Consider the following 57671-nt stretch of genomic DNA (forward strand, 5'->3'; position numbering starts at 1 on the left):
ACCAACTCCTCACCCTGACCTCCGGCAAAGCCGGACCCACAACCAACGCCCGTGCCGCTACGCGCGCACCCTCAAATGAGGCAACCATGAGCCCCACGCGCGCATCTTGACGTGAGGCAACACGCCGCCGCCCTGGGAACACCGGGACGAATGTGGCGCAAGTGATTCCGCGCACCGAGCGCCCGGAGCGGCCGGGGCGCCCGGAACGGCGGCAGCGGCCGGGGTGCTGACCTACTTCTGCTCGTAGGTGCCGTGGATGACGGCGCGCGCGATGGCGTGCTGGAACAGGTTGAACCCGAGGAAGGCCGGGCTGGCGTCCTCGGGCAGGTCCAGCTTTTCGGTGTCCACGGCGTGCACGGCGATGTAGTAGCGGTGCGGGCCGTGTCCGGGCGGCGGCGCCGCCCCGATGTAGCGGCGCTGCCCGGCGTCGTTGACCAGGGTGAGCGCGTCGCCGGGCAGATTGCTGCCGTCGCCGGCACCGGCGGGCAGCTCGGTGACGTCGGCCGGCAGGTTGGCCACCGCCCAGTGCCAGAACCCGGAGGCCGTCGGGGCGTCGGGGTCGTAGACGCTGACGGCGAAGCTGCGGGTCTCGGCCGGGAAACCCGACCAGCTCAGCTGCGGGCTGACGTCTTCCCCGCCGGCGCCCATGATCCCGCTGACCTGGGGCTTGGCCAGGGTTCCACCGTCGGTCAGCGATTGCGAGGTCAGCGTGAAGGTCGGCAGCTTGGGCAGCGATGCGTACGGGTCAGGAGCTGTGCTCATGGCGGTCCTCTCGTGTGATCGGCTTGCGTCGGTCAACTAGCAGTGGGTCAGGAAGTGGGTCAGCACGTCGGTGCCGAACCGCAGCGCATCGATGGGTACCCGCTCATCGACACCATGGAACAATGCGGTGAAATCCAGGTCGGGCGGCAACCGCAGCGGACTGAAACCGAAACAGCGAATACCCAAGCGCGCAAAGGATTTCGCGTCCGTACCGCCGGACAGCATATACGGCACGGTGCGGGCGTCGGGGTCCAGCGCCAGCACGGCGTCGTTCATGGCGTCGACCAGGTCGCCGTCGAAGCCGGTCTCATAGGACGAGAAGTCCTTGATCCATTCCCGCGTCACGTCCGGCCCGATCAGCTCGTCGATCTCGGCCTCGAACGCCGCCTTGCGGCCCGGCAGGATCCGGCAGTCCACCACCGCCTCGGCGATCGCCGGGACGACGTTGGCCTTGTACCCGGCCTTGAGCATGGTGGGGTTGGCGGTGTCGTGCAGCACGGCCTTGAGCATGCGCGCCATCGGGCCCAGCTTTTCGACCACGCCGCGCAGGTCGCCCGATTGGGTGTCGAACGTCAGTCCGGTCTCCTCGCTGACCGCGGCCAGGAACTGGTTGACGGTGTCGGTCAGCACCAGCGGAAACTGATGGCGGCCCAGCCGGGCGACGGCCTCGGCGACGGCGGTGACGGCGTTTTGGTCGTGCACCATTGACCCGTGCCCGGCCGGGCCGCGGGCGGTGAGCTTCATCCACGACAGCCCCTTTTCGGCCGTCTCGATCAAATAGAGCCGACGCTCGCCGCCGTCGCGGCGCGGCACGGTCAGCGAGAAGCCGCCCACCTCGCCGATCGCTTCGGTGACCCCGGCGAACAGCTCCGGCCGGTTGTCGACCAGCCACTGCGCGCCGAACGTCCCGCCGTGCTCCTCGTCGGCGATGAACGCGAACACCAGGTCGCGCGGCGGCACGATGCCGGCCCGCTTCAGGTGCCGGGCCACCACGATCATCATGCCGACCATGTCCTTCATGTCGACCGCGCCGCGGCCCCAGACGAAACCGTCCTTGACCGCACCGGAGAACGGGTGCACGCTCCACTCGGTCGGCTCGGCCGGCACCACGTCGAGATGCCCGTGGATCAGCAGCGCGCCGCGCGAACTGTCGGCACCCGGCAGGCGGACGAACACATTGCCGCGGCCCGGCGCGCCGGACTCGACGTAATGCGGCGCATAGCCCACCGCGGCCAGCTGCTCGGCGACCCACTGCGCGCACTGGGCCTCGCCCTTGGTGGTCTCCGGTTCGCCGGTGTTGGTGGTGTCGAACCGGATCAGGGTGCTGACCACCTCGACGACGTCGTCGCTCGGGTTGGCCGTCACCTCGCTCGCCCCGCTCTGGATGGTCACAACCTCCTTTCCTACCATTGCCGGAGGGCTCCCGGGCCCGGGCCCGAGCAGCTGGATTGGGTTAGCGGCCGGCAATCCGATAGCCTTAGCTGCCAACCCATGCCGGTTGGTCTTGTCCGAGTGGCGGAATGGCAGACGCGCTAGCTTGAGGTGCTAGTGCCCTACTAATGGGCGTGGGGGTTCAAGTCCCCCCTCGGACACACCACTGAGGCGAGCGAGCCGATGGAGTGCGTTGAGCGGCGACGCCGCGATCACACATGTTTTTCGTCTTGTTCCAGAGCTTTCTCGCTGCCGATGCACCCTGCGCGTGTGAGGGCCGGCCGATCGGGTAACCGGCCGAGCAGGCGACATCCGAAAGCGTTATCCCCATGGCCGACAACAAGCTCGACAAGTGGGTGATGCTACGAAACACCAAGCTGCACAACACCCTTCGCGACGGCCCCGGCGAATGCGACATCCGACTCGTCGACCGGACCGTGCGGGTGCGCCACGACCTGTCCGGTCGCCGGGTCGACATGTTGCCGGCCGTCGGCGCCATCCCCTGGAACGACGGCAGCGAGGCCGGCTCGCCGATGCGTGGGCGTAGCTGCCAGTAGGCTTGGAAGACACCTTTGGGACACCACCGATGAACCGACCGAACGGCTTTCTCCGGCGAACGGCGATGCGCAGTTTTCGCGACCGCCGTGAGGCCGGGCGCGCGCTGGCCGGGGAGCTGATGGGCTACCGCAACCGCGGCGACGTGCTGGTGTTCGGGCTGGCCCGCGGCGGCCTGCCGGTGGCCTGGGAGATCGCCGCGGCGCTGCACGCCCCGCTGGACGTGTTTTTGGTGCGCAAGCTCGGGGTGCCGAACTGGTCGGAGCTGGCGATGGGCGCCTTGGCCAGCGGCGGCGGCGTGGTGATGAACGACGACGTAGTGAGCAGCCTGCGCATCACCGACGAGCAGGTGCGCGCGGTGATCGACAGCGAGACGGCCGAACTGGCGCGGCGCGAGCACGCCTACCGGGGCGATCGCCCGATGGCCGACCTGCGGGACAAGGTCGTGATCCTGGTCGACGACGGGATCGCCACCGGCGCCAGCATGCTGGCCGCGGTGCGCGCGTTGAGGTCCGGCCCGACCGGCGCGACGCCCAGATCGATAGTCGTGGCCGTGCCGGTGGGACCGGAGTCGGCCTGCCGCGAGCTGGGCCGCGAGGCCGACGAGGTGGTGTGCCTGAGCACGCCGCCGGGATTCGAGGCCGTCGGGCAGGTGTACGGCGACTTTCACCAGGTCAGCGACGACGAGGTGCGTGAGCTGCTGGCCACACCGACCGGCTGAGCGCGCGGAACGTCAGTGCGTGGCCTCGTCGCCGCGGCCGTCGGCTGGGACGGCGGATTCCTCGGACCGCCCGGCCTGCCCTGACTGATCCGACTGATCCGAGTGATCGGACGGCTCGGTGGCTTCGGTGCTTTCGGTGGCGTCGGCAGTGCTTTCGGTGGGGGCATCCTCGGGATAGTCGACGAAGTCGTCCTCGTCGGCGCCCGCCTCGTCCGCGTCCTCGTCAGCGTCCTCGTGGGCCTCGTCACCGCCCAGGTCGCGCTGCTGGCGCTCCCGCAGCGCGTCGAGGATCAACAGCACCACGCCCACCACGCTGGCGGCGATGCACACCCAGGCGACCAGCTCGTTGCTGGTGACGACCGCGAACACCAACGCGACAAGCCCGATCAGGGCCAATACCAGCGCAATGATGAGCATCAGTCATCCTCCAGGCGACGAGCGGGACCGCGGTCTTGCAGACCTTGTTTCAGACCTAGTGTGCCAACCCCGAAGCTCGGCGCGTGACCGGCACGACTCAGAGCCCAGTCAGCGGCTAGTTGTTGCCCCGGTTGAACTGGTCGAACCCGCCCGCATCCGCGCTGGAATCCACCGGCGCGGCCGAGCCGCGCTGGCCGAGCTCCTCGAGCTGGGACTCCAGGTAGGTCTTGAGCCGGGTGCGGTATTCGCGTTCGAAGGTGCGCAGCTGCTCGAGGCGGCCTTCCAGCACCGTGCGCTGCTGGTTGATGGTGCCCATGATCTCGGAATGCTTGCGTTCGGCGTCGGCCTGCAGGGCGTCGGCCTTCTCCTGGGCCTGACGCAACTGGGCCTCCGAGCGGGCCTGCGCGTCGGCCAGCATCGCGTCGGCGCGCTGCCGGGCCTCGGCGACCGTGGTCTCGGCGGTGCTGCGGGCCTCGCTGAGGATCTGGTCGGCGTTGGCCCGCGCATCGGCCAGCATCTTCTCCGACTCGGCCTGCGCCGTGCTGGTCAGCCGGTCGGCGGTGTCCTGGGCCAGGCTCAGCACCCGCGCGGCCTTGATGGCCTGCTCCTCGTTGCTGACGGCGGCGGCCGGCGCGGCCTTGACCGGCTCGGGCTCGGCGACAGGAATGGCCTGAGTGGGCGCGGCGGCGGCCGGCGCGGCGGCACCGCCACCGGCGGCGAGCTCCTGATCCAGCTCTTCGATCCGTTGCCGCAGGTCGCTGTTCTCTTCGATGAGTCGCGTCAGCTCGGCTTCCACCAGATCGAGGAAGGCATCCACCTCGTCTTCGTTGTAGCCCCGCTTGCCGATCGGTGGCTTACTGAACGCCACATTGTGGACGTCGGCTGGTGTAAGCGGCATTGTTTCGTCCCCTCAAGTTCCTGTCGAACGTTCTGGAAAGTGTAGAACGCAGTGGTAGCCGTCGTGCAACTGCCGTCCATCCTGTCACACCAGGCGCGACGGTCGCCGATTAGCCCAATAAATAAGAACCAATTTCAAACAGTGAGGCCAATAAAATCCGAAACCTTAGAATTTTTAAATCGGCGGAACCAAACCGACGCTAAAACGTGGCCGAACCGTCTCCGGGCCGGAATCCGGCCCCACGTCACCCCGCTGAACGGCGCCGCGCGGGACAAGCCGGATCAGGATCGGATCAGGCCGCCGCGCCGAACGCCAACTGCATCCCGATGAACGCGACCAGCAGCAGCACCATGATCGACAGGTCGAAGCGAACCGCTCCGATGGTCAGTTGCGGGATCAGCCGGCGCAGCAGCTTCACCGGCGGATCGGTGATCGACATGATGATCTCCAGCACCACCACGGTGATCCCCGTGGGATGCCAGTCCCGGCTGAACGAGCGGATGAATTCGACGACGACCCGGGCGATGAGCAGCAGCCAGAAGATGAACAGCGCAAACCCGAGAATCTGAAAGAACAACACCAACTGAAGTGCCCCGACCTTACCGATGACCTTGCCGATGACCTGGCGGATGAGAGCCAAGCGCCGCGGACCTGCGCGGCGCCTGCCAGCCTACCGACTCCGGGCGCGATGCCCCATCTCACCTGGTCCGACGGGGCATCGCGCCGCCGGCGGCGGCGCCGGGCGGTCGAGGTTATTGGTATGCGTAGAAACCGGTTTCGGCGATCCGGCGGCGCTCCTCCGGCGACACGTCGACGTCGGCGGGTGAGAGCAGGAACACCTTGGTGGCGACCTTGTCGAAGGAGCCGCGCAGCGCGAACGCCAGCCCGGCCGCGAAGTCGACGAGCCGCTTGGCGTCGGCGTTGTCCATCGAGACCAGGTCCATGATGACCGGGGTGCCGTCGCGGAACCGCTCGCCGATGGTGCGGGCCTCGCTGTAGTCCTTGGGCCGCAGCGTGGTGATCTTCGACAGCGGGTGGCCCTCTTCGAACATCATCGCCATCCGGCGCGGGTCCATCGCCAGCGCGCCGCGGGTGGAGTTGCGCAGCCAGGAGCCGAACCGCGGCCGGCCCATCTCGGGGCGCTCGAACTCGCGCGGGTGGACGGCACCGTAGCGCGACTCCTCGGCGTAGCCGCCGCGGTAGCCGGCGGGCGGTGGGTAGTCGGCCGGCTCGCGGCGCGGGTCGTCGTAGTCGTCACCGTCGTAGCGGCCGTACCCGTCGTCGAATCGCGGCCGCGGGAAACCGCGGGACGGCGCGCGGTCGTCGTAGTACTCGTCTTCGTAGTCGTCCATTGGGGCCATCCCGAAATACGCCTTGACTTTGTGCAGTGTGCTCATTGCGTTGACCCTTCTAGCCCCTGAGATTGCTGGTGTTAGTGATGAAGCTGTTACTGCAGTGACTACTTACGGTGACGGTAACGGGCGACGGCCCAATAGCGCGGTACCGACACGCACACATGTCGAACCGTGTTTGACGGCAATTTCGAAGTCGTCGGACATGCCGGCGGACAGCCCCACCGCGTTGCGATGCGTCTCGAGCACCCGCCGATGCTCGGATTGCAGCCGGTCAAACGCCTCGTCGGGATCGGAGTTCAGCGGCGGGATGGCCATCAACCCGATCAGGTCCAGGTTGTTCGCCGCCGCGACCTGCGCGCACACCTCGTCGACGGCCCCGGGCCGGGAGATGTCCACGCCGCCGCGCGACTCGTCGCCGTCGAGGCTGACCTGGACGTACACCCGCATCGGGTCGGTGCGGCCGCCGTCGGCCAGGGCCGCCGCCACTCCCCGGTCGAGCGCGGACACCAGGTGGGTGCTGTCGACCGAGTGCGCGGTGTGCGCCCAGCGGGCCACCGACCGGGCCTTGTTCCGCTGGATGTGGCCCACCATGTGCCAGCGCGGAATCGCCACATTCGTCCGCGCGGACGTCGCCAACAGGCGCGTGACTTCGGCCACCTTCGCCGTCGCTTCCTGGTCGCGCGATTCGCCGACGGCGCGACAACCCAATCGAGACAACGTCACGACATCGGTCGCCGGGAAGAATTTGGTGACCGGCAGCACTTCGATTTCCGCGACATTGCGGCCCGCCGCCTCGGCGGCCGCCGCCAGCCGCGAGCGCACCGCCGCCAGGGCGTGCGTCAATTCCGTTTCGCGGTCGCCGGCGCTGTCCGGGGCCGGTGTCCCTGCCGTCATCGCCGTCACTCCATCCAGATCAGGGAGGCCAACCGTCCGGTCGGCGCGTCGCGGCGATGACTGAACAATGCCGGGTCGGCCACCGTGCACCGCGGATCGACGTCGATTGCGGTGACACCCAATTCCCTTAGCTGGCAAGCGATTCCGGCCCGCAGATCCAGTCCGGGCGTTCCGGCCGCGGTGGTGGTGCGGCTGCCCGGCAGCGCCGCCTCGACCTCGTCGGCCATTGCCGCCGGCACTTCGTAGTTGGCGCCGCTGACCGCCGGGCCGAGCAGGGCCGACATGTCGGCGGGTTGCGCGCCCAGCGCCCGCATCGCCTCCACCGTGCGCACCACCACGCCGCGCTGGGCCCCGACCCGACCGGCGTGCACGGCCGCGGCCACCCCAGCGCGGGCGTCGGCCAGCAGCACCGGAACGCAGTCGGCGGTCACCACGGCCAGCGCCAGCCGCGCGGTGCCGGTGACCAGCGCGTCGGTCGCGTCCACCGCGCCGTCGCGGGGCCCGTGGACCACCTCGACCCGGTCGCCGTGCACCTGGTTCATCCACACCACGCGTTCGGTCTTGAGCCCGAGGGCGGCCGCCAGCCGGGCCCGGTTGGCGGCCACCGCCGCCGGGTCGTCGCCGACGTGGTCGCCCAGGTTGAAACTGTCGAACGGGGGCTTGGAGACACCACCGGCGCGGGTGGTCGTCACCCGGCGGATGCGAACGCTCACGTGACCAGTATCCGCAAAGCGCTTGTCCGCCAGGCGGGTCGAGTCCATGGCCTCAGCGGCGCATGAAAGGCGGCACATCCACGTCGTCGTCCTCGCCGCCGATATTCAGCGTCGAGCCGTTGGTGTGGATCGGCACGCTGACCGCGTCGACCGGCTCGAACAACGTCGAGGTGAGCTTGCCCGCCTTCGCCGACTCGATCCGGTGCGCGCCGCCGGTCTTCTCCCCCTTGTCGGCGCTGCCGCCGATCACCGGCTTGCGCCCCGGCCCGGCGGCGTCGAAGCCGGCCGCGATGACGGTGACCCGCACCTCGTCGCCCAGCGAATCGTCGATCACGGTGCCGAAGATGATGTTGGCGTCCTGGTGGGCGGCGTCCTGCACCAGCGAGGCCGCCTCGTTGATCTCGAACAGCCCCAGGTCGCTGCCGCCGGCGATGGACATCAGCACGCCCTGCGCACCCTCCATCGAGGCCTCCAGCAGCGGCGAGTTGATGGCGATCTCGGCGGCCTTGAGCGAGCGGCCCTCGCCGCGGGCCGAGCCGATGCCCATCAGCGCGGTGCCCGCGCCGGACATGATGCCCTTGACGTCGGCGAAGTCGACGTTGATCAGCCCCGGCGTGGTGATCAGGTCGGTGATGCCCTGCACACCGTTGAGCAGCACCTCGTCGGCGCTGCGGAAGGCGTCCATCAGTGACACGGCCGCGTCGCCCATCTGCAGCAGCCGGTCGTTGGGGATGACGATCAGGGTGTCGCAGCTCTCCCGCAGCGCGTTGATGCCCGCCTCGGCCTGGTTGCTGCGCCGCTTGCCCTCGAACGAGAACGGCCGGGTGACCACGCCCACGGTCAAAGCGCCGAGCTTGCGCGCGATGCTGGCGACGACGGGCGCCCCGCCGGTCCCGGTGCCGCCGCCCTCGCCGGCGGTGACGAACACCATGTCGGCGCCGCGCAGCAGCTCCTCGATCTCGTCCTTGGCGTCCTCGGCGGCCTTGCGGCCGACCTCGGGGTCCGCGCCGGCGCCCAGGCCGCGGGTGGAGTCGCGCCCGACGTCGAGTTTGACGTCGGCATCGCTCATCAACAGCGCTTGCGCGTCGGTGTTGATCGCGATGAACTCCACGCCCTTGAGTCCCTGTTCGATCATCCGGTTGACGGCGTTGACGCCGCCGCCACCGATACCCACGACCTTGATGACGGCCAGGTAGTTGTGCGGGGGGGTCATCATTCGTCTTCCTCCCTGATGGGCTTGGCTGCTCTCCCGGCGGTGGGCTCCTCCGGACGTCGGCGGCCCTCCCGGCAAACCCTCAACCTCAACCATAGAGTTAGAGTTATGTCAAGTAGTTCCGCGCAACCAGAACGGTATGGGCACGGAGCGCGCTAACCCGGCAGGCGCGCCGACGCGCGTCCCGCAAATTTTGGGCATTTTTCCCACCGCGGCGGCGGTGAGCGCTGGGTATGGCGGATCCCGGCAGCGCGGGCGTGACGAACATCGCTACTTGACCGTCGGCAGGTCGGGGCTGGACACGTCGTAGGTCTTGCCCGGCTGGGTCAGCAGCGCCGCCAGCTTCTCGGCCTTCTCGTCGGTGCGGTCGGTGGTCCCCCAGATCACCACCCGGCCGTCGCCCAGGGTCAGGGTGATCGACGCCACCGAGGGCGCCGCGATCCGGCCCACCTGACCCTCGACCTCGGGCCGCAGCGCGGTCAGCACCTGCAGGGCGGCCTTGGTCGCCGGGTCGTTGGGCCCCGGGTCGGCGACGTCGAGGTAGGGCAGCGCCGGCGGCGGCGGCCCGGTCGCGAAGTCCACGCCGTCGCGGTCGAACAGGTGCGGCCCGTCAGGAAAGTCTTTGACCGCCACCGGGATTCGTTCGACGATGGTGATCCGCAGCGCGGACGGGTACTGGCGCTGCACGCGTGCGCTGGCCACCCGCCGGATCGCCGCCACCCGGTCGGCGACCTGGCCGGTGTCGATCTGCAGCAGCGGCGTGCCCAGCCGCACCCGCGCCGCGTCCAGCACTTCCTCCCGGGTCACCACGCCGGTGCCGACGACGACGATGTTGCGCGCCGACATCGCCGGCGTGAAGTAGAGGACCAGGGCCAGACCGATCCCGACGATCACCAGCAGGATGGTCACCATCAACATCTTCAGGCCCCGAACCACGCCGCGTGCAACGGGTTTGGGCTGGTTGACCGGCCGCCCGGCGGCCCTGCGCTTGGCCTCGCGGCGCGCCTCCTCGATGGCCATGGCCCGGGCCTGCGCGGCGCGGCGTTCGGCTCGCTCGCGGCGGGCCCGCCGGCGCGGCCCCTCCACCTCGGCCTGCTCCGCGCCGCCATCGGCGCGCTGCTGCGGGCCGGTGCCGACGAACAGCGGTTCGGTGACGGCCTCGCCCACCACGTCGGCCGGGCCCGACCCGGTCGGTTCGGGGTCCGGCTGCGTCATCGCAACGCCCCCGGCGCACCGCGGTTGGCCCGCACCCGCAGCGCGGTGACGATCTCGGGGCCCAGCAGCGTGACGTCGCCGGCCCCCATGGTGACGATGACATCGCCGGGCGCGGCGGCCGCGGCGACCTGCTCGGCGGCCGCGGAGAAGTCCGGCAGGTAGCGCACCGGCACGCTGACGTGCTCGGCGACGCTGGCTCCGCTGACACCGGCCAGCGGCTGTTCGCGCGCGCCGTAGACGTCCAGCACGAAAACCTCGTCCGCGGCGTCCAGGGCGTGACCGAACTCCTCGGCGAAAGCCTTTGTGCGCGAATATAAATGGGGCTGGAACACCGCGATGCTGCGACCACCGCCGCTCTGTTCGAGCAGGGTGCGCACCGCCGCCAGCGTGGCGGCGATCTCGGTGGGGTGATGGGCGTAGTCGTCGAACACCCGCACCGTCGAGCTGGGGGCCGACCCACCGGCGGTGCCGACCAGTTCGAAGCGGCGGCGCACCCCCTCGAAGCCGGCCAGCCCGTCCAGCACCGCCTCGGTCGGCGCGCCGATCTCGATCGCCGCGAGCAGCGCGCCCAGCGCGTTGAGCGCCATGTGCCGCCCCGGCACCGAGAGCCGCATCACCAGCGGGTGTTGCTGCTCGCCGGCCAGCCGGATCTGGGCGACCGCCTCGGTACCCTGCTGCTGCCAGGACACCAGGGTGGCGGCCAGCGGTTCGCCGGACGGGGCTTGGCCGTGCGACCCGGATCCGTAGCGCAGCACCCGAATTCCGAGTTCGGCGGTGCGCCGGGCCAGCGCGGCCGCGCCCGGGTCGTCGACGCACACCACCAGCGCGCCGCCGGGGGCCAGCCGCTCCACGAACGCGTCGAACACCGCGACGTAGGCGTCGGCGCTGCCGTAGAAGTCCAGGTGGTCGGTCTCGATGTTGGTGACCACCGCGACGTCGGGCGTGTACTCCAGCAGCGAGCCGTCGCTTTCGTCGGCCTCGGCGACGAAGCAGTCGCCGCTGCCGTGGTGGGCGTTGGTCCCGGCCTCCCCCATCTCGCCGCCGACCGCGAAGGACGGGTCGCGCCCGCAGTGCTGCAGCGCGACGATCAGCATCGAGGTCGTCGTCGTCTTGCCGTGCGTGCCAGTCACCATCAGGGTGGTGCGGCCGTCCATCAGCTTGGCCAGCACGGCCGGCCGCAGGATCACCGGAATGCCGCGCCGCCGCGCCTCGACGAGTTCGGGGTTGGTTTTCGGGATGGCGGCGTGGGTGGTGATCACCGCGGTGGGGCCGCCGGGCAGCAGATCCAGCGACGACGCGTCGTGCCCGATGCGGATCTGGGCGCCGCGGGCGCGCAGCGCGTGGATGCCGCGCGACTCCTTGGCGTCCGAGCCGGACACCAGGCCGCCGCGGTCGAGCAGGATGCGGGCGATGCCCGACATGCCGGCTCCCCCGATGCCGACCATGTGCACCCGTTCCAGCTCGGCGGGCAGCTGGTCGGTGGTCACGGCCTGCCCTCGGTCGCGCCGCGGGCGAGCCGCGCCGTTCTGCCGATGTCCAGCGCCGCCTGGGCGACCCGGCGCGCGGCGTCGGGATGCCCGACCCGCGCGGCGGCCGTCGTCATCGCCGCCAGCCGCGGCGGGTCGCCCACCAGGCCGGCCACCTCCCGGGCGACCAACTCCGGCGTCAGGTCGGCGTCGGCGACCACCATGCCGCCGCCGGCGTTGACCACCGGCAGCGCGTTGAGCCGCTGTTCGCCGTTGCCGATCGGCAGCGGCACGTAGATGGCCGGCAACCCCACCGCCGACACCTCGGCGACCGTCATCGCCCCGGACCGGCAGATCACCAGGTCGGCGGCCGCGTAGGCCAGGTCCATTCGGTCCAGGTAGGGCACCGCCACGTAGGGCGGGTCGCCGGGCTGCGGTTCGCGCAGGTCGAGCGTGTTTTTGGGGCCGTGCGCGTGCAGCACGGACACGCCGGCGGCGGCCAGCTGCGCGGCGGCGCCGGACACCGCCCGGTTCAGCGAGGCCGCGCCCTGCGAGCCGCCGAACACCAGCAACACCCGGGCGTCGTCGGCGAATCCGAAGTGCCGACGCGCCTCGGCGCGCAGCGCCGCGCGGTCCAGCGAGGTGATGGCCTCGCGCACCGGGACGCCGACCACCTCGGCGCCGGGCAGGCCGCAATCGGGCACCGCGGACAGCACCCGCTGCGCGGTGCGGGCGCCCACCCGGTTGGCCAGCCCGGCGCTGGCGTTGGCCTCATGGATCACCACCGGCACCCGGGGCTTGCGCGGTGAGACGCCGCGGGCGGCCAGGTAGGCCGGCAGGGCCACGTAGCCGCCGAATCCGATCACCACGTCGGCGTCCACGGCGTGGAGCACGGCCCGGGTTTCGCGCACCGCCCGCCACACCCGCGACGGCAGCCGGGCCAGGTCGCCGGTGGGCTTGCGCGGCAGCGGCACCGGCGTGATGAGCTCGAGGTCATAGCCGCGCTCGGGCACCAGCCGGGTCTCCAGCCCGCGCGCGGTGCCCAGCGCGGTGATCCGGACGTTTGGGTCGAGGGCCTTCAGCGCGTCGGCGACGGCCATCGCCGGCTCGACGTGGCCGGCGGTGCCGCCGCCGGCCAGCACCACCGACACCGGCTCATGAGGTGCAACGGCCGACAACGCGGCACCGGCGGGCAGAGGATCGTCCCCCCGCCCGCCGGTCGGCTTCTTGACCGTGTCGTTCACCCGTAACGCTGACCTTCCAATGCCCGTGCGCGCCGTGGCTGACGCTGGCCGGCGCGCGAACTGGCTACCGGGTTTGCTCCGGAGTTGGCTCCCAGACTGGCATAGCGCTGGCCAGATCCATGATGCCTTGCCCGGGCGCGCGTGTTACCCCCAGATTGGCGGCCCGCCCGGCCGGCCGTGCGGGGCAGCGGGGGCGGCAGCGGCGCGTCGGCATGGAAGCCGGCATTGCGGGTGGCGTTGCGGCCGGCGTTGCGGGTGGGCTTGCGCCCGGCCGGCTTGGCGCCCTTGCGCGGCGCCGGGCGCGATTTCGGGGCCGATTTCGGGGCCTGCTGCGGACCGGTCCGCTTGCGATCGCGGAACGCCTCCAGCCGCGTCGGCGAATACGGCTCGGGCAGCGGCAGTCGCAGCAGCCGGTTCACCTTGTCGTCGCGGCCGGCGCGCAGCGCGGCCACCGCCTCGGGCTCGTGACGGGCCGCATTGGCCATGATCCCGATCATGAAAAGCGTTGCCGCCGTGGATGTTCCACCCGCGGAGATGAGTGGCAGCTGAATGCCGGTGACCGGCAGGATGCCGATCACGTAACCGATGTTGATGAACGCCTGGCCCAGCACCCACATCGTGGTGGTGGCCGTCAACAGCCGCAGGAACGGGTCGGCCGAGCGGCGGGCGATCCGCATCCCGGTGTAGGCGAACAGGCCGAACAGCACCAGCAGCCCGAAGGCGCCGATGAAGCCGAGCTCCTCGCCGATGATCGCGAAGATGAAGTCGTTGTGCGCGTTGGGCAGGTAATTCCATTTCGCTACGCCCTGCCCGAGCCCGTCGCCGAAGATCCCGCCGTGGGCCAGCGCGAATTTCGCCTGCCGGGCCTGATAACCGGTGTCCTGCGGGTCGTTCTCCGGGTTCATCCAGGACCGCACCCGGTCGGAGCGGTATCCGGCCGACATCGCCAGGACCGCGCCGGCCATGAACACCGCCAGCAGCGAGGTGATGAACACCCGCAGCGGCAGGCCGGCGTACCACAGCAGGGCCAGCAGGATGATGCCCAGCGAAACCGTCTGCCCGAGGTCGGGCTGCGCCACGATCAGCGCCAGCGCGATCACCGCGGCCGGCACCAGCGGGATCAACAGCTCACGCAGGCTGGCCCGGTCCAGGCGGCGGGCCGCCAGCATGTGCGCGCCCCAGATGGCGAAGGCGATCTTGGCCAGCTCGGAGGGCTGCATGGAAAACCCGGCGACGACGAACCACTTACGCGATCCGTTGGCCAGGTTGCCGATCCCGGGCACCAGCACCAGCACCAGCAGGATGACGGTGACGACGTAGCCGGTGAACGCGACGCGCCGGATGAACCGCACCGACATCCGCAGCGAGGCGTAGCAGGCGATCAGCCCGATCACCGTCCACAGCACCTGCTTGCCGAAGATCACCCAGGCCGACCCGTCGGCGTCGTAGGAGCGCACCCCGGACGCCGAGAGCACCATGATCAGACCCAGCGTGGTCAGCAGCCCCGCGATGGCGATGATGAGGTGAAACGACGTCATCGGCCGGCTGAGCCAGGCCCCGAACCGGCTGTGCGAGCTCCCGTCCTTCGGCTTGTCCTTCGGCGCCTTCGTGGACTCCTTTTTGGAGGCCTCCGTGGAGGCCTTCTTGGACGCCTTCTGGGACGCCTTCGTGGACTCGTCGGTGGCCTGCTGGTCCTGCTCGTCGGCGGCCTCCGGCGCGCCGTCCGGGACGGCGTCGGTTTCGGCCGCCGCGCCGTCGTCGTCGGCCGGCTCGGCGGTCTTGGTGGTGTTCTTACCCCGGCCCAGCAGCCGGGTCAGTGCGTTACCCACGCCCCGCCCTACCGTATGGCCGTGCGCACCGCGGCCGCGAACGCGTCGCCCCGGTCGGCGTACCCGGCGAATTGGTCGAACGACGCGCCCGCCGGTGCCAGCAGGACGGTGTCACCGGGCTTGGCCAGGTCACGGGCGGCGGCCACCGCCGCGCTCATGACCGCAGCGCCGAGATCCCCGTCCAAATGTTTCACTTTTGTCACATTGGCACCAAACACCACAGGCGTCGCATCCATACCAGCATCCTCGCCTGTCACAACGTGGACGACGGGGACATCCGGCGCGTGTCGCGATAACGCCTCTGCAACCTCTCGCCGATCTCGGCCGATGAGCACCGCGCCGACCAGCCGGGACGCCATCCTGGCCACCTCGGCGTCGACCGACGCGCCCTTCAGCAGCCCCCCGGCGATCCACACCACGCGGGGATAGGCCAGCACGGAGGCCTCGGCGGCGTGGGGATTGGTGGCCTTGGAGTCGTCGACGTAGGTGATCCCGTCGGCGACGGCCACCACCTCGGCCCGGTGCCGGCCCACCCGGAAGGAGACGATCGCCTCGGCGATGGGCGATGCAGGCACGTCCACGCAGCGCGCCAGCGCGGCGGCGGCCAGGGCGTCGAGCACTCCGACCGGTCCGGGCACCGGGATCGAGTCGACCGGCAGCAGGGTCAGGTCGTCGGCGAAGGCGCGGTCGACGAGCTGGCCGCCGCGCACACCGAGCTCCCCGGCGGCCGGCTCGCCCAGCCGGAAACCGACCCGCACCGGCGCCCGGGCGGTGCTCAGCAGCGCCGCGGCCCGGCTGTCGTCCAGCCCGACGACGGCCACCCGGCCGTCGAGCACCCGGGCCTTGGCCGCGGCGTAGTCGGCCAGCGTGCCGTGCCAGTCGAGGTGGTCTTCGGCGATGTTGAGCACCGCTCCCCCCTCCGGCCGCAGCGAGGGCGCCCAATGCAGTTGGAAGCTGGACAGCTCGACGGCCAGCAGCTCGGCAGGTTGGTCGAGCACGTCGAGCACCGGGCTACCGATGTTGCCGCACAACAGACTTCGCCGGCCCGCCGCGGTCAGCATGGCGTGCAGCATCGACGTGGTGGTGGTCTTGCCGTTCGTCCCCGTGACCACCAGCCAGCGGCGCGGCGGCCCGTAGTGTCCGGCGGCGTCGAGGCGCCAGGCCAGCTCCACGTCCCCCCACACGGGCACCCCCGCCGCGGCGGCGGCGAGCGGTAGCGGTGCGGTCGGCGCGAACCCGGGGCTGGTGACCACCAGGGCATAGCGCGAAATCCGTTCGGCGGCCGCCGATGTGGAGACGGTGTCGACTCCGGAGTCCACGTATCCGCGCAAGGTGGCGGGGTCGTCGTCGCACACGGTCGGCGCCGCGCCGAATCTCCTCAGCGCCGCCAGCACCGCCCTGCCGGTGATCCCGCCGCCGGCCACCAGCACCGGCGCCCCCGGCGACAGCGGGGCCAGGGCCGGCTCAGCAGCACTCATCAGGCACCGATCGCGGCCAGCCACTCACCGTAGAACAGGGCCACGCCCAGGCCGCAGGCGATCGCGGTGAGCAACCAGAACCGGATGATGACGGTGGTCTCGGCCCAGCCCGCCAGCTCGAAATGGTGGTGAAACGGCGCCATCCGGAAGACCCGTCGCCCGGTGGTGCGAAAGGTCAAGATCTGCAACACAACCGAGCTCACCTCGGCGACGAACAGCGAGCCCAGCACGACGGCGAGGATCTCGGTGCGGCTGGTGACCGAGATGCCGGCGATGATGCCGCCCAGGGCCAGCGATCCGGTGTCGCCCATGAAAATCTTGGCGGGCGCGGCATTCCACCACAGAAAGCCGATGCAGGCGCCCGCGGTGGCGGCGGCGACGATCGCCAAATCCAGCGGGTCCCGCACGTTGTAGCAGCCCAGCCCGGGCGCGGTGACGCACGCGTTGCGGTACTGCCAGAACGTGATCAGCACGTAGGCCGCGGTGACCATCGCCATGCTGCCGGCGGCCAGCCCGTCCAGGCCGTCGGTGAAGTTGACCGCGTTGGACCAGGCGCTGACGACCACCACGCAGAACAACACGAACAGCCCGGGCGCCAGCGTGACGGTGGCGATCTCGCGCACGTAGGACAGGTCGGCGCTGGCCGGCGTCAGGCCGTTGGCGTTGCGGAATCCCAACGCCAGCACACCGAACAGCACCGCGGCCGCGACCTGCCCGATGGTCTTGGCGGTCTTGTTCAGGCCCAAGTTGCGCGACCTGCGGATCTTGATCAGGTCGTCGAGGAATCCGACGATGCCGAGCACGGTGGCCAGGCTCAGCACCAGCAGCCCCGACGCGGAGATGCCCTCGCCGTCGAAGGCCAGCCCAGCCAGGTGCGTTCCCAGATAGCCGGCCCAGATGCCCGCGATGATCGCCACCCCGCCCATCGACGGCGTGCCCCGCTTGGCGTGGTGGGTGGGCGGGCCGTCCTCGCGGGTGTGGTGACCGAAACCCTGCCGGGTGAACAACCGGATCAGCGCCGGGGTCAACAGGATCGACACGGTCAGCGCGATGGCGACGGCGATGAGGATCTGTCTCATCGGCGGGGCCCGCCGGGTAAGTCGTCCTCGCGATCGTCACGGGCCAGCGCGTCGGCGAGTGCGCCCAGCCCGGCCGCGTTGGATGCCTTGACCAGCACCACGTCACCGGGTTGCAGCTCGGCCCGCAAGAGCTCAAGCGCCGCCTCGGCGTCGGGCACGTTGACGGCTCCCTTGTCGGCCGAACCCCAGGAACCCTCCATGACCGCACCGTGGTGCATGGCGCTCACCGACCTCCCAGTTCCCACGACAACGAGTCGAGACACATCTAAGCGCACCGCCAGCCGGCCGATGCGATCATGTTCGGCGATCGCGTCGTCGCCGAGTTCGGCCATCTCGCCCAGCACCGCCCAGCTGCGCCGGGCCGGGGCGCCCGGTTCCGCCCCGCCGCGGGCGATCCAGGCCAGGGCCTGCAGCCCGGCCCGCATCGAATCGGGATTGGCGTTGTAGGCGTCGTCGATCACCGTGACGCCGTCGCCGCGGGTGCTGACCTGCATCCGGTGCCGCGACACCGGGCCCGCCCCGGCGAGCGCGGCCACCACCTGCTCGACCGTCGCGCCGCACTCCAACGCAACCGCGGCCGCGCACAGCGCGTTGCCGACCTGGTGGTCGCCGGAGACGCCGAGTTGCACCCGCGCCTGTCGTGTCCCACCGGCGTGGCTGTGATACAGCGTGAACCCCGGCCGGGCCAACTCGTCCAGCGACACCGGCCCGGCCCACACGTCGCTGGGGCCGGCCTCGGTGTGCTCGGCGCGGCTGACCCTGACCACCCGGGCGGCGGTCACCTCGGCCATGGCCGCCACGGTGGGGTCGTCGACGTTGAGGACCACCACGCCGGACGCTGGAACCGATTGCGGCAGTTCGGATTTGGTGCGTGCGATGGCTTCCCGCGAGCCGAACTCGCCCAGGTGTGCGGTGCCGACGTTGAGCACCACCCCCACGGCCGGCGGGGCGATTTCGGCGAGCGCGGCGATGTTGCCGGGGTGGCGTGCCGACATCTCGAGAACCAGGTAGTCGGTGTCGGCCGTGGCGCGCAGCACCGTCCAGGGATGCCCCAGCTCGTTGTTGAACGACCCGGGCGGGGCCACCACCTCACCCAGCGGCGCCAGCACCGCCGCGACCAGGTCCTTGGTCGACGTCTTGCCCGACGATCCGGTGATCCCGACGATGGTCAGCCCGCCGGCGACCAGCTCGGCGGCCACCGCCCGGGCGAGCTTGGCCAGCGCCGCCAGCACCGCGGCACCGGACCCGTCGGCGTCGTGCTCGAGCACCCCGGCCAGCGCGTCCGCGGCATCCACCGGCGGCGCGACGATGGCGGGGACGCCGACGGGCCGGGCGGCCAGCACGGCGACCGCACCGGCGGCCACCGCGGACTCCGCGTGGTCATGCCCGTCGGTGCGCGCCCCGGGCAGCGCCAGGAACAACCCGCCGGGCCCGACGGCGCGCGAGTCGAATTCGACGGTGCCGGTGACGCGCCGGCGCGCGGCGTCCGGTGCGGTGATGTCGGCCAGGGTGCCGCCGACGATGTCGGCGATCTGGGCGACGGTCAGGTCGATCATCCCTGCGCCTTTCGAGGCCCGACGACCTCGCGCAGCGCCTCGGCCAGCTCCACCCGGTCGTCGAACGGGCGGGTGTGCTCGCCGGTGCGCTGCCCGGTCTCATGACCCTTGCCCGCGACCAGCACCACGTCGCCCGGTCCCGCCCAGGCAACGGCGTGGCGGATCGCCGCACGCCGGTCGCCGATCTCGATAACCTCTGCGGCGCAACCACTTTCGGTGGCACCGGCCAGGATTTCGCGGCGGATCGCCGCGGGGTCCTCACCGCGCGGATTGTCGTCGGTGACGACCACCAGGTCGGCGAGCTCGGCGGCGGTCGCGCCCATCGGCGCCCGTTTGCCCGGGTCGCGCTCGCCCCCGGCGCCGAACACCACCGCCAGCCGGCGATCCGGGCGCTTGAGGCTGCTCAGCACCGCGCGCAACGCGCCCGGCTTGTGGGCGTAGTCGACCAGCGCCAGAAAGTCCTGGCCGGCGTCGATCTCCTCCATCCGGCCGGGCACCCTGGTCTGCAGCAGTCCCGGCGCCGCCTGCTCCGGGGACACTCCCACTGCATCCAGAAGTGCCAGCGCCACAAGGCAATTGGCGACGTTATAGTGGCCGGGCAGCCGAATGCCCGCCCGGTGCTGGACGCCGGCGGGATCGATCACGGTGAACTGCTGTCCCCCGGTCCCCAGCGGCGCCACCTCGACGGCCCGCCAGTGCGCCGGTTGTCCCTCGGCGCTGACGGTGACCGCATCACCGGCGCGGGCAGCCATTTCGCGCCCGGCCTCGTCGTCGATGCACACCACGGCGCGGTGCGCCCGCAGCGGGGAGTTCGGGTCGAACAGCAAGGCCTTGGCCTCGAAGTAGTCGGCCATGGTGGGGTGAAAGTCGAGGTGGTCACGCGACAGGTTGGTGAAACCGCCGACCGCGAAACGGGTTCCGTCCACCCGGCCCAACGCCAGCGCGTGGCTGGAGACCTCCATGACGACGGTGTCCACCCGCTGTTCGGCCATCGCGGCCAGCAGCGCCTGCAGGGCGGGGGCCTCCGGGGTGGTCAGCGCGCTGGGGATGTCGGCGCCGTCGATGCGGATGCCGACCGTGCCGATCAGCCCCGCCGTGCGGCCGGCGGCGCGCAGACCCGATTCGACCAGATACGTCGTGGTCGTCTTGCCGGACGTGCCGGTGATGCCGATGACGGTCAGCCGCTCGGACGGGTGCGCGTACACGGCGGCGGCCAGCTCCCCGAGCACGCTGCGGGGCCTGGGGTGCAGCAGCGTCGGCGTGGTCCGGCCGCCGGTCAGCTGCGCGACACCCGCGGCATCGGTGAGCACCGCGACCGCGCCGCGCTCGATCGCCTCGGCGGCGTGCCGGGCGCCGTGCGTCGTCGCACCGGGCAGCGCGGCGAACAGGTCGCCGGGCAGCACGTCCTGGGCGCGCAGGGTCACGCCGGTGACGGTGACGTCGGGGACGGCAGCGCGCCGGTCCGGGCCGGCCATCACCGCGCCGACCTGGTCGGCCAGCGCGGGCAGCCGCACGCCGGGGACGGCGCTGGGGCGCAACCCCGTGGGCACCGACACCACTTCTGCTCACACCTCCCTCCGGCGCCGCGTCATCCTCATGATCGGCCATGACACCCTACCTAGCCGGGGCGGGCCGGCGGGCGATCCGCGGGCGGCGCTCGGTCAGGTGGCTTGCAGGGTCAGCGGCGGGCCGGGGTCCGGCGACAGTGGCACGTTCTCCCGCTGCATCAGCCAGCCGGCGATGTTGTGGAACAGCGGGGCCGCGGAGTGGCCCGGCGTCCCGTCGGCGTTGCGCTCCGGGTTGTCCATCATGATGCCGATGACATACCGGGGGTTGTCGACGGTGGCCATCCCGGCGAAGGTGATCCAGTAGACGTTGTCGAAGTAGCAGCCGCAGGCGGGGTTGATCTGCTGGGCGGTGCCGGTCTTGCCGGCCATCTGGTAGCCGGTCACCGCGGCGGCCGGACCGGTGCCCTGCTGGTAACCCATCGGGTCGTGCTGCACGACGGCGCGCAGCATGTTGCGCACGGTCTGCGCGGTCTGCGGCGATACCACCCGCACGCCCTCCGGGCGCGGCTCCTCGGTGCGGGTGCCATCGGGCGCGATGGTGGCCTTGATGATCCGCGGCGGGATCCGCACCCCGTCGTTGGCGATCGTCTGGTACATGCCGGTCATCTGCAGCAGCGTCATCGAAAGACCTTGCCCGATGGGCAGGTTCGAGAAGGTGCTGCCCGACCACTGGTCGATCGGCGGCACCAGCCCCGCGCTCTCACCGGGCAGGCCCACGTTGGTGCGCTGGCCCAACCCGAACTTGCGGACCATGTCGTAGAAGCGCTCCGGCCCGACCCGCTGCGCCAACATCAAAGTGCCCACGTTGGAGGACTTTCCGAACACACCCGTGGTGGTGTAGGGCATCACGCCGTGGTCCCACGCGTCGTGGATGGACACCCCGCCCATCTGGATCGAGCCGGGCACCTGCAACACCTCGTCGGGATTCGACAGGCCGTACTCGATGACCGAGGACGCGGTGATCACCTTGTTCACCGAACCGGGCTCGAACGGCGAGGACACCGCCGGGTTGCCCAGCTGTTTGTCGCCCTGACGGCCGATGTCCTGGGACGGGTCGAAGGTGTTGTCGTTGGCCATGGCCAGCACTTCGCCGGTCTTGGCGTCCAGCACCACGGCCGAAACATTGTGCGCGCCAGACACATTCTTGGCCTGTTGCACCTGCTGCTGCACATAGAACTGGATGTCGTCGTCCAGCGTCAGCTGCACCATCGAGCCGTTGACCGCCCGATGCCGGTTGCGGTAACTGCCCGGGATCACCACGCCGTCGGAGCCGCGGTCATAGGTGACCGAGCCGTCGGTTCCGGACAGCACCGAGTCCATCGACTCTTCCAGACCCAGCAGCCCGTGGCCGTCCCAGTCGATGCCGCCGACGATGTTGGCCGCCAACGATCCGCCCGGGTATTGCCGCAGATCTTGACGCTCGGAGCCGACCTCCGGGAACTTGTCCGAGATCGCGCTGGCCACAGCGGGATCCACGGCGCGCGCCAGGTACACGAAGTTCTCGTCGCTTTGCAGCTTCTTCAGCACGGTCGCGGAGTCGGGCTTGTTGCCCAGCCGGCCGGACACCTCCTTGGCGATGTCGCGCAGCCGCTGCTGGGGGTCGGGAGCCGACGGGTTCTTGGACTTGGCCTCCTCCAGTTGCTTGTGAATCCGCTTCGGCTGGAAGGTCAGCGCCCGCGACTCGATGGTGAAGGCGAGCTGATCCTTGTGCCGGTCGATGATGCTGCCGCGCACCGCCTTTTCCACATCGGTGACCTTGAGCTGTCCGGCCGCCTGGGCGCGCAGCGCCGACGCGTTGGTCACCTGCAGGACGAACAACTGGGCGGCGGCCACCACCATCGCCACCAGCATCACCACGTTGCCGGCGCGGTGACGGAACACGAACGATCCGCCCCGAGAGGTCAATTGCGCGATCTGACGGGTGCGCCGCTGCCGCGCCGAGTGCCCGGGTGCGGCCTCGGCCGGGTTGGCCTTGCCGCGGCGTTTGGGCTGGCGAATCGCCTTGCCCTGCACGTCCTTACGCGGCCCACGCGTCGGCCGCACCGACTGGGACCGACGGGCCCGTGCCGAGTCGCCGCGGCTCACCTCGGGGCACCCGGCGACGCGACGGGGGCGGCCCCGGGCTGGGCGCCGTTGACCGGTTGCGGCAGCGGGGCGGCCGGGACCACCGGCTGGGGGGCCGCGCCCGGGCGGCCCAATTGCACCGGCACCGGCACCTCCGGCGGCAGCGGGGCGGGCAGCTGGCCGGGAGCCGGAACGGGCAAGCCCCCCAATGGAATCGAGACCTCCGCGGGGGCCGGAGCCACCGCCGGCCCGGCCGGCATCGGCAGCCCCGGCATCGGCAGCCCGGGCGTCAGGCCCGGCGGGCGACCGGTGGCCGGGCCGGTGGGCATGGCGGGCGATGCGGGTGGCACAGCGGCGACCGGACCGCCGGGCAGCGCGGGCGGCGCGGCGACGGGACCGCCGGGCACACCGGGCGGCGTGCCCGGGACCGGGGGAACCGCCGGCGCCAGGTGTTGACCGCCCAGCGTGGAGGCGCCGTCCGGCGCGCGCAGCAGCGCCTCGGGCCCGGACCTGGCCGGGACGGGTCCGCCGGGGGCGAGCTCCACCCGGATCGGGACCTCGGCGGCCGGCGGCGCCGGCTTCGGCGGCTGCGGCGCCTCGTCGGGCAGCTTGCTGTTCAGCGGCGGCGGCGGCACCCCGTCGGCCGGCTTGGGTGTGCCGACCACCACCCAGTTGCCGGACGGATCCTGGACCAGGTGCGCGGTGTCCCGGGTCGGGATCATGCCCTGCTTGCGGGCCGCCTCGGCCAGCGCGGGTGCGGCCTCCGCCTCGCGCACGTCGCGCTCCAGCGCCTCCTTCTGCTGCTGCAGCAACCGGGTCCGCTCCCGGGCGTGGCTGAGCTTGTAGGAGCGCTCGGCGGAGTCGGTGGACAGCCACAGGGTGAGCCCGAGCCCGACGCCCAGCGCACCGATGACCAGGACGACGAACGGGACCTTGCTGGCCAGGGTGCGCGGCCGCAGGTCGATCGCTGCCAGCCGGGCGGCCAGCCGCTCGGTCAGCCGGGGCCGAACGACCTTGGGCGCCTTGGCTTTACGAGCCTTCGCCCGCGCCTTGGCCTGGCTGGTGTTCTTGGGCCGGGCCGATCGCTCGGCCGGCCGCGCGACGGGGCTGGTCTGCGGACCCGGCTTGGGCGCGCGGGATTCCCGGGTGGGCGCGGAGGCCGGGCCGCCGCGGGCGCGCCGCGCCGCGCCGGCGTCGGCCGCCGGACGCCTGCCGCGGCGGGCGGAACCGTCGCGGGCGCCCCGACGATCGCTGCCGCCGCGCCGTTTCGCCGTCTCGCGCTCTGCTTTCATCAATCGCCTTTCCCGGTCGCCTGCGGTGCTTGCGTTCGTTGCAGGGCCCGCAATCGCACTGCGGCACTGCGCGGGTTGCGTTCGATCTCGGCGGCGTCGGCGCGTCCGGCGCCGTGGGTCAGGGCGCGGAACCGTGGCTCGTGGCCGGGAAGTTCGACCGGCAGGTCCACCGGGGTGCGGGAGGCGACCGCCTGGGCGAACAACCGCTTGACGATCCGGTCCTCCAGGGACTGGTAGGCCAGCACCACGATCCGCCCGTCGACGGCGAGCGCGTCCAGCGCGGCCGGAAGCGCGCAGCGCAGCGTGTCCAGTTCGTCGTTGACGGCGATCCGCAGGGCCTGGAACGTGCGTTTGGCCGGGTGCCCGCCGGTGCGCCGGGCCGGTGCCGGAATGGCTTGGTAGAGAAGGGAAACCAGGTCCGCAGTGGAGGTGAACGGCTCTTTGGCGCGGCGGCGCACGATCTGCGCGGCGATCCGGCGCGCGAACCGCTCCTCGCCGTAGCGGTGCAAGATGTCCGCCAGCTCGGCCTCGTCGTAGGTGTTGAGGATGTCGGCCGCGGTCAGCGGCGATCCCGGGTCCATCCGCATGTCCAGCGGGGCGTCCTGGGCGTAGGCGAAGCCCCGCTCGGGGCGATCCAGCTGCATCGACGACACCCCGAGGTCGAACAGTATCCCGTCGACCGATTCGGTTGCGGCGTAACCGGATTCGGTCAGTGCCGCGGCGATGCCGTCGTAACGCGTGTGCACCAGGGTGATCCGGTCGGCGAACCGCGCCAGGCGTTCCCGGGCGATCTCGAGCGCGCTGGGATCGCGGTCGAGTGCGATCAGCCGCAGCCCGGGCAGGTCGGTCAGGAACCGTTCGGCGTGCCCGCCCGCGCCCAGGGTGGCGTCCAGCAGGACCGCGCCCGAGCCGTCGGGGTGACGACGGGTCAGTGCGGGGGTGAGCAGCTCGACGCAGCGCTCGAGCAGGACGGGCACGTGCCCGAAGTCCGGTGAATCGTCAACCACCGCAACGCCTCCCCGGATCGGGCGAGCTGCCCCTGCATCGAGGTCCCTGTCCGAAGGCACGAACCTGGCGTTGGGGAAGTACGCCAGGGTCGGTTCGGGCAGAGGCCACGTTGCACGGGCATGCGCCTCAGATGATGTCGCCGAGTGCTTCATCGCTTGCCGCGGAGAAGTTCTCTTCGTGGGTCTGCTGGTAGTCCTGCCAGGCCTGGGCATCCCAGATTTCCAGGTAGTCGACCGCCCCGATCACCACGCAGTCCTTGGACAGGCTCGCGTAACGACGGTGGTCGGCCGACAAGGTGATGCGGCCCTGGGCGTCGGGATGCTGTTCGTCGGTGCCGGCGGCGAGGTTGCGCAGGAACGCCCGGGCGTCCGGGTTGCTCTTGGAGGCCTTGCTCGCCCGGCGGGCCAGTTGCTCGAATTCCGCCCGCGGGTAGACGGCGAGGCTGTGGTCCTGGCTCTTGGTGACCATCAACCCCCCTGCCAGTGCGTCGCGGAACTTGGCGGGCAACGTCAGCCGCCCCTTGTCGTCGAGTTTGGGCGTGTAGGTGCCGAGAAACACCAGCTCACCTCCCGTTCGAGGTCACCCAAACACTGCAGCCACCATACCCCACAATCCCCCACTTCGCCCCATTCCGTGGGTGTCGGGGTGGCGTTTTTCGGGTTGTCCGACGTCAAAAGGAGAACATTGTGGCCGCCGGGGTGTGTCGCCGCCCTGCTGCGGCGTCTTTCGGGACGCCGCTATCACCTTGTTGACCAGGCGAAATGCCGCGGGTGGGGAAACGTGGGGATTTCCGGTGGGGCGCAGTGGGGGTAATGGGCGGCCCGCGCCTCGGTTGGGGATCGATTGGGACGCAAAACGGCATCGACGGTTGCGCGCCGCCCAGCCTCGCCGTCAGCCCTCGGCGGCCACCGGAGTCGGCCCTCGGCGGCCACCGGGGCCGGGAAAACAACGCGGGGCAGCCGACTCGGCTGCCCCGCGGGTGTGTGGGTGGACGTCAGTCGTCGAAGCGGCGGCGGAAGCGATCCTCCATCCGGCTGGTGAACGAGCCTCCACTCCTGTTGCGGCGCTGCCGCAGCGAGGTGGGGGCCGAGCCGGACAGGTCGGGCCGGCCGGGCAACCGTGGACCGGTGATGGCGAACACCACACCGCCGAACATCACGATGAACCCGAAGACGCTGAGGATCGGGAAGTTTCCGATCATCGTGGCCTTGAAGGCCACCCCGGAAACCAGCATTGCCAGACCGATGACGAACAACGCCACGCCCTGCAGACGCCGACGCGCGGTGGGCGCGCGGAACCCTCCGCCCCGGACGCTCGAAGCGAACTTGGGGTCTTCGGCGTAGAGAGCGCTCTCGATCTGATCGAGCATCCGCTGCTCATGATCGGAGAGTGGCATTCGTCCCTCCTTGCCGACAAGTTGACACGTGACTATCGGTAGCACGCGGATGCCCGTTGCGCGGGCAACTAATTGAATGATACGAGGTCGATCTGCCCCATACCACTGGTTCCGCGCCGATTCTATCCCGCCCGCATCCGGGCACCCCGCCGGACCGCAACGCCCGTGCGCTACAACCGGCTTCCCGAACCGGCTCCCGAACCGGCTTCCGAAACCGGCTTCCGAAACCGGGTGCGCCGACCGCTTACCGACCGCCGCGCCCGCGTCCGATAATGATCGCTAGCGGCCCGGTCCCACGGAGACCATTTCCGGGGCGACCCCGACACCGCGAAGCAACGGATCCCTGGACGAGATCGCTGGACGAGATCGCTGGATGAGGAGGGCACCGCGGGTTGGCGATATTCCTCATCGATCTGCTCCCCCACGACATGGAGCGCCGACTCGGCGACGCCCTGGCGGTGTACGTGGACGCGATGCGATACCCGCGCGGCACCGAGAACCAGCGCGCCGCCATGTGGCTGGAACACATCCGGCGCCGCGGCTGGCAAGGGGCGGCCGTCGTCGAGGCCGAGGTGGACTACGACGATCAGATGCCGTCGGCCGAAGAGTTGGCCAGCGCCCCGCTGCTCGGCGTGGCCTACGGCTACCCCGGGGCGCCGGGGCAATGGTGGCAGCAGCAGGTGGTGCTGGGTCTGCAGCGCGGCGGCTCTCCGCCGCAGGAGATCGCCCGGCTGATGAACGATTATTTCGAGCTGACCGAGCTGCACATCCACCCCCGCGCCCAAGGCCGCGGGCTCGGCGAGGCGCTGGCGCGACGGCTGCTCGCCGGTCGCGCGGAAAAGAACGTGCTGCTGTCCACACCGGAAACCAACGGCGAGCCCAACCGCGCCTGGCGGCTGTACCGGCGGCTGGGTTTCACCGACATCATCCGCCGCTACCACTTCGCCGGCGACCCCCGGCCGTTCGCGATCCTGGGCCGCGAACTCCCGCTGTGACACCGCAACATTCGGCACGCGACCCAAGGCTGCACTGAGCGGCACGGCGGATCTGGCACGATGACCTGGTGCGCGCCCGCCCTGCCCCGCCCCGCCGCCGCGGATCCCAGGCCGCCCGGATGCGACGGCGGCGCCTGCTGGCCTTCGCGATGCTGCTGCTGGTGGTGCCGCTGGCCACCGGATGCCTGCGCGTGCGCGCCTCGCTCACCATCTCCCCCGACGACCTGGTGTCCGGCGAGATCGTCGCCGCCGCGAAACCCAAGACTCCCAAGGACACCGGCCCGCAGCTGGACAGCAACAACTTGCCGTTCAGCCAGAAGGTGGCGGTGTCGAACTACGACAGCGACGGTTACGTCGGCTCCCAGGCGGTGTTCTCGGACCTGACGTTCGCCGAGCTGCCGCAGCTGGCCAACATGAACTCCGACGCCGCCGGGGTCAACCTGTCGCTGCGCCGCAACGGCAACCTGGTGCTCCTGGAGGGCCGGGCGGACCTGACCTCGCTGACCGACCCGGAGGCCGACGTCGAGCTGACGGTGGCCTTTCCCGGCGTGGTGACCTCGACCAACGGCGACCGGGTGGAGCCCGACGTGGTGTCCTGGAAGCTCAAGCCGGGCGTGGTGAGCACCATGACCGCCCAGGCCCGCTACACCGACCCCAACACCCGGTCATTCACCGGCGCGGTGGTGTGGCTGGGCATCGCGTCCTTCGCTGCGGCCGGGGTGGTGGGGCTGCTGGCCTGGGTCAGCCGGGACCGGTCACCGCGGTTGACCGCCCCGCGCGACCAACCCCCACCCGAATAGCCCCTAGCTCGGCCGGGGCGACCAGTAGGCCAGCATCTCGGCGAAGGTCTGAAACGCCGGGCCGGAAATCCCGTAGGTCGCCTCCAGGTGGATGCTCAGCGGGAAGCCGAGGTCGCCGACGCCGTCGATGACGCGCTTGTACAGGTCGACCATCTGCCGGCGCTTCTGCGCCGGTTCGCTGGCGGCCAGCGTCTTGACGAACTCCTGCTCGCGGGCCACCGCGGCGTTGCCCGGGTCCTGGATCAGCCAGTTGATCAGCCCGACCCGGCTCTCCATCTTCGGCACGAAGCCGAAGGACAGCAGGATCTCCGGCCGGTGGTCGGTCTGCCTGGCGAACTCGCGCAGAAACCCCACGATCGCGTCGGAGTACAGCAGCTGCGTCATGCCGTAGGTGGCGCCGCGGTCGCACTTGAAGCTGAAGCGGCCCTGTTCGCCGTCGCGGGTGGGGATCAGGATGACGCCGCGGTTGGTCACCAGGTCGCGGTAGATCGACAGGGCGTCGGTGGGGGCGACCCCGGAGCCCTCGCCGTCGTTCATGGTGCGCGGCACGCCGACGAACACCACGCCTTCCATGCCGGCCGAGCACAGCTCGGTCAGGCGTCCGTGCAGCGACTGTTCGTCCATGAACGCGGTGACCTGGGTGCACAAGCCCTTGATCCCCGGCAGTTCCGGTTTGACGACCGACCAGAAGTCCAGCACGTCCAGCTTGGGCTTCATCGGAACCGGGCGATCGTCGTCCTCGGCGATGATGCCGGGAATCATCACGTGCCGGATCCGGCCGTCCAGACCCGACTCCGCGGAATGCCGCACCACTTTGTGCGCCTCTTCGAGTGCCCGCTCCCGACCTTCGTCGGCGTTGGGTGGCACCAGCTCGAGCGCAATGGTGTTGAGGGTCACGCGGCTTCTCTCCATCCGACGGGTATTGGCCCGGGGCGTCTGCTGTGCGCGCACTGTCCGCGCCAGCCCCAGCGCACCCGCCAGCATAGGGGCGGGTTAGTGAGGCAGTCGAAGCAACTGGGCGCGGCGGGCACCCCGTCGGCCGCGGAGACCGGCTCGGGCGACGCGGCGAATACACTGGTCGGGCCTGCAACACCCAGCCAGCCGAGCAGAAAGGGGCGCCGCGCTGAGCCTACGAGCTTCAGAAGCGGCGGCAACCGTCGAGTTGACCGGCGCCATCACCGAGCAATTGCGGCGGTATCTGCATGACCGGCGCGCCGAGACCGCCTACATCGGTGACGACTACAGCGGCCTGATCGCCGCGCTGGAAGAGTTCGTGCTGAACGGCGGCAAGCGGCTGCGGCCCGCCTTCGCCTACTGGGGCTGGCGCGCGGTGGCCACCGAGGCGCCCGATGACCAAGCGCTGCTGCTGTTTTCCGCACTCGAGCTGCTGCACGCGTGCGCCCTGGTGCACGATGACGTGATCGACGACTCGGCCACCCGCCGGGGCCGGCCCACCACGCACGTGCGGTTCGCGTCGTTGCACCGCGACCGGCAGTGGCAGGGCTCGCCGGAGCGGTTCGGGATGTCGGCGGCGATCCTGCTCGGCGATCTCGCCCTGGCCTGGGCCGACGACATCGTCCTCGGTGTCGACCTGACACCGCAGGCGGCGCGCCGGGTGCGGCGGGTGTGGGCCAACATCCGCACCGAGGTGCTCGGCGGGCAGTACCTCGACATCGTCGCCGAGGCCAGCGCCGCCGCCTCGATCGCCTCGGCGATGAACGTCGACACCTTCAAGACCGCCTGCTACACCGTGTCGCGCCCGTTGCAGCTCGGCGCGGCCGCCGCCGCCGACCGGCCGGACGTGCACGACCTGTTCAGCCAGTTCGGGACCGACCTCGGGGTGGCGTTTCAGCTGCGCGACGACGTGCTGGGCGTGTTCGGCGACCCCGCGGTGACCGGCAAACCGTCGGGCGACGACCTGCGATCCGGTAAGCGCACCGTGCTGTTGGCCGAGGCGGTGGAGTTGGCGGAGAAGTCGGATCCGTTGGCCGCCAAGCTGTTACGAGACTCCATCGGAGCACAGCTGAGCGACGCCGAAGTGGATCGGCTGCGCGACGTGATCGAGTCGGTGGGTGCGCTGGCCGCCGCCGAGCAGCGCATCGCCACGCTGACCCAGCGGGCCCTGGCCACCCTGGCGGCCGCACCCATCAACACCGCCGCCAAGGCGGGGTTGTCCGAATTGGCCAAGCTGGCCACCAACCGGTCGGCCTGAACCGATGGCCACCGGAACCGACACCCCGGCCGCCGACCCACCGGCGGCCAAACCCTCTCGCGGACAATGGTTTTCGCGGCTGAAGGCGTTCGCCGGTAGCGCCGACTCCGGCCCCGCGAAGCTGGGGATGTTGGGATCGGTGCTGATCACCCTGGGCGGGCTGGGAGCGGGCAGCACCCGTCAGCACGACCCGCTGCTCGAGTCGATTCACATGTCCTGGCTGCGTTTCGGCCACGGCCTGGTGCTGTCGTCGATCGTGCTGTGGACCGGCGTCGGCCTGATGCTGATCGCCTGGCTGAGCCTGGGCCGTCGCGTGTTGGCCGGCGAGGCAACCGAGTTCGTCATGAAGGCCACCACCGGCTTCTGGCTGGCGCCGCTGCTGGTGTCGGTGCCCGTGTTCAGCCGGGACACCTACTCGTACCTGGCGCAGGGCGCGCTGCTGCGCGACGGCCTGGATCCCTACGCGGTCGGTCCGGTCGCGAACCCGAACAGCTTGCTGGACAACGTCAGTCCGATCTGGTCGATCACCACCGCACCCTATGGTCCGGTGTTCATCCTGGTGGCCAAGATCATCACCATCCTGGTCGGCAACAACGTGGTGGCGGGCACCGCGCTGCTGCGGCTGTGCATGCTGCCCGGCCTGGTGCTACTGATCTGGGCGACCCCCCGCCTGGCGCGCCACCTGGGCGCCGACGAGCCGACGGCGCTGTGGATTTGCGTGCTCAACCCGTTGGTGCTCATCCATCTGATGGGCGGGGTGCACAACGAGATGCTGATGGTCGGGTTGATGGCGGCCGGCATCGCGCTGACGTTCGGCGGCCGCCCCGTCGCCGGCGTCACGCTGATCACCGTCGCCATCGCGGTCAAGGCCACCGCCGGCATCGCACTGCCCTTCCTGGTGTGGGTGTGGGCGCGCCAACTGCGCGATCAGCGCGGATATCGGCCGGTGCCAGCATTTTTCGCGGCCACCGCGGCCTCACTGCTGATCTTCGCGGTGGTGTTCGCCGCCCTGTCCGCGGTGGCCGGGGTGGGGCTGGGCTGGCTGACCGCACTGGCCGGATCGGTGAAGATCATCAACTGGCTGACCGTGCCGACCGCGGCCGCCAACCTGATCCACGCGATCGGCAGCGGGTTCTTTCCGGTGAGTTTCTACCCGATATTGCGGGTCACCCGGCTGGTCGGCATCGCGATCATCGCGATCTCGCTGCCGCTGCTGTGGTGGCGGTTCCGCCGCGACGACCGCGACGCGCTCACCGGCATCGCGATCTCGATGCTGATCGTGGTGCTGTTCGTGCCCGCCGCGTTGCCGTGGTACTACTCGTGGCCGCTGGCCGTGCTGGCCCCGCTGGCGCAGTCCCGCCGCGCGGTGGCGATCATCGGCGGCCTGTCGACCTGGGTGATGGTGATCTTCAAACCCGATGGCTCCCACGGCATGTACTCATGGCTGCACTTTTCGCTGGCCACCGCCGTCGCGCTGGTCGCCTGGTACAGCCTGTACCGGGTTCCGCAGCCGGCTCAGTAAGCCATCGCCTGGGCCCGGCGCACGACTTCGCGGGCCTGGTGGGCGTGCAGCGCATCGACGGGGCGGGCGTTGCTGATGGCGTCGCGGCTGCCGTCCCGGGTCACCGTCAGCGATGGGTCCCGGGTGAACAACCAGCGCACGATCTCGGTGTCGCGATAGCCGCCGTCGTGCAGGATCGTCAGCAGCCCGGGCAGGCTCTTGACCACCTCGCCGGACTTGGTGAAGAACACCTGCGGCACCACCAAAGCCTCGCCGCGTCGGACCGCGACCAGGTGTCCCTCCCGGAGTTGCTGGTGCACCTTGGTAACCGGGACTCCGAGCAATTCGGCGACCCTCGGCAAGTCGTAGATCGGCTCGTCGGGATCTAGCACATCGTCGCCGGCAGGAATACTGCTCACTCGCGCAAGTGTAGGCGTTGATGCGCGCGTTGAGCCCGTGTTCCGGCGCCCAATCACCACCTCGCCCTACGATGGCCCCGTGGCCCAAGCTGAATCGCCCGGCTCCTCCTCGGGCCGGCCCGGCCCGCATCGTCGCCAGGCCCAAGCTGAATCGCCCGGCTCCTTTGCGGGCACGTTGCTGGACGGCCGCTATCTGATCGAGTCCAAGATCGCCAGCGGCGGCACCTCGACCGTCTACCGCGGCGTGGACACCCGGCTCGACCGTCCCGTCGCGGTGAAGGTGATGGACCCGCGTTACGCCGGCGACGAGCAATTCCTGACCCGGTTCCAGCGCGAGGCCCGCGCGGTGGCCCGGCTGAAGGATCCGGGCCTGGTGGCCGTCTACGACCAGGGCCTGGACGCGCGGCATCCGTTTCTGGTGATGGAGCTCATCGAGGGCGGGACGCTGCGCGAGCTGCTGGGCGAACGCGGACCGATGCCGCCCTACGCGGTGGCGGCGGTGCTGCGTCCGGTGCTGGGCGGGCTAGCCGCCGCGCACCGGGCCGGCCTGGTCCATCGCGACGTCAAGCCGGAGAACGTGCTGATCTCCGACGACGGCGAGGTGAAGATCGCCGACTTCGGGTTGGTCCGGGCCGTCGCGGCCGCCGGAATCACCTCTGCCAGCGTGATTTTGGGCACCGCGGCGTACCTGTCGCCCGAACAGGTGCGCGACGGCGCGGCCACCCCGCGCAGCGACGTGTACGCCGCCGGCATCCTCGCCTACGAGCTGCTGACCGGGCGCACCCCCTTCACCGGCGACTCGACGTTGGCGATCGCCTATCGGCGGCTGGACGCCGATGTCCCGCCCCCCAGCGCGGCCATCGACGGCGTGCCCGCGCAGTTCGACGACTTCGTGCAGCGCGCGACGGCCCGCGACCCGGCCGACCGGTACGCCGACGCGGTCGAGATGGGCGCCGATCTGGACGCGATCGCCGATGAGCTTGCGCTGCCCGGCTTTCGGGTGCCGGCCCCGCGCAACTCCGCATTACACCGGTCAGCGGCGCTGCACCGCGAGGCCGGCCGGCGGGCGCCCGCCGCCGAGCCGCCGGCGCGGCATCCCACCCGCCACTTGACCCGCGGACCTGAGGAGTGGCCGCAGCCCGAACCCCCGGCACACGTCGGGGCCGAACCCGATGACGACGAGGACGACTACGAATACCAGCCTGTCACAGGCGAATTCGCCGGCATCCCGATCAGCGAGTTCGTCTGGGCCCGCCAGCACAACCGGCGCATGGTGTTGGTCTGGTTGGCGCTGGTGCTGGCGGTCACCGGGATGGTCGCCACCGCGGCCTGGACCATCGGGCGCAACTTGAACGGACTGTTCTAGCTTTCCGGCGCGGCGCACGTCCATCGGAAGGCGCGGCGGCTCAGCCGGGTGGATCGCGCCCCCCGGGCGACACGATCTTAAAGTAATCACAAAGTTCTCTTATTTTTCTTAATTTTGGTGTACCGTGCTTTCGTATGGGTTCGACAACGCAGGGCGTCGACTCGCCGAACCGGCTCGGTGAGCACGCGGTGGTACTGGGTGCCGGGATCGCGGGTTTGCTTGCCGCGCGCGTACTTTCGGAGTTCTACGATTCGGTCAGCGTGGTCGAGCGGGACAAATTGCCCGACTATCCGTGCCACCGCAGGGGCATCCCCCAGGGCCGTCACGTGCACAACTTCTACAGCCGCGGCCTACAAGTCCTGGAGGAATTGTTTCCCGGTCTGCTCGATGACCTGGCCCGGGCGGGGGCGGTCGTCGTCGACGACGGTGACCTGTCGCGGTTCTACGTGCGCTTCGGGCGCTACGAAATGAAGAACTCGGGCGCGTTCGCCGATCCGGACGCATTGACGCTGCACATGACGACCCGGCCGTTCATGGAGTTTCACCTGCGCCGCCGCGTCAAGGCCCTGCCGAACGTGACGTTCCTCGACGGACACGACGTGTGCGACCTCCTCAACACCGCGGACATCGTCAACGGCGTGCGAATCACCCGGCGCTACAACGGTTTTCTCATGGCGTTGGATGCCGATTTGGTCGTCGACGCCATGGGGCGCTCGGCCCGCACGCCGGCATTTCTGGAGAGCCTGGGCTACCAACGGCCGACTGAGGAGCGGGCGGTGGCCCGATACGGCTACGCGAGCCAACAGTTGAGCATGCCCGAGGGGTCGATCGCCCAGCGGCTGGTCATGTTCAACCCGGGGGGCGGCAGGCCGGGGGGCTTGCTGCTCGCCAACGAACACGACACGTTCATCCTGGCGATCGGCGTGCCGGCCGACACCGGCGAGCCACCAACCGATTTCGCCGCGATGCTCGCGATGGCCGAGCCGTCGCTGCCCCCGGCCATCGTCGAGGGCCTGCGCCGCGCCTACCCCATCGGGGAAGCCGTGACATACCACCACACCGCCGCGTTCTGGCGGCGCTACGACCAGCTGGCCGATTTCCCGTCGGGTCTGCTGGTGATGGGCGACGCACTGTGCAGTCTCGACCCGACCTACGGCCAAGGCATGACGATCGCCGCGCTGGAAGCGCTGACCCTGCGCGAGTGCCTGCGCGCGGGAGATGCCCTGCTGGCGCAACGCTTTTTCCGGGCGACGGCCCAGTACATCGGCGCGACGTGGGCCGTCAATCAGGCCAGAGACCGGACCACGTCCGGCGTCTACCACGGGATGCGGCAGCGGCTGCAAGGCTGGATATCCAGGGCGACGTTGAATGCGTCAACCCAGGATGTCGTGCTGACCGAACGCTGCTTTCGCGTCTTCAACTTCATCGACCCGCCGTCGCGGCTGCGGGATCCCGCTCTGTTACCGCGCATCGTGTGGGGCAACCTACGGGCCCGGTTCGCCGCAAAGCGACACCGCTCCGAGACGGCTCCGGTCGGGCCGGCGAACCCGCCGGGGAACAGGATTGCGGTACGGTCCTAGTCGCGCAGCATCTCGGCGACCAGGAAGGCCAACTCCAGCGACTGCTGGGTGTTCAGCCTTGGGTCGCAAGCGGTTTCGTAGCGGCCGACCAGATCCATGTCCGAGATGTCCTGCGCCCCACCGAGACACTCGGTGACGTTGTCGCCGGTGATCTCCACGTGGATGCCGCCCGGATGGGTGCCCAGCGCGCGGTGCACCTCGAAGAAGCCCTGCACCTCGTCGACGATGCGGTCGAAGTGCCGGGTCTTGTAGCCGTTGGACGACTCGTGGGTGTTGCCGTGCATCGGGTCGCACTGCCAGATCACCTGGTGGCCGGTGGCCTGCACCTTTTCCACGATCGGCGGCAGCAGATCGCGCACCTTGCTGTTGCCCATCCTGCTCACCAAGGTCAGCCGGCCGGGCTTGTTGTGCGGGTCGAGCCGCTCGACGTACTCGACGGCCAGCTCCGGGGTGATCGTCGGGCCGATCTTGACGCCGATCGGATTGGCGATCACCTCGGCGAACGCGATGTGCGCGCCGTCGAGCTGGCGGGTGCGCTCGCCGATCCACACGGTGTGCGCCGACAGGTCGTAGAGCTGCGGCTCGCCGGCATCGCTGTCCGACAGCCGCAGCATGGCGCGCTCGTAGTCGAGCACCAGGGCCTCATGGCTGGCGTAGATCTCGGCGGTCTGCAGGTTGCGGTCGGCCACCCCGCAGGCGCTCATGAAGCGCAGCCCGCGATCGATCTCCGTGGCCAGCGCCTCGTACCGGGCGCCGGCCGGCGAAGTCCGGACGAATTCGCGGTTCCAGTCGTGCACCAGGTGCAGCGAAGCCAGTCCCGAGGACGTCAGCGCCCGAACCAGATTCATCGCCGCGCTGGCGTTGGCGTAGGCGCGCACCAGTCGCGACGGATCATGTTCGCGCACAGCGGCATTCGGCGCGAAGCCGTTGATCATGTCGCCGCGGTAGGACTTCAGCCCCAGCGCGTCGATGTCGGCCGACCGCGGCTTGGCGTACTGCCCCGCGATGCGGGCCACCTTGACCACCGGCATGCTGGCGCCGTAGGTGAGCACGACGGCCATCTGCAACAGGGTGCGGATGTTGCCGCGGATGTGCGGTTCGGTGTTCTCGGTGAACGTCTCCGCGCAGTCCCCACCCTGCAGCAGGAACGCCTCACCCCTGGCCACCTGGGCCAGCTGCTCCTGCAGCCGGACGATCTCCGAGGGCACCGTCACCGGCGGCACGCTCTCCAGCACCGTGCGCATCGCGGTGGCCTGGTCGGTGGGCCAGCTGGGCTGCTGGGCGGCCGGTTTGGCCAGCGCGGCGTCCAACCGCGCCCGCAGATCGCCCGGCAGCGGCGGCAGCGGCGGCAGCTGGTCGATCGGGATGTCGACGGTCCAGTTCATCGGTCTATGGTAACCGGGTCGCGAAGTCCCCTGGTCAGGGTTGAGCTGCGGGAACGCGCGGGCGCCTCAGCCGGGCACCCAGTCGGCGTCTCAGCCGGCCCCGGTGATGATCCGGAACCGGCGCAGCTGATCGCGGGCGTCGACCAGCGCGTCGTGGGCATCCGGTGAGCGCGGCGGCATCCGCGGGCAGCCCCGGTCCTCCCACAGCTGGCGCAGTTCCCGGGTGAACCGCGGGATGGCGCGCGGCAAATCCGGCATCGGGCCCCACAGCTGACACAGGGCCACGTGGTCGTAGGCCGCCACCCAGGCCCACAGTTCGATCGGCTCGCTCTGCGCGGCGCGGACCCCGAAGAACTCCTCCAGGTCGTCGCGGATCTGCCTGCGGGAGCGCCACAATTGCGACGCCGGGGGCGGCAGCTTGGGCAGCACGTTGGCGCGCACCCAGGGCCCGGCGCGCTCGGGATCGAATTCGGTGGACACCGCGTAGTACTCGCGGCCGTCCTCGGCGACCACCCCGATCGAGATCAGCTCGATGGTGCGGCCGTCCTCGATGAATTCGGTGTCGTAGAAATACCGCACCCGGGAAGCCTAGACCGGCGACGACGAGTGCCGGCACGGCACGAAGGCGGAGGGGGTCCATCGGCGCAGACCGGCTTACCTGCCGATCAGGATGGGACCGGTGGGCGCCGGTGCCGGATGGACCTCGTGGTCGAGCGTGGCATCGACAGTGCGCTCGTCGGGAAATCGGGGCGTGCCGGCGATGGCGCACTGCAGATACAGCTTGGCCCGCACCACCGGGCGGCGCAGCGTCCTTTCCCGCTGCAGCGCGCGGCGCATCTTCTCCGGCTGGGTGGAATACCGCCAGCGGGCCCACGGCGCGTGCGGGCGCGACAGCCGGACCGCTCCGATGACCAGCAGCACGACGAGGAACATGCCGAGCAGGCCGGTCCACACCTTGCCCTTGAGCACCACCACCACGGCCAGCGGCAACGTCAACACCATGGCGCCGCCCACCAGCGCGCGCAGCATCATCGAGTCGGCGCCGTGCCACATCGGCAGGAAGAACATCAGCGGGTGCAGGCCCATGATCAACAGTCCGCCCACCGCCACCGCGGCGAACACCGCGTCCACCGAGGTGCGGCCGTCCTCCGACCAGTAGACGTCGGACAGGTGCAGGATCAACGCGTACTCGTCGAGCACCAGGGCGGCACCGATCCCGAAAAACGTTGCGGCAACGGTGAATTCGGGCTCATGCCCGTTGATGGACAGCGTCACCAGCGTCAGGCCGGACAGCAGCGTCAGGACCACCCCGAACGTCACGTGGTGGATGTGCACCCCCCCGACGTGGACGTTGCGCGGGTGCCACCACCGGGCCGGCCGGCCGGTCTCGGCGCGGTGCCGGATGAACCGCACGAACGAGCGGGTGACGAAGAACGTCAGGATGAAGGCGACCAGGCAGCACAGCAGGGGCAGGTGTCCCCGGTCGTAGACGTCATGTGCGAACCACCGGGTGACCTCGGACACGAACGAGTGGAGCACCCTTGAAACGTACGCCAGTGCGGGTCCGGGGCGTGGGAGCCGCGCTGCAGCAGGGGTGGCGGCCTGCGCACCCATTACGCTGTTGTGCGACATGAGTACGCGGCAAGCGCCCGGGGCCGGCTTCCCAGGCAAACGACCGGGGTGGGCGCTGTGGTGGGGGTTGGCGTGGCTGACGGCCGCCGCCGCCCTCGGGTACGCGGCGTGGCAGTTGTTCGGGCACACCCCCTATCGCATCGACATCGACGTGTATCAGATGGGCGCCCGGGCCTGGATGGACGGCCGCCCGCTGTACCGCGGAGACGTGCTGTTCCACACACCGATCGTGGATCTGCCGTTCACCTATCCGCCGCTGGCCGCCATCGTGTTCTGCCCGTTCGCCTGGATGCACATGCCGACGGCCAGTGTGGCGATCACCGCCCTGACGTTGGTGTTGCTGGTCGTCTCGACCGTGATCGTGCTGGCCCGCCTCGACGTGTGGAGCACCTCGGCGCTGCTGCCCGGCCCGGCCTGGCTGCGCCGGTGGTGGCTGGCCGTGGTGGTCGCGGCGGCCGCGACGATCTGGCTGGAGCCGATCAGTTCGAACTTCGCCTTCGGCCAGATCAACGTGGTACTGATGACGCTGGTGATCGCCGACTGCCTGCCGCGGCGCACGCCGTGGCCGCGCGGCCTGCTGCTGGGGCTGGGCATGGCGCTGAAACTGACGCCCGCGGTGTTTCTGCTCTATTTCCTGCTGCGCCGCGACCACCGCGCGGTGCTCACCGCGCTGGCCTCGTTCGCGGGGGCGACGCTGCTCGGTTTCGTCCTGGCCTACACCGACTCGTGGGAGTACTGGACGCACACCGTGCACCACACCGACCGGATCGGTTCCGCGTCGCTGAACACCGACCAGAACATCGCCGGCGCGCTGGCCCGCCTGGGGCTGGCGCAGCAGCCGCGGTCGCTGCTGTGGGTGGCGGCGTCGCTGCTGGTGCTGGCGGTGACGGTGTGGGCGATGCGGCGGGTGCTGCGCGCCGACGAGCCGACGCTGGCGCTGGTGTGCGTCGCGCTGTTCGGGTTGGTGGTCTCGCCGGTGTCGTGGTCGCACCACTGGGTGTGGGTGTTGCCGACGGTGCTGGTCACCGGCGTCCTGGGCTGGCGGCGGCGCAACGCGGCGCTGCTGGTGCTGAGCGTCGTCGGGGCGGCCCTGATGAGGTGGACGCCCATCGACCTGCTGCCCAAGCATCACGAGGCCAGCGCGGTGTGGTGGCGCCAGCTCGCCGGGATGTCCTACGTGTGGTGGGCGCTGGCGGTCATCGTCGCGGCGGGCGTCACGGTCACGGCCCGCGCCGCCTCGCGGGACGCGGCGCCGCGGCAGCTGACGCCGGTCACCGCGGCCGGCTAACCCGCGGCCGTCTCGGGAATCCGCGCGGCCTCGCCGCCGGGTGCCTCGGCGCCGCCCTTTTTGAGGCTGGCCGCGTAGATGTCGACGTATTCCTGCCCCGAGAGCCCCATCAGCTCGTAGATCACCTCGTCGGTGACGGCCCGCTCGATGAAGCGGTTGCCGGCCAGCCCCTCGAACCGGGAGAAGTCCATCGGCTTGCCGAACCGGACGGTGACGCGGCCGAACCGCAACATGTTGGAGCCGGGCGGGTTGACGACGTTGGTGCCGATCATCGCGACCGGAATCACCGGAACCCCGGTCTGCAGGGCCAGCCGGGCCAGCCCGGTCTTGCCCTTGTACAGCCGGCCGTCGGGTGACCGGGTGCCCTCGGGGTACATGCCCAGCAGCTTGCCCTGGGCCAGCACCTGCTGCGCGGTGGTCAGCGCGGCCTGGGCGCTGTCGGCGTCGGTGCGGTCGATCGGCACCTGGCCGACGGCGGTGAAGAACCACCGCTGAAACCAGCCCTTGAGGCCGGTGCCGGTGAAATATTCCGACTTCGCCAGGAAGGTGATCCGCCGTCGCACCACCAGCGGAAGGTAGAAGCTGTCCATCACCGCCAGGTGATTACTGGCCAGTATCGCCGGCCCGGAGCTCGGAACATGTTCCAGGCCTTCGACTTTCGGCCGTCCCAGCAAAGACAGCAGCGGGCCGAGGAGCACGTACTTGAATAGCCAGTACCACATGGCCCCTCCCTCTCGGCTGCACCCGCTGATGTTCTGCGCCAACTGTACCCATCCGGATAAGAAGGGACCACCTGCGGCGCGGCCGGCTCACTCCTCGAAGGTCACCGGGATGGGCTGATACCGGGTCCCCGCGGCCTGCCCGGTGTCGGGGGTGTCGGGGGCGCCACCGGGCGGGCCGTCGGGTGGGGGTTCGGGTGTCGGGCCAGACGCCCGGTCGATGTCGGCGACGATGTCGCGAATCACCTCCAGCAACGCGATGCTGTGATCGGCGATCGCGGTGAGCAACGGGTGCTGGTCGCCGGTCGCCAGCGCGGCCAGCGCACACACCGGGCACCAGACCTGCTGGCACTTACCGGTTCCCGGGCCGGCGCCGGCCGTCAGCGCGGCCGCCGCCCGCACGGCGGGGTCGATGCCGTCCAGGATCGACTGGGCGAGCCTGCGCAGCTCCGGACCGATATCGGGATGAGCCCCACTCACTTAGGCCACACCTCCGGATCTGGTCGAAAACGCACCGTCAGCTCGCTGCCCCGCAGATGCGCATCCAGCACCGTGCACCGCCGCAGCACGGACGCCAACCTCACCCTGCGCCGCAACCCGCCGGCGCTGATGATCAGGTCATCATCGACCCGGCCCAACGTCAGCGCCGACGGGTCGAGTTGCGGCAACGCTAGCCGCATCCGGTAGATCGACCCAAGTCCCGTCCCGGATTCCAGGTCCACGGTGGGCCGCAGCGGGCCGGGCGGCGCGGCCCCGCCCCGGCGCCGGGCGGCGTCGAGCAGCGCCCCCAGCGCCTTGGGCCCGATCGGCTCGCCGGACAGGTGCGGGGTCAGCACCAGCGCCACCTCGCCGATGGCGGCGTCGAGCTCCTCGAGCACGCTTTGCTGCTCGGCGATGCGTTCGGTGTACCAGTAGAAGGCCGGATGCTCGGGCAGGTTGCGGTACTCGTACGAGTCATCTTGCAGCAGAACCTGATTCACGATCAGCTCCTCGACCCGCACCCCCATCAGGGCCAGCGACCCCAGGGTGCGGGCCGCCTCGGCGGCCACCACCCGCTCGGGAGTCAGCACCAGGTGCGCACCGACCAGGTCGCCGTCGGTGAGCAAGGCGCTGAGCGCCTCCACGCTGGCGCTGACGCGCTCGAGCAGCTCCACCACCGCGGCCGAGCGGGCGTCCTCGGCGGTCAGCGACAGCCGGCGGTGCCGCGGCCACGCCCGCTCCACGTAGAGGCCGAAGGTGGCGGGCAGCGTCAACATGCGCAGCGCGTCCGCGGTGGAGGCGCAATCGACCACCACCCGGTCCCATCGCCCGGAGCGGGCCAACTCGCCGACGGCGTGCAGACCGAGCACCTCCTGCACACCCGGCAGCGCCGAAAGCTCTTCGGGCGCAATGGTGCTCAGCTCGGAGTCGGGAAATCTCCGGTCCAGAGTGGCGACCACGTCACGCCATCGGGCCTCGAGCAGGGCCAGGGTGTCCAGCGCCAGCGCGTCGAGGAACCCGCCGCCGGCCTCGGCCCGTCCGGTCTCCAGGTCGGCGAGCACCCGGACCAGCTCGGCCTGACTCGGCGGGACGGGGACGCCCAGCACATCGCCCAACGAATGCGCCTGGTCGGTGGAGACCACCAGCACCCGCTGCCCCGCGCCGGCGGCGGCCACCGCGGTGGCGCAGGCCAGCGTGGACTTGCCTACCCCGCCTTTGCCAACGAAGAGACTGATCCGGGCCGGGGTGGGCGCCGACGATGCACCGGACTCACTCAGCCTCGACTCGTTTCTTGAGATCCTTCAACGCGGTGTCGGTCAGCCGCCGCTCGGCCTTGCGCTTGAGCAGGCCGATCATCGGCATGGCCAGGTCGACCGAGAGTTCGTAGGTGACTTCGGTACCGGATCCCTTGGGCGCCAACCGGTATGAGCCCTCCAGGGCCCGCAGCAGCGAGCTCGACACCAGCGTCCAGCTGACCGACCGCCGATCCTTGGGCCACTGGTAGGACATCACCATGGTGTCCTTGAGGACGGTGGCGTCCATGACGATGCGCGCGACCTTGGGGTAGCCGTCGGCGTCCTTTTCGACGACTTCGGCTTCCTTGTATTCCGAGATCCATTGCGGGTAGGAATCGATGTCGGCGATCACCTTCATCACGGTGTCCGGGTCGGCTTCGATGTAGATGGTTTGGGTCGTCTTCTCCGCCACCTGGTTGTTGCCCTCTCTCCCGCGCCCGGATCGCCCCCGGCCTCTTGGGACCTGCCGTGCGGGAACCCCGCGGGTCTCGGTCCGACACGGTACTCTCCGCGCGGACCTGACCCGGCTAAACTACCGGAGAAACTCCGACCGGTCGCGACCGTTCCAGTGTCGTCTTGACCTCGAAGGCCATTTTCTTGCCCGCCACCCGGCGTCGGTGCGTCATTTTCGCCAGGTTCAGCTTGGCCAGCTGCCAGGCGGCCACCCCGGTCGGCTCGGCGTGCAGGAAGTAGTGCAGCACGACGCCGTCCAGCCCTTCCTTCAGCGGCTCCAGCCAGACCTCCATGGTGCCGGTGAGCGCGCCGGTGACCGACCACCGGATGCCCTTGTCGCCGCGGTCCTCGACGACCTGCAGGCTCAGGTCCGGCCACCAGCGCCGCCAGCTCGCCCGGTCGGCGACCGCGGCGCCCACCCGGGCGCCGTCGGCCGCGACGAACGTCTCGTCCGCGATCTGGATGCTGTGCATGACCACAGCTTCACACACCGCCCGGCGGCGCCGGGCCCAGGGCAGGCAGGGGCAATCGGGTCCCGCCCTCACCCACCGTCGCCGTGCTGGGTGGATGCGCGGATTAGGCTGGTCGGCAGCAACCCGGCTCCCGGGAAACGTCACGAGGTCGATTGAGGTCATCAGAGTGCGTGAGTACAGCGTCCCCGCCCGCTTCTCCGTCGGCGAAAACGAGAACATCGCGACGATGGTCTTCGAGCACGAGCGCGACGATCCGAACTTCGTCATCTACCAACGCCAAGTCGACGGGGAGTGGACCGACGTCACCTGCGCCGAGGCGGCGGCTCAGATCCGTTCGGCCGCATTGGGTTTGATTTCACTGGGGGTACAGGCCGGCGACCGGGTGTCGATCTTCTCGGCCACCCGCTACGAATGGGCGATCCTCGACCTGGCGATCTTGGCGGTGGGCGCGGTCACCGTGCCGATCTACGAGACGTCCTCGGCCGAGCAGGTGCGCTGGGTGCTGCAGGACTCCGAGGCGGTGCTGGCGTTCGCCGAGACCGACGAGCACGCGGCGATGGTCACCGAGCTGACCGCCGAGCTGCCCGCCCTGCGCCGGGTGCTGCACATCGACGGCTCCGGCCCCAAGGCCCTCGACCAGCTGGCCGAGGCGGCCGCAGGGGTGGAACCGGCCGAGCTGACCGCGCGTCTGGACGGGCTGCGCGCCCAGGATCCGGCCACCCTGATCTACACCTCGGGCACCACCGGGCGGCCCAAGGGCTGCCAGCTGACCCATTCCAACCTGCTCTACGAGACCCGCGGCGCCAAGGAGAGCCTGCCGACGCTGCTCGACGAGGGGCAGCGGCTGCTGATCTTTTTGCCGCTGGCCCACGTGCTGGCCCGCTCGCTGACCCTGTCCGCGTTCGCCAACAAGGTGACCGTGGGATTCACCAGCGACATCAAGAACCTGCTGCCGATGTTCGCCGTGTTCAAGCCGACCGTGGTGGTGTCGGTGCCGCGGGTGTTCGAGAAGGTTTACAACACCGCCGAGCAAAACGCCGCCAACGACGGCAAGGGCCGCATCTTCGCGATGGCCGTGCAGACCGCCGTCGACTGGAGCGAGGCGGCCGACCGCGGCCGGCGGGGTCCGCTGCTGCGGGCCAAGCACGCGTTGTTCGACCGGCTGGTGTACCACAAGCTGCGGGCGGCGCTGGGCGGCGACTGCCACGCGTCGGTGTCGGGGGGCGCACCGCTGGGCTCGCGGCTCGGGCACTTCTTCCGCGGCGTGGGCCTGACCATCCACGAGGGCTACGGCCTGACCGAGACCAGCTCGGCGATCACCGTCAACCAGGTCGGCAACGTCAAGATCGGCACTGTGGGAACGTTGTTGCCGGGCAACAGCATGCGCATCGCCGAGGACGGCGAGCTGTTGGTGCGCGGCGGCGTGGTGTTCAGCGGTTACTGGCGCAACGAGCAGGCCACCGCCGACGCCTTCACCGACGGCTGGTTCAAGACCGGCGACCTGGGTGTGCTCGACGACGACGGGTTCTTGAAGATCGTCGGGCGCAAGAAGGAGCTCATCGTCACCGCGGGCGGCAAGAACGTCGCCCCCGCCGTGCTCGAGGACCGGCTGCGGGCGCACCCGCTGATCAGTCAGGCGATGGTGGTCGGCGACAACAAGCCGTTCATCGGCGCGTTGATCACCATCGACCCCGAGGCGTTCGGCGGCTGGAAGCAGCGCAACCACAAGGGCGCCGGGGCGTCGGTGGCCGATCTGACCACCGACCCCGATCTGGTCGCCGAGGTGGACGCCGCCATCAAGGACGCCAATCAGGCTGTGTCGCATGCCGAATCGATCCGCAAGTTCCGCATCCTGCCGGTCGATTTCACCGAGGACACGGGCGAGCTGACCCCGACGATGAAGGTCAAGCGCAACGTGGTGGCCGAGAAGTTCGCCTCCGACATCGAGGCCATCTACGCCAAGGACTGACGGCCCTGACGGCTCTCCGCCGCCGAGCGTCACGCTGGCGTGGCGCCGGCGCGCGAGCGTCACGCTGGCGTGACGCTGGCGCGCCGCGTGACGCTCGAGGCCCCGCGTGACGGCCGCGGCGCCCGGCCCGCTGGCCGCCGCTAGTCGCCCAGCAGCCCGGCCAGCCGGGCGGCCAGGGTGTCCCAGCGCCACTTGCTGGTCACCCACTGGCGGCCGGCCGCGCCCATCGCGGCGGCCCGGTCCGGGTCGCTGAGCAATTCGGTGACGGCGTCGGCGATCTCGGTCACCGAGCGGCCGTCCACCACCAGCCCGGTCTTGTTGTGCTGCACCGTTTCCGGTGCTCCCCCGGACCTGCCGGCGATCACCGGGACACCGCTGGCCGAGGCCTCCAGGTAGACGATGCCCAGCCCCTCGACGTCCAGGCCGGCGCCGCGGGTGCGGCACGGCATGGCGAACACGTCGGCCAGCGCGTGATGGGTGGGCAGCTCGGCGGCCGGTATCCCCCCGGTGAAGGTCACCTGCGCGGCCACCCCGCAGTCGCGGGCCAGGGCGCGCAGCGATTGCAGGTGGGGGCCGCCCCCGACGATGACCAGCGCGGCGCCGTCGACCCGTTGCACGATCGAGGGCATCGCCCGGATGAGCATGTCCTGGCCCTTGCGCGGCACCAGCCGGGACACGCACACCACGGTGGGCCGCTCGCCCAACCCGTAGCGCTCCCGCAGCCGCGCGCGGCCGGCCGGATCGGGCCGGAACCGGTCGGTGTCCACGCCGGACGGCAGGTATTCCAGCCGCGCCCTGGGCCCGAACGCCGGCGCGAACCGGGACCGGGTGTAGCGGCTGACGAAGGTGACGACGTCGGTCTGTTCGCCGATGCGGCGCAGCACCGAGCGCGCCACCGGAAGCATCGACCACCCCACTTCGTGGCCGTGCGTGCTGGCCAGCACCCGGCGGGCCCCGGCGGCGCGGGCGCGTTGGGCCAGCAGCGCCAGCGGGGCGGCGGCGCCGAACCACACGGTGTCGATGCCGTGCTCGGCGATCAGCCGCCGCATCCGGGCGTCGACCGCGGGCCCGGGCAGCATCAGTGTGCCCGGGTGGCGCACCACCCGGTAGCCGACGGCCTCGTCGTGAGCCTGCGCGCCCTTCCAGTGCGGTGCATACACCGTCAGCTCATGCGAGCCGGCGGCGGCCAGCCGCCCGACGAATTCGCCGAGGTAGGACTGGATGCCGCCCGGGCGGGGCGGAAAGTCGTTGGTTACCAGCAGGACCCGACTCACTGGGTCAGGCTAGCCTGGCGGCCCCGCGGGCCGGCCCCTAGTGGGTAAGCCACTGATGCCAGCGGGTGAGCAGGCCGGCCGGGCTGGTCCCCAGCACCTCTTGGGCCGCGGTGGCCAGATCGGCGCGCCGCAGGCCGCAGGTGGCCAGGTACAGCTCGCGCAGTTTCGGCGGTCCGTAGCTGTCGGCCACGAACCGGGCGAACCACCAGGCGCGGTCGTAGGCCGACGAACGCTGCGGCCCCGGCACGTCCAGGTCGGTGTCCGACGGCAGCGTCAGCGGCAGCAACGCATCGGCGGGCACCGGCGCCGGCGGCCGACCGACGAAGTCGGCGACCCCTTCGGTGAGCCAGCGGGGCGCGTCGGCAACCGTGTCCGCGCGCGACGCGTAGTGAAAAAGCTCGTGCGCCAACACGATTCGCAACGACGCCGGGCTCATGTTGGCGGCACCCGGGGCGAACACGATGCGCTGGCCGGACGCGATCCGGCGCACCGGATCGACCCGGTCGGAGACGGTGACGGCCGCGATGTCGGCCCACTGCGTCGCCGGGCCCCCGCCGGCGGCGGCGCGGAATTCCTCGTCGGTGCCGGCGGCCACCACCGAGATCTCCCGGCTCCAGTCGGCGCCCCAGAACGCCTCCACGGCGGTGATCGCCGCGCCCATGCCCGCGGCCACCCGGGCCAGCAACCGGTCACTGGCCGGGCCGCCCAGACCCAGCAGCCGGACGGTGCGATCGCCGACGACCAGCGACCTGCTCGACGCGCTGAATTGGCTGCGCACGGGGCTGACCAGCTGGGCGGGACGGGTCCGGCCGTCACGTTCGGCGTCGAACGGCACCGCCGCGGCCACCACGAGTTCGACGACGAACACCCAGGCCAGCAGGGCCGCGAGCCGCGGGCGTCTAGTAACGGCGGGCGTCGTAGATCGGGCCGGAGGAGTTCATCGGCACCACCCGCACCGGCACACCGTAGGTGGAGGAATGGATCATCATGCCGTCGCCGATGTAGATGCCGGCGTGTGAGGCGTCGGAGTAGAAGGTCAGCACGTCGCCGGGTTGCAGGTCCGACAGCGAAACCGGTTGTCCGCCATGGGCCAACGCCTGGCTGGAGTGCGGCAACGAGATGCCGGCCTGCTGGAACGCCCACATCACCAGGCCCGAGCAGTCGAACCCACCGGGTGCGGCACCACCCCAGACATAGGGTGAACCGACCTGGGTCAGCGCGGCCTGCACGACGGTGGCGCGGTCGCCGCCGCCGACTCCCCCGCCGCCGGGAGCCATGCCCGGTGCGCCGCCGGGAGGCGGAGCCTCACCCGGCCCCGGCCCGCCCGGGGGCGTGCCGGGCGGCGCCGCTTCGGGCGCCGGCGCACCGGGTGCCGTCGCGGCGGCCGGGACGGCCGGTCCGGGGTTGGCCAGCGCGGTGCGCTGGTCGGCCGTCAACGACATGTACTGCGACTTGACCACCGCGATCTGCACCTGCAGCTGACTTTGCTTGGACTGCAAGCTCGCTCGCACCGCGGCGGCCTGCTCGGCGGCGCTCTTGGCGTCGGCGGCCGACTTCGCCGACTCGCGCTCGGCCTTGGCGGCCTGCTCGCCGGCGATCCGGTAGCTCTTCATCTGGCTGGCCATCTGCGTGGACATCAGCCGCTGCACGGCCAGCTTGTCGATCAGCCCCTGCGGCGACCCGGCGGTCAGGATGGCTTCCATGCCGTCGACGCGACCGCCCATGTAGGTCGCGGCGGCCAGGTTGTTGACCGCGTTCTGGTAGGACGCCAGGTGCGCCTTCGCCGCGTCCACCGCGGCCTGGTCGTCGTCGTGCTTCTTCTCCGCGGCGCGCTGGGCGGCCAGCTTCTCGTTCAGGTCGAGCTGGGCGCTGTGCATGGCCTCGGTGGTCTGCTCGGCCTGACGGGACAGCTCGTTGAGTTTCGCCATGGCGTCTTCGGCCGGGTCGGCACACGCGGGCGCGGTGACGATACCGAACAGGATCGCGAAGCCAGCTAGCGTCCCCAGGGCCGAACGTGTCAGGGCACGCGCAACCGGGTACCTAGAGTCAAGCCTCAAGATTTGCTTCCTTAAACGGCCATCGACGAATCGCGGTCGTCGAGCGGGTTTAGGTCTCAAACAGGTTACGAAACGATATCGGCGTTTGTCCAAAGCGGGCGGTTAAGAAATTAGAAAGAATTCTGTCATTTTGATGTGGGCCATTCCGCCTGAGCCGAGGGCCTTTGGCGGACAAGGCATTTAGGCTACACCAGTCCCGCGATCCCGACGAATCGGGACCAGCCGCAGCCGTGGTGCCAGGCCGGCATCGGCCAAAACCTCCAATGCCGCTCGCTCGTCCTGCAATAAGGTATCCGGGACCCCGAGTATCACGCTGACCACGCAGTCGCGACATCCGGGTCCGCGCGCCGCGCAGTCGTCGCAGTCGATCACCACCGGCGCCCCCGGCTCCGGCGTCGCCGCCGGCGCCGCGCCCGCCTTCGCACCCCTGTCGGTGGGTCCAGTTCTCGATGCCATCGGTCCGTCCTCTCGGTCTGGCTCCGCGGAGCGGGCCGGCGCACATCGCGCCGGGCTGACCGAACGGTAACGGCGGCCACCGACATCGACCGCCGACCCCGACCGCCCGGACCGGCGTGGCAGCCGCCCGGGTGTCGGTCGTGCTGCCTACCGTCACCACCGTGGCCTCCGACGGTGCGACTCAGCTGAGCTTCGCCGACGTGGGACCGGCGTTCGGCCCCGACGAGGTCCCGCTGCGCGACACCACCTTCGTGGTGGTCGACCTGGAAACCACCAGCGGACGCAGCACCAGCACCGGGGGAACCGCGCCCGACGCCATCACCGAGATCGGGGCGGTCAAGGTGCGCGGCGGCGTGGTGCTCGGCGAGTTCGCCACCCTGGTCGACCCGCAGCGCAGCATCCCGCCCCAGATCATGCGACTGACCGGCATCACCACGGCGATGGTGTCGGACGCGCCGGTCATCGACGCGGTGCTGCCGATGTTCCTCGAGTTCGCCGGCTTGGACCGCGGGGCGGTGCTGGTCGCCCACAACGCCGGTTTCGATGTCGGGTTCCTGCGCGCCGCCGCGCAGCAGTGTGACATCGCCTGGCCGCGACCGCGGGTGCTGTGCACGGTCCGGTTGGCCCGCCGGGTGCTCAGCCGCGAGGAGGCCCCCAGCGTGCGGCTGGCCTCGCTGGCCCGGCTGTTCGCCGTGACCACCCAACCCACCCACCGCGCCCTCGACGACGCCCGGGCCACCGTCGACGTGCTGCACGCCCTCATCGAGCGGGTCGGCAACCAGGGCGTGCACACCTACGCCGACCTGCGCGGCTACCTGCCCGACGTGACGCCCGCCCAGCGCCGCAAACGGGTGCTGGCCGAGGGGTTGCCGCGCCGGCCGGGGGTGTACCTGTTCCGCGGGCCGTCGGGCGAGGTGCTCTACATCGGCACCGCCGTCGACCTGCGACGCCGGGTCGCCCAGTACTTCACCGGCGCCGATCCGCGCGGCCGGATGAAGGAGATGGTCGCGCTGGCCGGCGCGGTCGACCACGTCGAGTGCGCGCACGCGCTCGAGGCCGCGGTGCGCGAGCTGCGGCTGCTGGCCGCCCACGCCCCGCCCTACAACCGGCGGTCCCGCTTCCCCCAGCGGTGGTGGTGGGTGGCGCTCACCGACGAGGCGTTCCCCCGGCTCGCGGTGGTCCGGGCGCCGCGGCACGACCGGGCCGTCGGGCCGTTCCGGGCCCGCGCCGACGCCGCCGACACCGCCGAGCTGCTGGCCCGGTTCGCCGGGCTGCGCACCTGCACCAACCGGCTGGGCCGGGCGGCGTTGCACGGGCCGCTGTGCCCGGAGGCGGAGGTGGCGCCGTGCCCGGCCGCCCGCGGCGTCACGGCCACCCAATACGCGGCCGCGGTGGCGCGGGTCGCGGCGTTGATCGACGGCGCCGACAACAGCGCCCTGGCCGCCGCGGTGGACCAGGTCGCTGCGCTGGCCGAGCGGCGTCACTTCGAAAGCGCCGCCCGGCTGCGCGACCGCACCGCCACCGCGGTCGAGACGCTGTGGCGCGGCCAGCGGCTGCGGGCCCTGGCCTCGTTGCCGGAGCTGGTTGCCGCCGCGCCCGACGGGCAGGGCGGCTATCAGCTGGCCGTCGTCCGCTACGGCCGGCTCGCCGCGGCGGGCAACGCCCGGCGCGGGGTGCCGCCGATGCCGGTGGTTGACGCGATCACCGCTGCGGCGCAAGCGATTTGGCCCGAGCCGGGGCCGCTGGGCGGCGCGCTGGTCGAGGAGACGGCGCTGATCGCGCGCTGGCTGGAGGCCCCGGGGGTGCGCATCGTCCGGGTGGAGGGCACCCAGGACGCGGCGGGCTGGGCCTCCCCGCTGCGCTCGGCCGGGGCCTGGGCGGCGTGGGCGGCGGCGGCGCGCTCGGCCCGGCTGGCAAGCGAGCAGGCCCTGCGGGCGTCAGAGCTGCTGACCGAACCGCACCCAACGCGCGAGCAGCTGTTCGGCCGCGCCGGAGTCGATGGCGGCGCTGGCGCGGGCCAGCCCGTCCTCCCAGGCCGGCAACCATTCGGCGCGGCTGGATAACCCGGCGTGCGCCACGATCGCGCCTGCGGCGTTGAGGACGACGGCGTCGCGCACCGGGCCCTGGCCGCCGGCCAGCACCGCCCGCACCTCCGCGGCATTGGTCTGCGCGTCACCGCCCAACAGATCGTCGAGCTCGGCCCGCGGGAATCCGAACCCGGCCGGATCGAACGTCAACCGGTCCACCGTGCCGGCCTGCACCCGCCAGATGGTGCTGGTCGTCGTGGTGGTCAACTCGTCGAGCCCGTCGTCGCCGTGCACCACCAGCACACTGGAGCGCCGGGCGGCGAACACCCCGGCCATCACCTCGGCCAGCTCGGCGAACGCGCAGCCGATCAATCCGGCCCGCGGTCGAGCCGGATTGGTAAGCGGCCCAAGCAGATTGAACACCGTCGGCACGCCGATCTCGCGGCGCACCGCCGAGGTATGCCGGTAGGACGGGTGGAACAGCGGCGCGAAGCAGAAGCCGATGCCGACTTCGGCGACACTGCGCGCGACCTGCTCGGGGCCCAGGTCGATCCGCACCCCGAGCTCCTCGAGCGTGTCCGCGCCGCCCGAGAGCGACGACGCCGCGCGGTTGCCGTGTTTGACCACCGGCACCCCCGCGGCCGCGGCCACGATCGCCGCCATCGTGGACAGGTTGACGGTGTTGACGCCGTCGCCGCCGGTGCCGACGATGTCGACGGTGTCGTCGCGGATCGCGCCGGCCGGGAACGGCAGGGCGTGGTTCAGCATCACCTCGGCCAGCTCGATGACCTCGGCCGAGGTGGGGACCTTCACCTGCATCGCCACCGCGAAGGCCGCGATCTGGGCCGGGCTCGCCTCGCCGGTCATGATCTGGTCCATGGCCCAGGCCGCCTGTCCGCGGGCCAGGTCGTCACCGCCGGTCAGCCGGGCCAGCACCTGGCGCCACGACGTCGCCGGCCCACCGGAGGGCCGCCGGGCCGCGGAAGCCGCAGACGACTCAGATGACAACGCCACGCGCCGATGGTCCCACGCCGGGCACACCGGCCCCAACCTCGCCGCGAAGGGCCCGGTCGTCGCCCGGCCGTGACGCGCCCCGCCACAAATCGCGAAATTCCAGACCCGGGTGGAGTTCAACAACTACAAAGCGTCATACTTGCGGATGTGACCAGCGCTGTCGGGACCTCAGGTACTGCAATTACGTCGCGGGTTCATTCGCTGAATCGGCCCAACATGGTCAGTGTCGGCACGATCGTCTGGCTTTCCAGCGAGCTGATGTTCTTTGCTGGCCTGTTCGCGATGTACTTCACCGCCCGCGCCCAGTCGGGCGGCAAGTGGCCGCCGCCGCCGACCGAGCTCAACCTGTATCAGGCCGTGCCGGTGACCTTGGTGCTGATCGCGTCGTCGTTCACCTGCCAGATGGGGGTGTTCGCGGCCGAGCGCGGCGACGTGTTCGGGCTGCGTCGCTGGTATGTGATCACCTTCTTGATGGGCCTGTTCTTCGTGCTCGGGCAGGGCTACGAGTACTACCACCTGATGGGCCACGGCACGACCATCCCGGGCAGCGCCTACGGCAGCGTGTTCTATCTGGCCACCGGGTTCCACGGTCTGCACGTGACCGGCGGGTTGGTCGCCTTCATCTTCCTGCTGGCCCGCACCGCGATGAGCAAGTTCACCCCGGCGCAGGCGACGGCCAGCATCGTCGTCTCGTACTACTGGCATTTCGTCGACATCGTGTGGATCGCGCTGTTCACCGTGATCTATTTCATCCGATGAGCGGACGCTGGACGAACAGGAGTGCTCGGTTGAAGAAGCTGCGGTCCACCCGAACCGACCGTTCGCGACGGCGGCTGCGCCGCCGATTGTCCGGCGGCCTGCTGTTGCTGATCGCGCTGACCATCGCCGGCGGACTGGCCGCCATCCTGACGCCGCGGCCGCAGGTCGCCGTCGCCGACGAGTCGAACTCGGCGCTGCTGCGCACCGGCAAGCAGTTGTTCGACACGTCGTGCGTGTCCTGCCACGGCGCCAACCTGCAGGGCGTGCCCGACCGCGGGCCGAGCCTGATCGGTGTCGGTGAGGAGGCCGTCTACTTCCAGGTGTCCACCGGCCGGATGCCCGCGATGACGGGCGAGGCGCAGGCGCCCCGCAAGGAGCCGGTGTTCGACGAGGCGCAGACCGACGCGCTGGGCGCCTACGTGCAGGCCAACGGCGGCGGCCCCACCACGGTGCGCAACCCGGATGGCAGCCTGGCGATGCGCTCGCTGCGCGGCGAGGACCTGGGCCGCGGCGGCGACCTGTTCCGGCTGAACTGCTCGTCGTGCCACAACTTCACCGGCAAGGGCGGGGCGCTGTCGTCCGGCAAGTACGCGCCGGACCTCGAGCCCGCCAACGAGCAGCAGATCCTGGCGGCGATGCGGACCGGTCCGCAGAACATGCCGAAGTTCTCCGACCGCCAGCTGTCGTTCGAGGCCAAGAAGGACATCATCGGCTACATCAAGGCGGTGACCGAGGAGCGCCAGCCGGGCGGCTACGGCCTGGGCGGGTTCGGCCCCGCCCCCGAGGGCATGGCGGCCTGGATCATCGGCATGGTGGCCGCCATCGGGCTGGCGCTGTGGATCGGGGCACGCGCATGAGCCGCACCGGGACGATGCAGTGGGGTCTCCCCCAGCCGCGCAACGGCGAAGGGGCCGAACCGAAGAGGAGGAGCGGCGCAAAATGAGCGACGGCGACGTTCGCGGCTCTGACACCGACAAGGGAGCCGGGGCGCCCAACGAGCCCGACGAAGCGGCGCTGGCCGCAATGTCGCAGCAGGAGCTGGTGACGCTGGGCGGCAAGCTCGACGGCGTCGAAACGGTGTTCAAGGAACCCCGGTGGCCGGTCGAGGGCACCAAGGCCGAGAAGCGCGCCGAGCGTGGCGTCGCCCTGTGGCTTTTGCTGGGCGGCGGCTTCGGGCTGGCGCTGCTGCTGATCTTCCTGTTCTGGCCGTGGGAGTACAAGCCCAAGGAGGCCGCCGGCAGCTTCCTGTACGACTTGGCCACCCCGCTGTACGGCCTGACCTTCGGGATGTCCATCCTGTCGATCGGGATCGGCACCATCCTGTACCAGAAACGCTTTATCCCCGAAGAGATTTCGATCCAGGAGCGGCACGACGGCGCCTCCCGCGAGATCGACCGCAAGACGGTGGTGGCGAACCTGGCCGACGCCTACAACGGGTCCACCATCGGGCGGCGCAAGATGGTCGGGCTGTCGCTGGGCGTGGGCCTGGGCGCGTTCGGCCTGTCCACCTTGGTCGCATTTGCCGGGGGCCTGATCAAGAACCCGTGGAAGCCGGTGGTGCCCACCGCCAACGGGAAGAAGGCCGTGCTGTGGACGTCGGGCTGGACCCCGCGCTACCCGGGCGAGACCATCTACCTGGCCCGCGCCACCGGCACCTACACCGGGGCGCCGTTCGTCAAGATGCGGCCCGAGGACCTCGACGCCGGCGGCATGGAAACCGTGTTCCCGTGGCGCGAGTCCGACGGCGACGGCACCACCCCGGAATCGCAGGAGAAGCTGCGGGCGATCAACCAGGGTGTGCGAAACCCGGTGATGCTCATCAGGATTCGGCCCACCGACATGCCCCGCGTGGTCAAGCGGCAGGGCCAGGAGAGCTTCAACTTCGGCGAGTTCTTCGCCTACACCAAGGTGTGCTCACATCTGGGTTGCCCCGCATCGCTGTACGAGGAGCAGTCCTACCGGATCCTGTGCCCCTGCCACCAGTCGCAGTTCGACGCGCTGCATTTCGCCAAGCCGATCTTCGGGCCGGCCGCGCGGGCGTTGGCGCAACTGCCGATCACCATCGACACCAACGGGTATCTGGTCGCCAACGGTGACTTCGTCGAACCCGTCGGACCGGCATTCTGGGAGAGGACGACAACATGAGTCCGAAATTGAGTCCCCCGAAGATCGGCGACGTCCTGGCCCGTCAAGGCGAGGACATCGACACGCGCTACCACCCGTCGGCGGCCGTCCGCAGACAGCTCAACAAGGTCTTCCCCACCCACTGGTCGTTCCTGCTGGGCGAGATCGCGATGTACAGCTTCATCGTGCTGCTGCTCACCGGGGTGTACCTGACGCTGTTCTTCGACCCGTCCATGGCCGAGGTCACCTACAACGGCGTCTACCAACCGTTGCGCGGCGTGGAGATGTCGAAGGCCTTCGCGTCGGCCCTGGACATCTCCTTCGAGGTGCGCGGCGGGCTGTTCGTGCGTCAGGTCCACCACTGGGCCGCGCTGATCTTCTCCGCCGCGATCATGGTGCACCTGGCCCGCATCTTCTTCACCGGCGCCTTCCGGCGGCCGCGCGAGGCCAACTGGGTGATCGGCTCACTGTTGTTGATCCTGGCCATGTTCGAGGGCTACTTCGGCTACTCGCTGCCCGACGACCTGTTGTCGGGCATCGGGTTGCGCGCCGCCCTGTCCTCGATCACGTTGGGCATGCCGGTGATCGGGACCTGGTTGCACTGGGCCCTGTTCGGTGGTGACTTCCCCTGCGGCGGTGTCGGAAGTGAGTGCGCCGCAGCGGGTTACATCATCCCGCGGATGTACGCCCTGCACATCCTGCTGCTGCCCGGCATCATCCTGGCGCTGATCGGGCTGCACCTGGCCATGGTGTGGTTCCAGAAGCACACCCAGTTCCCCGGCCCGGGTCGCACCGAGCACAACGTGGTCGGGGTGCGGGTGATGCCGGTGTTCGCGGTCAAGTCCGGCGCGTTCTTCGCCGCCATCGTCGGCGTGCTGGGCCTGATGGGTGGTCTGCTGCAGATCAACCCGATCTGGAACCTGGGCCCCTACAAGCCATCTCACGTCTCGGCCGGCTCGCAGCCGGACTTCTACATGATGTGGACCGAGGGCCTGGCGCGTATCTGGCCGCCGTGGGAGTTCTACTTCTGGCACCACACCATTCCGGCGGTGGTGTGGGTGGCGCTGATCATGGGCGCGGTGTTCGTGCTGCTGATCATCTACCCGTTCCTGGAGAAGCGGTTCAGCGGTGACTACGCGCACCACAACCTGCTGCAGCGGCCGCGCGACGTGCCGGTGCGCACGTCGATCGGCGCCATGGCGATCGCCTTCTACATGGTGCTCACGCTAAGCGCGATGAACGACATCATCGCGCTGAAGTTCGACATCTCGCTGAACGCGACGACGTGGATCGGCCGCATCGGCATGGTGATCGTTCCGCCGATCGTGTACTTCGTCACCTACCGGTGGTGCATCGGGCTGCAGCGCAGCGACCGCGCGGTGCTCGAGCACGGCATCGAGACCGGCATCATCAAACGGTTGCCGCACGGCGCCTACATCGAGCTGCACCAGCCGCTGGGCCCGGTCGACGAGCACGGTCACCCGCTGCCGCTGGAGTACCAGGGCGCCCCGCTGCCCAAGAAGATGAACAAGCTGGGCTCGGCCGGGTCGCCCGGCATCGGCAGCTTCCTGTACGCCGACCCGCCGTCCGAGGACGCGGCCCTGCGGGAGGCCGCGCACGCCTCCGAGCAGCGTGCCCTGACCGCCCTGCGCGAACATCAGGACAGCATCGTGGGCTCGACCAACGGCGAGGACGGCCAGCACTAGCGACGCGGCAGCGCGCCCTGAGGCCCGGTGAGCCTCAGGGCGAGCTGTCGACGCGTTGTTGCTCGGCGGCCCGCAGGATCGAGCCGGCCGTCAGGAACGCCGGCTTGCCCCGGTCCCGGGGCTCGACGGGCAGCCCGGCTGCGCAGCGCAACACCATCCGCGCCAGCGCGCTGTAGGTCGCGTACGGGATGATCAGCAGGTTGATCCGCGCGTCTCCCCCGATCAGCGTCATCACGTGCTGGCGCTTGCGTTCCCAGCCCGGCCAGTTGAAGTCCGGCGGTCGCTGCAGCGGCGGCCAGTTGACGTTGATCGCGCCGATCTGACCGAGCAGCGGGGTGAGCACCGCGACCAGCTCGGGCAATTCGTTGGTGATGCGGTCGGCGCGGGGCCACCAGGCGCCGTCGATGGCGCGGCCCAGTTCGCACCCCACCGACAGCCGGACGGGATCGGCGCGTCGGCGTCTTGCTGCGGAACCCACGTGCGGCGCCCTTCCCGGTCGGCATCCTTCGCGGGCGGGCGAAGGGAGGAATCGCATTGCCGGTGGGTGCAGCGCGGTAGCGCACCGCTGACAACGAAACCGCTCGCGCTCGACGCTACGCCACCCGCGGCCGACCGGATCGCCGAGGTGGCCCGGGGCCGGGCCGCGACGGCGGTTACTGCTCGGCGACCGCCTCGCGGAGCTGGCGGATGTGCAGCCACTCGACCACCGGCATCGCCGCGGTGATCACCCCGGCGAATCCGTAGCCCACCCAGGACGATCCGTCGTGACCGACCGCCATCAGATAGGTCGCCGTCGCGACCGCGATCAGCGCCGCGCCCATGGTGCCGGTCAATATGACGGTGCCGCGCAACCAGATTCGATCGACCGCCTCGCCCGACCACCCCACGTCCGGGGTCGTCGCCGGCGTGTGCCGCGCCCGCTCGGTCGCGGGCCGCGCGACGCCGGCGCCCAGCCGCACCGGGGGTCGTGCCGGCGCCGTCATCGCCCGGGCCGTCGGCTCGGCCTGCGACATCCGGCGGGCCCGCAACAGGATCGGGATGGCCCCCGCGATGATCAGCGCGGAGACGATGATGACGGCGTACAGCACCCAGGTGGTGTGCGGGCTGCTGGCCGCCTTGTGAAATCCCCTGCCCAGGTCCGCTAGCGCAACGCAGGCCGCCACGCTGACGCCCAACAACGCCAGGTAGATCGCGGCGCAGGCACCGATCAGGATGCGGTCGATGACCTCGGGCGAGATGGTGTCGTCGCCCAGCCCACGCCGATATGCCGAATATCTGCTGACCATCAGCAGCTCGTCTGCGGCGCGTCGTTGCTGTTCGACGAGAGCACCGTTCCGTCGCTGGTGGTGATCGAGCAGTTGAGCCTGCTGACCCGGAACAAGCTGGACGCCTCGACCGAGCCCACATCCGACTGCGAGATCGGGGTGACCGTCATCGACCACGGGATGTACACGTTGTGCTGCGTGCGCCGCCGGCCGGACGCGTCCACGTAGGTCACCGAGATGATGTCGCCCGGGGCCTTGGTGCCGGTCA

53 protein-coding genes, 1 tRNA gene and 2 pseudogenes (1 of these 56 running past the window's edge) are annotated in these 57671 nt (G+C 70.5%); 16 read left to right on the top strand and 40 right to left on the bottom strand.

The window, feature by feature from the left end:
- Positions 1-231: 231 nt before the first annotated feature.
- Positions 232-762, bottom strand: coding sequence for a YbhB/YbcL family Raf kinase inhibitor-like protein (locus H7I87_RS12640; RefSeq protein ID WP_033719759.1), 531 nt, complete (start codon positions 760-762; stop codon positions 232-234).
- Between the two features lie 36 nt (positions 763-798).
- Positions 799-2154: a M20/M25/M40 family metallo-hydrolase gene (locus H7I87_RS12645; RefSeq protein WP_033726864.1), complete on the bottom strand. Its 1356-nt coding sequence runs from the start codon at positions 2152-2154 to the stop codon at positions 799-801.
- A 114-nt stretch (positions 2155-2268) separates the two neighbouring features.
- On the opposite strand from H7I87_RS12645, the gene H7I87_RS12650 reads away from it, so the two are divergent.
- The 3 genes and pseudogenes from H7I87_RS12650 to H7I87_RS12660 all read left to right on the top strand — a co-directional run.
- Positions 2269-2354, top strand: a tRNA-Leu gene (locus H7I87_RS12650).
- Positions 2355-2522: 168 nt separating this feature from the next.
- Positions 2523-2750, top strand: a complete 228-nt coding sequence (locus H7I87_RS12655) for a crotonobetainyl-CoA--carnitine CoA-transferase (RefSeq protein WP_009976574.1) — start codon at positions 2523-2525, stop codon at positions 2748-2750.
- Positions 2751-2776: 26 nt separating this feature from the next.
- Positions 2777-3469, top strand: a pseudogene (locus tag H7I87_RS12660) (phosphoribosyltransferase); the annotation flags it as partial.
- A 12-nt stretch (positions 3470-3481) separates the two neighbouring features.
- On the opposite strand, the gene H7I87_RS12665 reads toward H7I87_RS12660, so the two are convergent.
- From H7I87_RS12665 to H7I87_RS12760, 20 genes are all read right to left on the bottom strand, one after another.
- Entirely contained in the window at positions 3482-3886 is a 405-nt protein-coding gene (locus H7I87_RS12665; RefSeq protein ID WP_033726863.1) for a phage holin family protein, read from the bottom strand.
- A gap of 115 nt (positions 3887-4001) precedes the next feature.
- Positions 4002-4784 (bottom strand): DivIVA-like cell division protein Wag31, encoded by a 783-nt coding sequence (wag31, locus tag H7I87_RS12670; RefSeq protein ID WP_003872218.1) that lies wholly within the window; start codon positions 4782-4784, stop codon positions 4002-4004.
- 292 nt (positions 4785-5076) lie between these two features.
- Positions 5077-5367: a YggT family protein gene (locus H7I87_RS12675; RefSeq protein ID WP_003878110.1), complete on the bottom strand. Its 291-nt coding sequence runs from the start codon at positions 5365-5367 to the stop codon at positions 5077-5079.
- Positions 5368-5536: 169 nt separating this feature from the next.
- The gene (locus tag H7I87_RS12680) at positions 5537-6181 is read right to left on the bottom strand and encodes a cell division protein SepF (RefSeq protein ID WP_003872220.1); all 645 of its coding nucleotides are present in this window, start codon (positions 6179-6181) and stop codon (positions 5537-5539) included.
- A gap of 66 nt (positions 6182-6247) precedes the next feature.
- Positions 6248-7033, bottom strand: a complete 786-nt coding sequence (locus tag H7I87_RS12685) for a YggS family pyridoxal phosphate-dependent enzyme (protein WP_033726879.1) — start codon at positions 7031-7033, stop codon at positions 6248-6250.
- Positions 7034-7038: 5 nt separating this feature from the next.
- Positions 7039-7746 carry a peptidoglycan editing factor PgeF gene (pgeF, locus tag H7I87_RS12690; RefSeq protein ID WP_033726861.1) on the bottom strand — a complete coding sequence of 236 codons (708 nt, stop codon included), beginning with the start codon at positions 7744-7746 and terminating at the stop codon, positions 7039-7041.
- Between the two features lie 52 nt (positions 7747-7798).
- Positions 7799-8959, bottom strand: coding sequence for a cell division protein FtsZ (gene ftsZ / locus H7I87_RS12695; RefSeq protein WP_003872223.1), 1161 nt, complete (start codon positions 8957-8959; stop codon positions 7799-7801).
- A 270-nt stretch (positions 8960-9229) separates the two neighbouring features.
- Positions 9230-10174 carry a cell division protein FtsQ/DivIB gene (locus H7I87_RS12700; protein WP_009976564.1) on the bottom strand — a complete coding sequence of 315 codons (945 nt, stop codon included), beginning with the start codon at positions 10172-10174 and terminating at the stop codon, positions 9230-9232.
- On the bottom strand, positions 10171-11661 hold the full coding sequence (gene murC / locus H7I87_RS12705) for a UDP-N-acetylmuramate--L-alanine ligase (protein WP_023869060.1): 1491 nt from the start codon (positions 11659-11661) through the stop codon (positions 10171-10173). Before murC ends, H7I87_RS12700 begins: the two co-directional genes overlap by 4 nt.
- Complete coding sequence (murG, locus tag H7I87_RS12710; RefSeq protein ID WP_033726859.1) at positions 11658-12884, bottom strand: undecaprenyldiphospho-muramoylpentapeptide beta-N-acetylglucosaminyltransferase; 1227 nt, start codon at positions 12882-12884, stop codon at positions 11658-11660. Before murG ends, murC begins: the two co-directional genes overlap by 4 nt.
- Positions 12881-14713, bottom strand: a complete 1833-nt coding sequence (ftsW, locus tag H7I87_RS12715) for a putative lipid II flippase FtsW (RefSeq protein WP_033726858.1) — start codon at positions 14711-14713, stop codon at positions 12881-12883. Before ftsW ends, murG begins: the two co-directional genes overlap by 4 nt.
- Positions 14714-14721: 8 nt before the next feature.
- Entirely contained in the window at positions 14722-16191 is a 1470-nt protein-coding gene (gene murD / locus H7I87_RS12720; RefSeq protein ID WP_033726857.1) for a UDP-N-acetylmuramoyl-L-alanine--D-glutamate ligase, read from the bottom strand.
- Complete coding sequence (mraY, locus tag H7I87_RS12725) at positions 16191-17270, bottom strand: phospho-N-acetylmuramoyl-pentapeptide-transferase (RefSeq protein WP_009976557.1); 1080 nt, start codon at positions 17268-17270, stop codon at positions 16191-16193. The genes murD and mraY overlap by 1 nt, the downstream gene beginning before the upstream one ends.
- Positions 17267-18826, bottom strand: a complete 1560-nt coding sequence (locus H7I87_RS12730; RefSeq protein WP_063967027.1) for a UDP-N-acetylmuramoyl-tripeptide--D-alanyl-D-alanine ligase — start codon at positions 18824-18826, stop codon at positions 17267-17269. Before H7I87_RS12730 ends, mraY begins: the two co-directional genes overlap by 4 nt.
- Positions 18823-20385, bottom strand: coding sequence for a UDP-N-acetylmuramoyl-L-alanyl-D-glutamate--2,6-diaminopimelate ligase (locus tag H7I87_RS12735; protein ID WP_062890820.1), 1563 nt, complete (start codon positions 20383-20385; stop codon positions 18823-18825). The genes H7I87_RS12730 and H7I87_RS12735 overlap by 4 nt, the downstream gene beginning before the upstream one ends.
- 102 nt (positions 20386-20487) lie before the next feature.
- Positions 20488-22479: a peptidoglycan D,D-transpeptidase FtsI family protein gene (locus H7I87_RS12740; protein WP_033725145.1), complete on the bottom strand. Its 1992-nt coding sequence runs from the start codon at positions 22477-22479 to the stop codon at positions 20488-20490.
- Positions 22476-23750: a cell division protein FtsL gene (gene ftsL / locus H7I87_RS12745; RefSeq protein WP_011724728.1), complete on the bottom strand. Its 1275-nt coding sequence runs from the start codon at positions 23748-23750 to the stop codon at positions 22476-22478. The genes H7I87_RS12740 and ftsL overlap by 4 nt, the downstream gene beginning before the upstream one ends.
- The gene (gene rsmH, locus H7I87_RS12750) at positions 23750-24910 is read right to left on the bottom strand and encodes a 16S rRNA (cytosine(1402)-N(4))-methyltransferase RsmH (RefSeq protein ID WP_095785446.1); all 1161 of its coding nucleotides are present in this window, start codon (positions 24908-24910) and stop codon (positions 23750-23752) included. Before rsmH ends, ftsL begins: the two co-directional genes overlap by 1 nt.
- On the bottom strand, positions 24885-25316 hold the full coding sequence (mraZ, locus tag H7I87_RS12755; RefSeq protein WP_003872235.1) for a division/cell wall cluster transcriptional repressor MraZ: 432 nt from the start codon (positions 25314-25316) through the stop codon (positions 24885-24887). Before mraZ ends, rsmH begins: the two co-directional genes overlap by 26 nt.
- A 436-nt stretch (positions 25317-25752) precedes the next feature.
- Positions 25753-26154 (bottom strand): SCO2097 family morphological protein, encoded by a 402-nt coding sequence (locus H7I87_RS12760; RefSeq protein WP_011724725.1) that lies wholly within the window; start codon positions 26152-26154, stop codon positions 25753-25755.
- Between the two features lie 392 nt (positions 26155-26546).
- On the opposite strand from H7I87_RS12760, the gene H7I87_RS12765 reads away from it, so the two are divergent.
- Together H7I87_RS12765 and lppM are read left to right on the top strand one after the other, a co-directional pair.
- A complete protein-coding gene (locus tag H7I87_RS12765) occupies positions 26547-27149 on the top strand; it encodes a GNAT family N-acetyltransferase (protein ID WP_011724724.1) in 603 nt (200 codons plus the stop codon).
- Positions 27150-27268: 119 nt separating this feature from the next.
- Positions 27269-27949, top strand: a complete 681-nt coding sequence (gene lppM / locus H7I87_RS12770) for a lipoprotein LppM (RefSeq protein ID WP_003872238.1) — start codon at positions 27269-27271, stop codon at positions 27947-27949.
- A 3-nt stretch (positions 27950-27952) separates the two neighbouring features.
- On the opposite strand, the gene H7I87_RS12775 is transcribed toward lppM, so the two are convergent.
- Positions 27953-28846, bottom strand: coding sequence for a mycobacterial-type methylenetetrahydrofolate reductase (locus H7I87_RS12775; protein WP_003872239.1), 894 nt, complete (start codon positions 28844-28846; stop codon positions 27953-27955).
- A gap of 265 nt (positions 28847-29111) precedes the next feature.
- Between H7I87_RS12775 and idsA2 the strand changes: the two genes are divergently transcribed.
- Both idsA2 and H7I87_RS12785 read left to right on the top strand, forming a co-directional pair.
- Positions 29112-30161 (top strand): bifunctional (2E,6E)-farnesyl/geranyl diphosphate synthase, encoded by a 1050-nt coding sequence (gene idsA2 / locus H7I87_RS12780; RefSeq protein ID WP_003872240.1) that lies wholly within the window; start codon positions 29112-29114, stop codon positions 30159-30161.
- 4 nt (positions 30162-30165) lie between these two features.
- Positions 30166-31683 (top strand): alpha-(1->6)-mannopyranosyltransferase A, encoded by a 1518-nt coding sequence (locus H7I87_RS12785; RefSeq protein WP_011724723.1) that lies wholly within the window; start codon positions 30166-30168, stop codon positions 31681-31683.
- Here the strand turns inward: H7I87_RS12785 and H7I87_RS12790 are convergent.
- On the bottom strand, positions 31677-32081 hold the full coding sequence (locus H7I87_RS12790; protein WP_003878126.1) for an Rv2175c family DNA-binding protein: 405 nt from the start codon (positions 32079-32081) through the stop codon (positions 31677-31679). The two genes, H7I87_RS12785 and H7I87_RS12790, sit on opposite strands and share 7 nt — an antisense overlap.
- A gap of 175 nt (positions 32082-32256) precedes the next feature.
- On the opposite strand from H7I87_RS12790, the gene H7I87_RS12795 reads away from it, so the two are divergent.
- Positions 32257-33447, top strand: coding sequence for a protein kinase domain-containing protein (locus H7I87_RS12795; RefSeq protein ID WP_081256539.1), 1191 nt, complete (start codon positions 32257-32259; stop codon positions 33445-33447).
- Positions 33448-33581: 134 nt separating this feature from the next.
- On the top strand, positions 33582-35027 hold the full coding sequence (locus H7I87_RS12800; RefSeq protein ID WP_033726851.1) for an FAD-dependent oxidoreductase: 1446 nt from the start codon (positions 33582-33584) through the stop codon (positions 35025-35027).
- Here the strand turns inward: H7I87_RS12800 and H7I87_RS12805 are convergent.
- The 3 genes from H7I87_RS12805 to H7I87_RS12815 form a co-directional block, all read right to left on the bottom strand.
- A complete protein-coding gene (locus tag H7I87_RS12805; RefSeq protein WP_003872245.1) occupies positions 35024-36412 on the bottom strand; it encodes a class II 3-deoxy-7-phosphoheptulonate synthase in 1389 nt (462 codons plus the stop codon). The two genes, H7I87_RS12800 and H7I87_RS12805, sit on opposite strands and share 4 nt — an antisense overlap.
- 90 nt (positions 36413-36502) lie before the next feature.
- On the bottom strand, positions 36503-36991 hold the full coding sequence (locus H7I87_RS12810; RefSeq protein WP_009976539.1) for a polyadenylate-specific 3'-exoribonuclease AS: 489 nt from the start codon (positions 36989-36991) through the stop codon (positions 36503-36505).
- Between the two features lie 75 nt (positions 36992-37066).
- A complete protein-coding gene (locus tag H7I87_RS12815; protein WP_011724720.1) occupies positions 37067-37936 on the bottom strand; it encodes a hypothetical protein in 870 nt (289 codons plus the stop codon).
- A gap of 106 nt (positions 37937-38042) precedes the next feature.
- Here H7I87_RS12815 and H7I87_RS12820 point away from each other — a divergent pair, with 106 nt between their 5' ends.
- Entirely contained in the window at positions 38043-39332 is a 1290-nt protein-coding gene (locus H7I87_RS12820; protein ID WP_033719746.1) for a glycosyltransferase 87 family protein, read from the top strand.
- On the opposite strand, the gene H7I87_RS12825 is transcribed toward H7I87_RS12820, so the two are convergent.
- The 5 genes from H7I87_RS12825 to H7I87_RS12845 all read right to left on the bottom strand — a co-directional run bounded on the left by H7I87_RS12825 (position 39329) and on the right by H7I87_RS12845 (position 42752).
- Complete coding sequence (locus tag H7I87_RS12825) at positions 39329-40054, bottom strand: lysophospholipid acyltransferase family protein (protein WP_003878132.1); 726 nt, start codon at positions 40052-40054, stop codon at positions 39329-39331. The two genes, H7I87_RS12820 and H7I87_RS12825, sit on opposite strands and share 4 nt — an antisense overlap.
- Positions 40055-40141: 87 nt before the next feature.
- Positions 40142-40531, bottom strand: coding sequence for a hypothetical protein (locus H7I87_RS12830; RefSeq protein WP_033719745.1), 390 nt, complete (start codon positions 40529-40531; stop codon positions 40142-40144).
- Positions 40528-41808 carry an ArsA family ATPase gene (locus H7I87_RS12835; RefSeq protein ID WP_085978848.1) on the bottom strand — a complete coding sequence of 427 codons (1281 nt, stop codon included), beginning with the start codon at positions 41806-41808 and terminating at the stop codon, positions 40528-40530. Before H7I87_RS12835 ends, H7I87_RS12830 begins: the two co-directional genes overlap by 4 nt.
- Entirely contained in the window at positions 41801-42238 is a 438-nt protein-coding gene (locus H7I87_RS12840) for an SRPBCC family protein (RefSeq protein ID WP_003878134.1), read from the bottom strand. The genes H7I87_RS12835 and H7I87_RS12840 overlap by 8 nt, the downstream gene beginning before the upstream one ends.
- Before the next feature lie 115 nt (positions 42239-42353).
- Positions 42354-42752 (bottom strand): hypothetical protein, encoded by a 399-nt coding sequence (locus tag H7I87_RS12845; RefSeq protein WP_033719805.1) that lies wholly within the window; start codon positions 42750-42752, stop codon positions 42354-42356.
- Positions 42753-42918: 166 nt separating this feature from the next.
- Between H7I87_RS12845 and H7I87_RS12850 the strand changes: the two genes are divergently transcribed.
- On the top strand, positions 42919-44721 hold the full coding sequence (locus H7I87_RS12850; RefSeq protein WP_023869045.1) for an AMP-dependent synthetase/ligase: 1803 nt from the start codon (positions 42919-42921) through the stop codon (positions 44719-44721).
- Between the two features lie 140 nt (positions 44722-44861).
- Here H7I87_RS12850 and pimB read toward each other — a convergent pair whose 3' ends face one another.
- The 4 genes from pimB to H7I87_RS12870 form a co-directional block, all read right to left on the bottom strand.
- The gene (gene pimB / locus H7I87_RS12855; protein WP_033726849.1) at positions 44862-45995 is read right to left on the bottom strand and encodes a GDP-mannose-dependent alpha-(1-6)-phosphatidylinositol monomannoside mannosyltransferase; all 1134 of its coding nucleotides are present in this window, start codon (positions 45993-45995) and stop codon (positions 44862-44864) included.
- A 37-nt stretch (positions 45996-46032) separates the two neighbouring features.
- Positions 46033-46863, bottom strand: coding sequence for a hypothetical protein (locus H7I87_RS12860; protein ID WP_003878136.1), 831 nt, complete (start codon positions 46861-46863; stop codon positions 46033-46035).
- A gap of 31 nt (positions 46864-46894) precedes the next feature.
- The gene (gene ripC, locus H7I87_RS12865) at positions 46895-48052 is read right to left on the bottom strand and encodes a peptidoglycan hydrolase RipC (RefSeq protein ID WP_063967026.1); all 1158 of its coding nucleotides are present in this window, start codon (positions 48050-48052) and stop codon (positions 46895-46897) included.
- Positions 48053-48232: 180 nt separating this feature from the next.
- Positions 48233-48508 (bottom strand): hypothetical protein, encoded by a 276-nt coding sequence (locus tag H7I87_RS12870; protein WP_224125792.1) that lies wholly within the window; start codon positions 48506-48508, stop codon positions 48233-48235.
- Positions 48509-48669: 161 nt separating this feature from the next.
- Here H7I87_RS12870 and H7I87_RS12875 point away from each other — a divergent pair.
- Positions 48670-50508 (top strand): annotated as a pseudogene (locus H7I87_RS12875) (DEDD exonuclease domain-containing protein); the annotation flags it as partial.
- Here the strand turns inward: H7I87_RS12875 and trpD are convergent.
- Positions 50446-51549, bottom strand: a complete 1104-nt coding sequence (gene trpD / locus H7I87_RS12880) for an anthranilate phosphoribosyltransferase (RefSeq protein ID WP_031344124.1) — start codon at positions 51547-51549, stop codon at positions 50446-50448. The pseudogene H7I87_RS12875 and the gene trpD overlap by 63 nt on opposite strands.
- A gap of 147 nt (positions 51550-51696) precedes the next feature.
- On the opposite strand from trpD, the gene ctaE reads away from it, so the two are divergent.
- The 4 genes from ctaE to qcrB all read left to right on the top strand — a co-directional run bounded on the left by ctaE (position 51697) and on the right by qcrB (position 56138).
- Positions 51697-52308, top strand: a complete 612-nt coding sequence (ctaE, locus tag H7I87_RS12885) for an aa3-type cytochrome oxidase subunit III (RefSeq protein WP_023861629.1) — start codon at positions 51697-51699, stop codon at positions 52306-52308.
- 29 nt (positions 52309-52337) lie between these two features.
- A complete protein-coding gene (qcrC, locus tag H7I87_RS12890; RefSeq protein ID WP_003872263.1) occupies positions 52338-53165 on the top strand; it encodes a cytochrome bc1 complex diheme cytochrome c subunit in 828 nt (275 codons plus the stop codon).
- 82 nt (positions 53166-53247) lie between these two features.
- The gene (gene qcrA / locus H7I87_RS12895; protein ID WP_009976520.1) at positions 53248-54453 is read left to right on the top strand and encodes a cytochrome bc1 complex Rieske iron-sulfur subunit; all 1206 of its coding nucleotides are present in this window, start codon (positions 53248-53250) and stop codon (positions 54451-54453) included.
- Entirely contained in the window at positions 54450-56138 is a 1689-nt protein-coding gene (gene qcrB, locus H7I87_RS12900) for a cytochrome bc1 complex cytochrome b subunit (protein ID WP_033713334.1), read from the top strand. Before qcrA ends, qcrB begins: the two co-directional genes overlap by 4 nt.
- Before the next feature lie 34 nt (positions 56139-56172).
- Here qcrB and H7I87_RS12905 read toward each other — a convergent pair whose 3' ends face one another.
- From H7I87_RS12905 to H7I87_RS12915, 3 genes are all read right to left on the bottom strand, one after another.
- Complete coding sequence (locus H7I87_RS12905; protein ID WP_033713332.1) at positions 56173-56616, bottom strand: DUF5994 family protein; 444 nt, start codon at positions 56614-56616, stop codon at positions 56173-56175.
- 175 nt (positions 56617-56791) lie between these two features.
- Positions 56792-57424, bottom strand: coding sequence for a DUF2561 family protein (locus H7I87_RS12910; protein ID WP_033713331.1), 633 nt, complete (start codon positions 57422-57424; stop codon positions 56792-56794).
- Positions 57424-57671: the final stretch of an MmpS family transport accessory protein gene (locus tag H7I87_RS12915; protein WP_033713330.1), read on the bottom strand. Its footprint extends 715 nt past the window's final position; the window shows 248 of its 963 coding nt (coding positions 716-963); the start codon falls outside the window, past its right edge — the gene reads right to left on this strand; the stop codon is at positions 57424-57426. The genes H7I87_RS12910 and H7I87_RS12915 overlap by 1 nt, the downstream gene beginning before the upstream one ends.

This window comes from Mycobacterium timonense, assembly GCF_025821985.1.
GTDB classification, from domain to species: Bacteria; Actinomycetota; Actinomycetes; order Mycobacteriales; family Mycobacteriaceae; genus Mycobacterium; species Mycobacterium avium.

Excerpts from the sequence above, each read along its gene's own strand:
- H7I87_RS12640 (WP_033719759.1), bottom strand. The coding sequence starts at position 762 with ATGAGCACAGCTCCTGACCCGTACGCATCGCTGCCCAAGCTGCCGACC.
- H7I87_RS12655 (WP_009976574.1), top strand. The coding sequence starts at position 2,523 with ATGGCCGACAACAAGCTCGACAAGTGGGTGATGCTACGAAACACCAAG.
- H7I87_RS12665 (WP_033726863.1), bottom strand. The coding sequence starts at position 3,886 with ATGCTCATCATTGCGCTGGTATTGGCCCTGATCGGGCTTGTCGCGTTG.
- wag31 (WP_003872218.1), bottom strand. The coding sequence starts at position 4,784 with ATGCCGCTTACACCAGCCGACGTCCACAATGTGGCGTTCAGTAAGCCA.
- H7I87_RS12680 (WP_003872220.1), bottom strand. The coding sequence starts at position 6,181 with ATGAGCACACTGCACAAAGTCAAGGCGTATTTCGGGATGGCCCCAATG.
- H7I87_RS12685 (WP_033726879.1), bottom strand. The coding sequence starts at position 7,033 with ATGACGGCAGGGACACCGGCCCCGGACAGCGCCGGCGACCGCGAAACG.
- ftsZ (WP_003872223.1), bottom strand. The coding sequence starts at position 8,959 with ATGACCCCCCCGCACAACTACCTGGCCGTCATCAAGGTCGTGGGTATC.
- H7I87_RS12700 (WP_009976564.1), bottom strand. The coding sequence starts at position 10,174 with ATGACGCAGCCGGACCCCGAACCGACCGGGTCGGGCCCGGCCGACGTG.
- murD (WP_033726857.1), bottom strand. The coding sequence starts at position 16,191 with ATGAGTGCTGCTGAGCCGGCCCTGGCCCCGCTGTCGCCGGGGGCGCCG.
- mraY (WP_009976557.1), bottom strand. The coding sequence starts at position 17,270 with ATGAGACAGATCCTCATCGCCGTCGCCATCGCGCTGACCGTGTCGATC.
- H7I87_RS12730 (WP_063967027.1), bottom strand. The coding sequence starts at position 18,826 with ATGATCGACCTGACCGTCGCCCAGATCGCCGACATCGTCGGCGGCACC.
- ftsL (WP_011724728.1), bottom strand. The coding sequence starts at position 23,750 with ATGAAAGCAGAGCGCGAGACGGCGAAACGGCGCGGCGGCAGCGATCGT.
- rsmH (WP_095785446.1), bottom strand. The coding sequence starts at position 24,910 with ATGAAGCACTCGGCGACATCATCTGAGGCGCATGCCCGTGCAACGTGG.
- H7I87_RS12760 (WP_011724725.1), bottom strand. The coding sequence starts at position 26,154 with ATGCCACTCTCCGATCATGAGCAGCGGATGCTCGATCAGATCGAGAGC.
- lppM (WP_003872238.1), top strand. The coding sequence starts at position 27,269 with ATGCGACGGCGGCGCCTGCTGGCCTTCGCGATGCTGCTGCTGGTGGTG.
- H7I87_RS12785 (WP_011724723.1), top strand. The coding sequence starts at position 30,166 with ATGGCCACCGGAACCGACACCCCGGCCGCCGACCCACCGGCGGCCAAA.
- H7I87_RS12800 (WP_033726851.1), top strand. The coding sequence starts at position 33,582 with ATGGGTTCGACAACGCAGGGCGTCGACTCGCCGAACCGGCTCGGTGAG.
- H7I87_RS12805 (WP_003872245.1), bottom strand. The coding sequence starts at position 36,412 with ATGAACTGGACCGTCGACATCCCGATCGACCAGCTGCCGCCGCTGCCG.
- H7I87_RS12820 (WP_033719746.1), top strand. The coding sequence starts at position 38,043 with ATGAGTACGCGGCAAGCGCCCGGGGCCGGCTTCCCAGGCAAACGACCG.
- H7I87_RS12825 (WP_003878132.1), bottom strand. The coding sequence starts at position 40,054 with ATGTGGTACTGGCTATTCAAGTACGTGCTCCTCGGCCCGCTGCTGTCT.
- H7I87_RS12845 (WP_033719805.1), bottom strand. The coding sequence starts at position 42,752 with ATGCACAGCATCCAGATCGCGGACGAGACGTTCGTCGCGGCCGACGGC.
- H7I87_RS12870 (WP_224125792.1), bottom strand. The coding sequence starts at position 48,508 with ATGGCATCGAGAACTGGACCCACCGACAGGGGTGCGAAGGCGGGCGCG.
- qcrA (WP_009976520.1), top strand. The coding sequence starts at position 53,248 with ATGAGCGACGGCGACGTTCGCGGCTCTGACACCGACAAGGGAGCCGGG.
- qcrB (WP_033713334.1), top strand. The coding sequence starts at position 54,450 with ATGAGTCCGAAATTGAGTCCCCCGAAGATCGGCGACGTCCTGGCCCGT.
- H7I87_RS12910 (WP_033713331.1), bottom strand. The coding sequence starts at position 57,424 with ATGGTCAGCAGATATTCGGCATATCGGCGTGGGCTGGGCGACGACACC.